This is a genomic window from Ruegeria sp. CE6 (assembly GCF_056537485.1).
Map to the genome: position 1 here is coordinate 57,672 of NZ_JBQFRR010000005.1, position 55,399 is coordinate 113,070.

A 55,399-nucleotide genomic window follows, 5' to 3' on the forward strand; every position below is an offset into this window, starting at 1 on the left:
CCGCCGACGTGTAAACAAAAGCTCTAAACACAAATCCTGGCGATGGTGGAGGACCACGTCGCTTTGTTCTTAAAAAGTCGTTGGTTAGTTCTTTTACGATGAAGTATCGAAGCAGATCCGGAAGCGGGGCGTCATTTAATAGATTGCGAGCGCAGACTTCTTTCATCGCGTCATAGACATCGGCATTTTCCTGAGCTGAAAAATAAAGTGCTCTCGCAGCGTCATCGCTGACCACGTGGTATACTCTATCGGGACGCGGGAAGACCGTTTCAATTTCCTCATAGAAGCTGATAATCGCGTCGATGTAGCTCAGTTCTTTCAATCCAATGATTGTGCAACCGAAAGTTTCCGGGACCGCAGAAAACATTTGATCTACAAGTTCGAAGGCCCTGTCGTATGCGTCATCTAATTGATTCAATCTTTCACTCCTGGGCATTCGACGATCACTTCTGTTCCGTGTTCACTCTCGCAAACCAGATCCGACCATTTTTCCATCAGCACTCGCCGCTGTTCCAAGAAATCAGTCCGTTTGTAGGACCGCTCCACCGCCCCACCGACTGTGTGCCCCAAACAAGTCTCAGCAACCTCAAATGGCACGTTTTGCGTCTCTGCTACCCAATCCCGAAACGACGACCTGAACCCATGCGGACGCTCACTAAGCTTGCGCCGCTTCATGAAAGTTCCCATAGTCATGTCCGATATCACACCACGCCGAACGCCTGGGAACAACAACCCGTCCCGTGCCATTGGTTTGGCCTTTTCGATGACCGCCATGGCTTCGGTTGACAACGGCACGCGGAAATCTTCAGTCGCGTCCCTGCGCCCTTTCATTGCCTCCGCGGGTATTGTCCATATATCGCGGTCAATCTGGTCCAGATGTAGGTTGCGCAGGGGATAGGACCGAACCGCAGTAAGTATTAGCAAGCGCAGCGCAAGTTCGGTCGTCGTACCGCCATCCAAACTTTGATAGAAAGCTGGAACCTCCTTCCAAGCCATCGCAGGGATATTCTGCGGCTTGTGACGCTGCTTGCCCAATAGGGCCTTGGCTTTGTCCGTCGCCTGCAGGTCCACATCCAATCCAAGTGCTGCTGCGTGCCGCATCACAATAGACAACCGGTTCATTGCCTTTCGCGCGGTGTCAGCTTTGTCGTGCCAGATGGGGGCAAGCGTGTCTCGGATATCTTTCTGATCCAATTCGACAACAGGGACTTTGCCAAGCTTCGGCAATACATGCAGTTCCAGCGGCGAATACCAGCGACCCGCTTTACCATCACCCTTCAGCTCTGCCTTACGGCTCTCAAAGGCATCTTCGGCGACGTCTTTCAGTAGGTGGAGTTTGCTGGCTTCTTCGCGCTTGAGACGTTCCCGTTCCTTTATGGGGTCAGTTCCCTTTCGAGCCACAGCCCGCCAGTTCTCGGCTTCCTGGCGAACTTCCTTAAGCGAGACGTCTGGGAAAGAGCCAAGACCCATTTCACGCCTGCGACCATGAACAGTGACACGCAAGAACCATTGAGCCCCGCCATCCTCACGCCGATGGAACCAAAGTCCGCCGCCGTCGGAGTATTTGCCTGGCGGTACAGACTTCAGCGTCGATGCGCTGAGCTTGTTCAAAGGGCGTGACACTCATCCACCTCTCTATCCACCCTCTATATATAGTATACGGTGGGGTATAGTGGAACACAGTGGTACAGTTAAATAACTGAAAAACAATCACTCAGTAAAAATCTGGGGCATGGTGAAACACCCTGAAACAAGGATTAGATGCCCTCTTGAGGCACCATCCTCTTACGACAAGTCTTACCCGCGCTCAGATACTCATCTCGATACGCGCGCCCGGAAAACGCGATATCAGCGCGTTTGCTTTGGCACGTGGGGTCAGGCATAGGGCGGTTGAGAGCCCGTCTGCCAATGCTGCCTGCGAGGCTGAGATTGATACAGCCTGATAGGGCGCACCCAACCCTTTCGGGTTCAGGATATGCCCCTGATCGCCCTGCAGCATGGTGCCTTCGGGGGCCGAGGTTGCGACGGCGCGGTCCTGCAGTGTGATCCGTTTGGCGACAGCACCGTCGGGCTTGGCCAGCCCGACGCGCCACGGCTCGCCTTTGCTCCGCTGGCCAAGGGCGGCGACCTCGCCCATATCCACCAGCACATCGCGCAGATCGAAGGATCGCATCAAAGCGGCAATCCGGTCAGTGATCGCACCTTGAGCAATCCCGTTCAGGGTAATCGCCGAGCGTCCGGGATGCGGCAGGCGGATCTCACCGGCGCTTACGTGAACCTTGTCCCAACCAATCGTCTGGCGTGCACGTTCCACTTGCGACCCCGCCGCGCCACTCGCGAGCGCTAGCCACAGGGGCTGGATCGTCGGATCAAATACCCCGCCCGAAGCGTCGTGAAGCGTGGAACACAGGCTCAGCACCTCCAGCAGCTCAGGCGCCGGGGTGACCAGGTGGCCGATCCGGTTAAGCTGACTGATCTGCGAGTGCGTCCGGTAGAGGCTGAATATATCCTCCAGCCGATTCAGCTCTGCCTCGACCGCAGCAAAGATCGGCGCGGCCTGTGCGTCCGTCGAGCCTTCCAGCCTCAGGCTGGCGGGTGCGCCCAGCGCAATACCGCGCCATTGGGCGACGTTGCCAGCAGCGGCGGGTACGGCGGCGCAGGCGGCTGAGATTGCCAGGAAACGGCGGCGGGTCAGAAGGGTCATGCGGGGGTCTCCAGCGCGAGGTCCAGATCGACGGGGCCCAGCACTTCGGCATCGGGAATATCAGACAGTGGCAGGGCGGCGCCGCCATATTCGGCAATGAACGCCTCTGCCGCGGCGGGGTCGCCAAAGGGCACGACTTCGCGCGCACCCATGCCGCCGGCCACATCGGCGCCAACGACAAAGGTCGCGCCATCGGCTGCGATCCAGTTGGAAATCCCCGGTTGCCGCCAGCTGGGCGCGACGCTCATGTCACTGACATAGGCGGCCGTGATCTTGGCGTCACGTTCGGGGCTTTTCAGATAGGCCAGCATGTCGCGCACCTGCGCAAAGAACAAAGGCGCGGGATAACCTTCCAGATGGATCTGCCCTTTGGGCCCGCCATGTTCCGCGATGTTCATCTGGCAGAAATAACTCAGCGCATCCGGGGTGAGATCAACCGGGTCGGGGGCCTCGGCCACCTCTTCTTTGCAGGCCGTCAACGCGACCAGAGCGATCAGGGCAAGGTATCTCATGGCTCAACTCTCCGAAATGCGAGACGCGCAAGGGCAAAGCCCAGCACCGGCCAGATCAGCAGCGAGGCAGGCGCGGCCCAAACGGGCAGAGCTTGCGCCGCCCCGGTCATGCCGGAGGCCATGGCAACGCCCTCGGTTGCGGCGATGTTCCACAAACGGAATGCGTCGGCCGGGTTGGCCACCATCACCCATGGAAAGACGGATTGGGTGAAGGTGCCGCCCTTGTCCATGACGACGGCCCCCAACAGGCCCAAATCATAGAGGACGACAAAAACCAGCCAGAGCCCGGCCGACAAACCTGCCGCCGCCGTGGCCCCCTTTGCCAGGGCGGACAGCAAGTATCCAAGCGCCAGAAAGACAGCGCCCAGCAGGATAGATGTGAGGATCAGGCGGACCAGAGCCATCAGGCTTTCCGGACCCGCGCCGCCAAAGAAGGCGGCCACTGCGCCTGCGGTGCCGAAACCGATGGTCATGGCGAAGGCCAATGCGGCCAGATGGGCGGTGAACTTGCCCAGCAGGATTTCTCCGCGCCCCGCCGGGTAGGACAGCAGCAGCGACAGGCTGCCGCGATCCACGTCGCCCGCGATGGCGTCAAAGGCGATCATCAGCGCCAGCAGCGGCGCAAGATAGACCGACAGCGTGGTCATCGACGCGACCGAGACGGTCAGCATGTCGACTCCCAACGTGCCGGTTGGTGCGCTGCCCGCAAAGGTCAGCGCCAAAGCGAACAGCACCATGATCAATGTGGCGACCAGCAGCCAGCGATTGCGGCGCAGGATCAGCATTTCGGTGCGGGTGATGGCGAGGAAGCGGGTCATTGCAAATCCTCCTGTGCGTAGTGGCGATAGAGGTCTTCCAGCTTGGGAGGGGTCATTTCCACATCCGCCACCGCATCGCCCAACCCGGCGATCCGGCGCAGCGCCTCCATCTTGTCTTCGGGTGTGCAGAGCAATTCAACGGATGCTCCATTGATCCGGTTGCCGCCAAGTTCAGCGGCCAGCACATCCGGATTGGCGCTGGCGCGTACCTTCAGACGGATGGGCAGACCTGCCAGAGCCGACAGGTTGGTCAGCGTGTCGTCGGCGACCATCCGACCCTTGCGCATGATCGCGATGCGATCAGTACGGGCCTCGACCTCGGTCAGCGCATGGCTGGCAATCAAAACAGCGGTGCCTTGGGCGGCCAGCTCGTCGATAATGGTGTACAGGTCCTGCCGCGAGATTGGGTCCAGTCCGCTTGTCGGCTCATCCAGCAAGGCCACTTTCGGTTGGCCCAACAGCACCTGCGCCAGACCCAAACGTTGCCGCATGCCTTTGGAATAGGTGCCGATCCGACGGTCCAGAGCGTCGCTTAGGCCGACACGCTCCAACAGGCCGGACACATCGGCTTTTGCGCCTGAAAGCTGCGCAAACAGGGTCAACTGCTCACGCCCGGTTAGCGCGGGATGAAACGACACCGCTTCGGGCAGATAAGCCGTCTCGCGCCGTGCCTGAGCACTACCGGGGGTGGCGTCTCCGATCCGAATGGCTCCGCCATGGATCGGTGTTAGGCCGAGGATGGATTTGATTAGGGTCGACTTGCCCGCGCCGTTATGGCCCAGCAGCGCAACGCGCTGGCCGGGGGCAAGAGACAGGGTGATATCGTCAAGAACGCGGGTTTTCCCTCGGTCCTTGAGAACATGGTCAATTGACAGGGCCTTATCCGTCATGAGGCACCTTTTTCATAGCTGGGGGTTCAGGGGCTTGCATCAAGGGGTTGCTGTCCATCACGCCCCCCGGCAACAGCGCCGGGAAGGCCGATTGCGACCAGCGCACCAGTTGCACGGCAGGGGAGCCGAGCAACAATTTGGCTGCGGGTTGGGTCCACAGCACATGGTCCATCGAGTCATTGGGGCGATAGGGGGCATCGGCGATGCCGTTGCCATCCACATCATAAGCGGCAAAATCGGACCAGTAATTGCCGCGCCCGTCCTCGGACCACTCGACCCATTTGGTCGAGACATATTTCACCTGCGTCCGGTTCCCGATGAATGAATTGCCAACGATGCGGTTGCGCTCGCTGCCAGCGGTAAAGTGGATGCCGATGCCGCACCCCTCAAACCAGTTATCAGTGAACTCGTTCTTGTTCGAGTTATAGAGGAAGGTGCATTTCTCTTTCGCACCTTTCACAACGTTTCCGGTGATGGTGCTTTTGTTGGCATAGTTCAGCATGACACCATGTTCGCGGTCGCCGATCGAGACGTTATCGGCCACGGTCACATTGGTCGTGAACATCACCGCGTAGCCCAGATCATTGCCGATCGAGACGTTGTCGCTGACCACCGAATTGTCGGCATACATGTAGTGCACGGCAAAACGCAGATCGCGGAACAGGTTGCCGGTGAAGGTGTTCTTCTTCGACGAGTTCACGAAGATCCCGTCGCGGCCATAGCGGATGTCATTATCCTCAACCACCGCACCCGGCGCGTTCCAGACATAGACGCCATTGCCACGCTCGTTCATGCGCTGGTCTTGCCGCCCTTCAATCCGGTTTCGCCGGACGATACTGTCCTTGGCCCCATGGATGTCGATGCCATAGAGATTGCCCAGCAGCACATTGTCTTCGACCACCGGCGCATGGGCCGTCTTGGTCAACTGGATGCCGCTGTCGATCCCGTCATGGTCCGAGCCCGATCCGATCACCGTCAGCCCGCGCACGGTCACACCCGGCCCGGTCACGGTGATGACGCTGCCTTCGCCTTGTCCGTCGATGGTGGCCTGTCCCAGCCCGTCAATCGTGACGGGCCGGTCCAGAACCAGCGTTTCTGTGTAAACGCCGGGGCTCAGGCGGAGGGTGTCCCCATCCGCCGCCTGCGCCAGTATCTCGTTGATGGCCCCTGCCCGGTTGGGCACATCCCAATCCGCCGCCCAAAGGGGCGAGCCGAGCAGGAGCGGTATGAGCAGGGACCAACGCATGGTTACGCGCTCCGCGGCTCAACGAACATCCGGCCGCGCATCTCCATGTGCAGCGCGTGGCAGAACCACTGGCAATAGAACCAGTGCACGCCCGGACGGTCGGCAATGAAGGTGACCGAGGCGGTGGCCTGCGGCGCAACCTCCATCGCGATGCCGAAGTTCGACAGACACAACCCGTGGGTCACGTCATCCACGTCATCCAGGTTGGTGACATACAACGTTACCTCGTCACCCTGTTTGACGGTGAACTTCTCAAGGCTGAACACCGGCGCGGTCGAGGTCATGTAGACCCGCACCTTGTTGCCATCGCGGATCGGCTCCTCGGCGCCCTCTTCAAGGTCCACACCATCGGCGGCAGCCTGCTGGCGCGCTTCTTCCCACATCGGGTCGTTGCGGTCCCAGACATTGACCGGGTTCACCTTGGACCGGTGCACGAGGATCGAGTCATGCGGTTCCGCGAAGGTCGGGCCGTCATGGACCACCTTCATCTTATCGCCCGAGATATCGATCAACTGCTCGTTTTCCGGCTTCAGTGGTCCGACGTTCAGGAAGCGGTCTTTCGAGAACTTGTTCATCGAAATCAGCCACTTGCCATCAGCCTCAGCCGTTTCGCCCATCGAGGTCGAATTGTGGCCCGGCTGATAATGCACATCCACTTTGTCGAGGATTGGATCAACATCCGCACCACCGTAGGCTTCGATGGCCTTGGCGATGTCCCACTTCACCACCTGGCTGTCCAGGAACAGGGTGGTGTAGGCGTTGCCTTTGCCATCAAACGCGGTGTGAAGCGGGCCAAGACCCAGCTGCGGTTCCGCCACGATGGCCGAGCGTGGATCGGCATTGTCGGCAAACAGCGCATCGACCTTTTCCACATCGATCACGGATACGGTCGGGGACAGCTTGCCGTTGATCATGATGTGTTTCTTGTCGGGTGCTGCGTTCACTCCGTGCGGCGAGTTCGGGATCGGGATGTAACGGGTCAGGTTACCGCCCGCCTCTTTGCGCCCGTCCACGACCTTGACGCCGTTCAGCTCCTGATAGTTGCCAGCAGCAATCGCGTCTTCGATGCCTTTCAGGTTGAACACGACCACGTGGTCCAGCTCATTCTCGGTCATCTCGGCCAGGTTCATACCCATTTCCGAGTTATACGAGGTCGAGAATGCGTATTTGCCCTGATAGTCGCAGTCAGTGTTGTCGAGGTTGCCCGACACCATCACCTGCCATGCGATCTCCATCGTGTCACCGTCGATGGCAGTGAAGATGTTCACATATTGCGACGGATCATCGAGGATCTCGCCATCATTGACCAGCGGTGCCTCGTGTTCGCCATTGGCGAAGATATAGCCGGTACGCGGGTATTTCTGCGGACGCAGACCGTGGATGTCATGCGCGTTCGGGATTTCGATGATCTTGTCGCATTTCATCACGTCGCAGCGGATGCGCGCGACGCGTGTGTTGGCCTTGTCATTCATGAACAAATAGCGGCCATCATAGGTGCCATCGGTGAAGGACATGTGCGGGTGGTGCAGGTCGCCATTGTCGTAGGTGACTTTGCCATTGGCGGCCAGGTACTGCTTGGTCTCTGGCAGCAGCCCTTCGGTCAGGATCTTCAGCGACTCGTTGGTCTGGCCCCAGCCGGTGGCCGAGCAGCGGTTGAATACCGGAATGCGCATCAACTCGCGCATCGACGGCACGCCGAGGATACGCACCTCGCCGGTCTGACCCGAGGACCAGAAGCCGTAATATTCGTCCAACTCGCCGGGCTCCAGCGCGGCATTGGCGGCGGCGCTGGCCTCTTTCGCGGTCATCAGGGTGCTGCCCAGACCGGTTCCGGCCAACACGGCGCCGGTTGCAGATGCACCCAGCAGTCCGCGGCGTGTGACGTTCAGTTTCTTATCGTGTTCCGACATGATCGTTCCTCCTTTTTAGGAAACGGTTTGCGGTTTGGCGTTCGGATGGTTCGCCGGTGGTTGTCCGAGGGGGGTTTTCGGTTGAACCGACCCTGTCTTGGCCCGCCGTTTCAACTGGCGGATAACGACGGGACATTTGTCCTCGGACTGGTAGAGCACCTGACAATGCAGGCAGGTGACGCACTCGTTCGGATTGATCTCACCGGTGGGGTGAATCGCCTGAACGGGGCATTCGTTGGCGCAGGTCTGACAGGGGGTGCCGCAATCCTTGTAGCGGCGCAGCCAGTCGAACATGCGGATACGGGCAGGGATCGCCAGCGCACCACCCAAGGGGCAGAGATAGCGGCAATAGAACCGTTCGATGAACAGCCCGATCCCCAGCAGGGTCAGCGCAAAGACCACGAAGGGCCAGTCGCGCATGAATTTCAGAATGATCGCAGTTTTGAACGGCTCGACCTCGGCATAGGTTTCAGCCAGCGGGATCGAGACAAAACTGATCCCGAACAACACGAGGAAGATCATGTATTTCGCGGGCCAGAGCCGCTCATTCAGGCCCCAGGGCAGTGTCCATTGCGGCACCTTGAAGGCCCGCGCGATCTTGTTGGTCAGTTCCTGCAGCGCGCCAAACGGGCACAGCCAGCCGCAATAAGCACCCCGACCCCAGAACAGCAGCGCGGCAGCGACAGCGAACCATTGGATGAAGACCAACGGGTCCAGCAAGAAGGCATCCCAAGAGAAGCCGGTGCGCAAGCTGCCTGCCAGCGCCATCAGGTTCACCACGCTCAGCTGCGCATTGGCGTACCAGCCGATGAAGAACAGCGTCATGGTCAGGTATCCGATGCGGAACCAGTAAAAGACGCGGGCGTTCATGGTGGCGTGGAACTGGAAGAAGAATGTCGCCGTCAGCACCAAAAGCATAACGCCCAGCACCCCAATCTCAACCGTGCGGTCCTTCCAGATGCGTTTCCAAAGCGCGGCCTTGGCTGCTGCCTCGCCGGTGGCGTCATCGACAACTACTGGCGCCGCAACGGGCAGCAGATACTGCTCGGGCAGTTTGTAGCCCAGATCGAAGGTCAGAAAGGTCTTCTCAACCGCGCCCACAGCCCGCTGCGCCAACAGTTGCATGCGGAAGGGCTCGGCCGGGTCGAACTCGGCCTCGGCGGGGATTTTGAAGATGTCCAACTCGGTAAAGGTGGGCGCATCCGCTGCCGCAACCTTGCCCAACCGGCGCTGTTGCTTGTCAAAGAACCGGACCGAATTGTCGCCCTGGATCAGCTGTATCCGGTCAAAGATACCGCCCCGGACATAGCCCGAGCCCTTGAAGCTGTAGGCCCCACGCCCCACCACCAGAATGGCCTGCTCGCCTTCGTCCAGCCAGTCGACCATGTTTTGATATTCGGCCTCACCCAGCAGCGACTTGCCGATCGACGGCACGGATACCAACGCCATATGCATATCAATATAGGTGTCATCTGGTTCGCCGGGTTCAGGGCGTTTGATGGCGCGCTGATCTCCGGTGGCTTCGAACGCAGCGTTGACCTGCCCGATATCCAGCGTCAGTCGCCGGACCGAGCCGTCGCCGGATAGGGTGGTCCAGTCGTATACCGCATCCTGCGCCAGATCGACTTCGCGTTTCGGCCCATCGGCCTGCAGCGGAGACAAACCGCCCAACCCCAGCGCCCGCGCCACCTTGATGCCGCCGCGCACAAGACTGTCATCAATCACCATGATCGTGACGGTGGCCCCCGAGATGATATCGAGGTCATGCCCCTCACCGCCGGTTTCAGCCTCAACCTTCAAGTCCAGACCGGCATAGCCTTCGGTCAGCTCAACCATGCGCGCGTTGGGGATGCCAATCAGAACGATGGGCTCCGAGTGTTTGACCAGTTGCACACCGGTCAGCACCGCTTGATCATCGATGGCGGCGACCACATGGATCGGTTTGCCGGAATAGCCGGTGGTGCCAACGAAGTCAGAGGTTAGGAAGGCCCAGGCAACGGTCTCGCCGGCCTTCAGAACGGGTGCAACCGGAACGTCATCGCGGACCGGCCCAATGGCATCAGCACCGGGGGCCAGATCGGCGGGTTCAATCTCGGGCAGGAAGCTGGCGAGGCTGTCGGCATGGGCACTGATCGCCATCAGGCAGGACAGGGCAAGGGCCAGCATTATGTGGATTGCGCGACTTACGACCACGGCGCACCTCCGATACTTAGGGTGGACGCCATGGACGCGCGCAGGGCGCGTTCAGCAGTTTCTTGGGTCGGGCGCGGAGGTCCCCGGGTTTCGGGCCACAGCTTATGCGACTTGTACAACATGGAAGATTTGCTGTTCTGAAGCTGTACAACACGGAAGTTTCCGATTTGCGGTATCTGCACCAGCTCGGGTGCGGGCGCTGCACTGGTGACAGCGCACAGCGCGCAATCGGCGCATTTTGTGCAGTACGCGGTCGGGTCTTCGGTGTCCTCCTCAAGATCAACTTCAACCCAGACCGCGCCGCCTTCCGAGCAGATCTCCATCCAGACACTTTCACCGGGACTCGCCAGCACCGGTCCAAAGGCCTGCAACAACAGAAGGAATATGCCTGCCAACCCACATGCCGCGCGAGTTGCGCGTACAGGGAGATTGTGCAGAGGGATCAGGGCAGGCATGGAGTCTCCGACTCGGAAAGCTATGCCTTTGGGGTATTGGATTCTACCGAGTCGCGACTTGACTTAGGTTAGGTGAAGCAAATTTCTGATTTTCTTTTCAAATCAATCGTCTGCCTCATCCATCAGGCCACGCACCCAGCGCCCTGCCAGCCATGAGGCGGGCACGCCCAAGGGGATGGACCATAAGATCGCAGGTACTGGTTCAATCGCACCAAACCCCGCGCTGTGCAGGATCAGCCCAGCCAGAAACAGGTTGATGGCCACGGTCAGAGCCGTGGCCGGATAAAGCAGGATGGCCAGCTTCCAGACCGGCCATTTGCCTTCAGTGGCTGGTGCCTTCCGAGAAGGTGATTTTGTTCCAGACATTGTACTTCCCAGACGGTTTGCGCATCGGCAGGCGGCGGACCTCTTCCAGCGTTTGCGCGTCATAGACGATCACCGCGCCGTCATCTTCCCAGATCGAAACCAGCGCGTGACTGCCATCCTTGGTGAATTCTACATGCGCCACGGTCTTGCCCGGCGCGGGGCGCAAAGTTTTCACGATTTCAAGGCTTTGCTTGTCGATCACGTGCATGGCATCCTTGTTCGGGCCAAAGAACACATCGGCCCAGACGTAAGGCGAGTTCTCATGGCTGCGCATGAAAAATCCTGGCCCTTCGGTTTTGATCCGCTTGACGGTTTCCCATGTTCCCATGTCGATCACCGAGACCGTGCCATCGGTCAGATGCGGCGTCGCCATCACGGTGGTGTCGCCCTGCTGCCAGGTGATCCCCGAACCTAAGTGAGGCATCCCCGGCAGGTCCAGATCTGCGATCTTATGACCGATCACCAGATCAATCACCTGCCCGCCCTTGCCATCACGCGAGGCGCCCATAACGTATTCATAACTTTGATCGAAAAAGAAATCGTCCAGATAATCAGGCGTGGTGATCTTGCGCACGGGGAACGGGTCGGGGTTCTTGAACTGCCCCTCGATGCGGAAATCGTGGCCTATACCGGATTGCGGCGGGTTGGCCCCGTAGAACACCTCCCAAATCTCGGGGACATCCTTCAGCGCCAGAACAAAGCTTTCGCGCGGCGGTGCTTGATAAACGGCGGAAACACGGCTGGGAACGCCCTTTTTGCTTTTGACTTCAATGACTTTCGCGACCGACAAGTCCTCTGTCGACAGCAGGGTCAGTGAGTTCGGTAAATAGTTCGCTACTGCCACCCATTTGCCGTCACCCGACATGGCGATGTTGCGGCTGTTTAACCCCGCGCGCACGCGGCCCACCTGTTTCAGCGCCCAGATATCATATTTCTGCACCCAGCCATCGCGCGACATGATGAAGACATAGCGCCCATCGGGGCTGAACTTCGGCCCACCATGCACGGCGAACGGGGTTTCGAACCGATCCAGAACCTCGAACGTATCGCCGTCCAGCACACTGACATGATGATCGCCTGTTTCCACCACCAGCGTGATGTTCATCGGGTCGCTGTCCCAGACAGGCGCGTCAACCGATACGTACTCATCATCCAGAGTCCGGCTGGCCATGATATCGGCCTCACCCCATTCGGGATCGGTCTCCAGCGGAGATTTCAACCATCCCGCCAGTTCCTCGATCTGCAACGCGTCCAACTCGTGCGAAAACGCAGGCATCTGGGTGGCCGTACGCCCTTCGGCAATCACCGCCGCCACGCGTGGCCCACGCATCCGTTTCAACGTCTCGGGGATCAGCGCCGGACCGACCCCACCCAGACGGTTTTCGCCATGACATGAGGCACAGAATTCAGCATAATCCGAAGGTGCATCAGCCCAAGCTGCGCCGGTCAGCAGCAGCGAGCAGAATGTGCCGATTTTCAAGGTGTCAAAAGAATTGATGCGCCGGATCATGGCTTTTCCCTCGGAACGGCGTGACCTGCAGACGCTCGCCTGCGCCCTGCACGCCGATTTCTTCGTTTGATAGATAGCAGGCCGGGTCCTCGGCCCACGGGTCGCCGGTCAGTTGCAAGGCACGGATGCGGGTGTTGCCACCGCAGACATCCTTTAACTGACAGGCCCCGCAACGCCCCTTCAAAGGACGCGGACGGGTACGCAGCATGGCGAGCATCGGGTCATCGCTGGTCCAGAGTTCCGAAAACGATTTGGTCTTCACATTGCCAACAGTGTAATCGGACCAATAGGTATCGGGATGCACGCGGCCGAGGTTGTCGATATTGGCGACGCCCAAACCGCTAGAGTTGCCACCCCACGCCGCAAGATGTTCCCGCACATTGGCAGCTTTGTCATGGTCGAAATGCGACCGAACCCAGTTCAGGAAATACCCGGCATCGGCATCGTTATTGCCAGTCACGATATCCAGCGGACGACCGCCCGAGACGGCTTCCCACGCGCGTTCCAACAACAAATCCAAACCCTTACGGGTGCGCAAATGCTCGGCATCCTCGCCTCGGTTCTTGTCACCGCGCCCGGCATAGACGAGGTGAGACAGGTAGAACTTGTCGACACCCTCGTCGTCGCACAGTTGCAGCAGGTCAGGCAGGTGGTGCTGTGTGCCCTCGGTCAGGCAGAAACGCAGGCCCACCTTGATACCGCGTTTCTTACATTCGCGTACGCCGCGCAGAGCATCGGCAAAAGCCCCTTCGACGCCCCGGAACCAGTCATTCGTGGCCCCGATCCCGTCTAGCGAAATGCCGACATAGTTGAAGCCCACGTCGGCGATCATGTCGGCGGTTTCGTCGAAAATCCGCGTACCGTTGGTCGACAGTGCCAGCATCGGCACCAGATCGCGGGCGCGTTTGGCGATGTCGAAGAAATCGAACCGGTCCAGCGGTTCCCCACCCGAGAGGATCAGGGCCGGGACGCGGAATTGGCCCAGATCCTCAAGGGTTACCATGGCTTGCTCGTGACTGAGCTCACCGGGGAACGCGACATCTGCTGAAACGGTGTAACAGTGGCGGCATTTCAGATTGCAGCGCCGCGTCAGGTTCCAGATCACTACCGGCTTCACCGGGCCGGGACGGCGTCTGCGCACCGGTGTCGGTTTGACGAGCTGCTGCATGTATTCGGTAAGGCGGAACATGTCTCAGCCTTTCTTTTTCAACCGCAGCCCTGTCTTCTTCAGGATGCGCGTGGAATAGAGGATGTCCTTGGCCCGGCAGGCATCGCCCAGAATTGCGAAGATCTCGGCGCGTTTTTTCTCGACTTCGTCCCGGTCAGAGCCGTGGACCATGGCGAACAGGTTATAGGGCCAATCGGGCAGGGCGCGGGGACGTTCGTAGCAGTGGGTGACAAAGGGCAGCGCCCCGATCCGTGCGCCCAATTCCGCGAGCTGGCTGTCGTCTACATCCCAAACAGTCATTCCGTTTGCCGTCATCCCCAGCTTGTAGTGGTTCGGAGCGGCGGCGATGCGGCGGATAACACCATGGGATTTCAGCTCTGCCAGACGATACAAAAGGGCATCCTCGTCCAACCCAAGCTTTTCGGCAACGGCTGCGTAAGGCGCAGGCACAAGCGGCAGACCGCTTTGCAGCGCTTCGATAATCTCTCTGTCCTGAACGTCGATCATGCTGCCACCCGGAAGCCGATGAAAAATTCCTGTAGTTTGGGGAAACGGAGAACTTCGATCCCCGTTTCCCGTTCGATCGCATCAGCGGCGGCCTCGATCCCCTCAGGCGTTTCGGTGGCCAGCACGAACCACATGTTCAGCCGGTGCGTACGCTCATAATTATGGGCAACCTCGGCGTGCGCATTGACTTTGGTCAGGACGGTTTCGAATTCATCCTCTGGCACGGCCATGGCGCACAGGCAGAACGCTCCACCCATTGCAGCGGCGTCGAAAAACGGGCCGAAACGTGTGATGATCCGCTGCTCTTTCATTCGTGCGAGACGGGTTAGGAGTTCGTCTTCGGGAATCCCAAGTTCCTGGGCTACACTGGCAAAGGGATGCGCGGTCAGCGGCAGGTCATCCTGCATCCGGTTCAGGATTACGCGGTCGGTCGCGTCCATAGTCATGCTGCTGCCTCTTTCGGTTGGATCAACGCGCCGGTCTGTTTGAAACAACGGGTCGAGAACAGGACTTTGCGCTGCGCGCCAAATAGTTCGGGCAGGGCGGCGGCCCCGGCCAAAACCTCCATTGCCTCAGGGCGCGAACGCGCATGGATCATGGAATAGAGACGATAGGGCCAGACATTCTCGACCGGGTTGCGCTCATAGCACAGTGTCACACCTGGATGCGCTGCCAGTGCCGGGCCAGCGCTGCTGACCTGCTCGGCTGGCATATCCCAGACTACCATTGCATTGGCGGACCAGCCCAAAGCGCGGTGGCGTACGATGACCCCCAGGCGAGAGATGATCCCGGCCCGGTGCAAGGCGGCTACGCGATCCATCACGTCGTCTGTGTCGCGGTCCAGGGTTCGGGCCAGCGCCGCATAAGGATCTGAGACCAGCGACAGGCCGGAACTGAGGGCCTGCAACAGGGGGCGGTCGCCTTCTCGCATTGCTGAACGATCCACTTTTTGCGGGCCAGGGGCATTGCGGGTCTCGCCCGACATACGAAAGCCCAGATCAATGTTGAACGGCCGAACCAGCCGCAAATCCAGAACCCGCAGCCCCGAGCGCTGCGAGATCCTTGCGAGGGTGTCGTTCACATGCGCCCGGTCCGGGCCAGTGGCCACAAACCAAAGGTTCCAGTCATCCTCGCGCTGGTAATTGTGGTTCACACCTGGTTCCGCATCGATCAGCGCCGCGACCTCTTCCAGCCGTTCTTCCGGAGCCGCCACAGCCGCCAGCGTACTGGCGGAAACCGCGCCGGGTGCGATAGTCGCACCAACCCGCGTTATGCGCCCGGTTTTGCGCATCCGGGCCAGACGGTCGAGCATCTCTGCCTCTTCCAGCCCAAGGGCGTCGGCCAGAACCTGAAACGGGCGCTCTACGATGGGAAAATCACGCTGGAAATCGTCCAAAAGACGGCGGTCGATCGGGTCGGTGATATGCTGCATGTCAAAGCCCCGTTCTGTGTGCACGTGCGGTGAAGAAAATGCCCGAGGGGCTGTCGGCCTCAATCTCGCGCAGTTTTTCAAACGTTTGCGTGTCGTAGACCATAACCTTGTTGGCGTCGCGCACGCTGATCCAGACCTCATGCCCTCGCGGAGTGAACTCCATATGCAGTACGGCAGGGCCGGGTTTGAATTCGTGAATGATCTCCTTGGTCACAGAATCAATAACCTGAATGGTGTCGTTCAAAGGGTGGGCAAAGTTTACCCAAACCTGCCGCCCGTCAGGACGGGCCATGGCAAAGACCGGCTGACCATGGGTCTGCGTACGTCCGGTCTCGGTCAGAGTGTCGGCGTCGATCCACAGAACCTCGTGATGGCCGACGGCAGGCAGCACAAATTCGCGCCCCGTCAGCGCCCAGCCTTCGAGGTGAGGCATCTTGTAGACCGGCATCTCCTCTTGCCCGCGCCCATAGTTGGGCAGCACGCGGATGGGTTCGGGCGTCTCGGCCCAAAGGTCCAGCGCGGTCAGGCCATCCTCGCCAAACAAGCCGGTGATATAGGTGCGGCCATTTGCGGTGATCAGCGCGTCGTAAGGATTCTTGCCCATGTCGGGGATCTTGGTGATCGCGGGTGCGCCGTTGGAGAAATCAGCAATCCAGGTCTCGCCCGTGTCCCACATGGTAAAAACAAACCGGCGGCCGGGTGCATCGACCAATCCGATGGTTTTGCTGTCGGTAGGAATGTCCGCGACCATCTCTAGCGTGTCCGCATCGAAGACGCGCACACCGCCAGGTTCATAATTCGATACAGCGACCAGCTCGCCGTCATCCGAAATGGCACCGCCAATGGCGTTGCCCGCCTGCACGACCCGGTTCACGATCTGGCGGGTGACGATATCCACCTTAGTCAGGCCGCCGTCTCGTCCAAATACATAGGCAAAGCGTTCATCGGGTGAATAGACCAGCGAGGCATGGGACAGATCGCCCAGACCTTCGATCCGCGCCAGCGCTGCGCGGTCGGATTGGTCCACCAGAAGAACCGAGCCCTTGGCGCGTTCGATCACAAGTCCTAGGTCGCCGGTCGCCGTGGGTTCAGCCTGGGCGGTGGTCATCATAAGGGTGGCGGCGAGGGTAAGGATGAGCTGTTTCATTGTGCCTCCTGTGCCAGCAGGTAACGGGCGATCCATTCGGCCTCTTCTTCGCTGATCAGAGGCCGCCATGGGGGCATCGCGGTGTCGGGGATGCCGTCGAGGATCACGCCGGTCAGAACGTCCGCGTCGTAGTGCTCCAGAGTCTCGGATCTCAGATCAGAGCCGAGACCGCCTTTCAGCGACAGCCCGTGGCAAGAGCCGCAGTCCTGATGGACAAGACGCTTCAGTGCGTTGGGGTCAAGAGTGTCGGCGGCGAAGGCCGTGGTGGCAACAAGCACTGCGGAAGTGAGAACAGCACGTGCCGCCCATCCTTTGCGTCCTCTCACAGCCGGTTGCTGTGCCGGCCTTCTGGAACCGAACTTAGCCATGCGCCTGCTCCAAAAGGTCGGCCACAGGCCGTTCTGCATAAAGTGAAACTACCTTGCCGATGATGAACAGCGTGGGCGCCTTTAGCCCGGCCTTGCGCACATCAGCGGCCAGCCGATCCAGCCGGGATACCATCCGGCGCTCATCAGGTGTGGTCGCTTTGCCAACCGCCAAAACCGGAGTTGAGCCGGGTAGGTTCTCGGTCATCAGTCCCATGGCGATCTGGCCGATATTGGCGACGCCCATATAGACAACCAAGGTCGAGTCCGGGTCGGCCAGACGTTTCCAATCCAGATCCAGCACCTTGTCGGCCTGTCGGTGCCCGGTGACATATTGCACCGATGTCGCCAACCCGCGATGGGTCAGCGGCACACCTGTCGAACAGGATGCCCCCTGCGCTGCGGTAATGCCCGGCGCGTATTCGAGTGGGATGCCGTTTGCCATCAGGTGCGCGGCCTCTTCCGAGCCGCGTCCGAAGATCATCGGGTCACCCCCCTTGAGGCGCGCAACGGTGTGACCGGCGCTGGCTTCTTCGACGAGGATTTCGTTGATGCGATCCTGCGGCACGGTATGACACTTGGGGGCCTTCCCAACCGGGATCAGCCGTGCGCCATCAGCGTGCAGATTGAGGATATCGGCCGAGACCAGACGGTCATAGACCACCACGTCCGCCTCTTGCAGCATCCGCAGCGCGCGCAGGGTCATCAGTTCGGGGTCACCGGGGCCTGCGCCAATCAGAAAAACCTTACCGCTCATGTGCAAACTCGCTTGGTCTGAATGTCTTCGGAGCCCGGAATTCCTGCGCGATCAGGGGACGTTGCTGGGTGAGCCGGGCGTGTCATGCGGCCAGACTGGCGTAATCGGAAAGGAACTTCCTTGACTAAAGTTAAGGAGCGCGGGAATTGCCCCGCGCTCCTTTCGGCTTGCCTGTATGATTGCCTCGGCTCAGGGTTCGACGGTGATCATGCCGATCATGTTCTGTGTCTCCCAATGCGGGCCACACAGATAGTCCTGCGGACCCGGGGAGAGGAAGGTCAGGTCAACCGTCTCCTCAGGAAACAGACGATCGCTTTCGGGCTCGCTGCCGTCTTTCAGCAGGACCGAGTGACTGGTGCGCTTATCGACATTCACCCAGCGCACGGTTGTGCCCGGTTTCACGGTTAGCTCGGCTGGGCAGAACGTGTATTTGTACATCAGCACCACATCGGCATCCTCAACGGCGGAGGAGGGCTGACCGAACAGCTCGACATAGCGCTCTTCGGCTTCGGCACACAGCGCGGCGGTGTCCTCTGCCCATGCGGGCGCGGCCAGAAGCAGCAGCGCAGGGAGAAGGTGTTTGGGTTTCATTGTCCAAGTCTCCTCTTTTAAGCGGAAGGGGCCGGATCGCCCGGCCCCTCTTCCTTATTGTTTGACGACGTTGATGAAGGCGTTGTCGTCGTCCAATGCCAGGCTGGTATCCAGCGTCACGTGGTGGAACCGTGCTGCGGCAAAGTCATCGTGGATGGCAAAGCCCACCGTATAGGTCTGACCGGCCTCCAGCGGCACGTCACCAGCTGCGCCCGAGTTCAATGGGCGGGTGAAGACCACGGTCCACATACCTGCATCAAGGCTGGCAGAGGCGGCGATCTCACCGTCATTGACTACGCGCTGTTCCAGCAGATAGCCGTTGGTGGCGCTGCCGTCTGCGTAGACGCGCATCAGGTCCAGATAGGTGCCATCGGCCAGATACTGCTCGATCTGATCGGCGGCCTGCAGCTTGTCCCAGCCACCCAGCGCCTTACCGCGGCGGCCTTTGATCTCGACCTCGGTGCGGCTTTCGCTGATGTATTTGGTCACAGTGTCCTGCGTGCTCAGCCGACCCGAGACATCGCCATTTGCGGTAATCGCCTCGGCACCCGGGTCAAAGGGCATGTAGCTGTTGTCTGCATGGCACGAGGCCCAGCAGCCGACCTGATCGCCCAGCTCAATCCCAGTGCCGGTGATCATCATGGCCACCTTGATCTGGTTGTCCGGGTCCATCTTGCCGCCATCGACAAAGGGGGCGGGGTTGTGGCCCGCATCCGGCCATTGCAGACGGATATACAGGGTCTCATCATCATGCGCGGCTTGAACGGTGGCGTCTATAACGCCGCGTTTGCCCGGGATCGGGGTTGGTTCCAGATCCCCACCGGCCACGATCTTGTTGCCGATCGCGTCCAGTTCGGCAGCGTGACAGGTGGTGCACTTGTCTCCGCCCTTGGTCAAAGGACGTGCTCCGCCGTGGGATCTGCCGTTCTGAACCCATTCAAACGAGGCCTGACCGGGATAGAACAGTTTCATATCTGCACCGGGGACAGCGGCCCAATCGATATTTGTGCCAACATCGCTGCCGCCACCTGCCGGGGCTGCGGCATCTTCGCCAGAAGCTTTGGCACGCTCTTCCGCGACGGCTGCGTCAACCGCTGCTGCGATCTGGGCCTGAACAGCCTCTTGCTGGGCTACACGCGCGGCTTTCTCAGCCTCGGCATCGGCGGCTTCTTTGGCTTCAATCCGCTCGAGACTGGCCAGATATTCGGCGGGGATTTCGCGAATGAAATCTGGGTTCGGCGCTTCAAGCTTTTCCAGATACTCTTCGTCGGCCCGGTCGCGGGCGTCCGAGTGCGCAATCCCCTTGTGGCAGTCAATACAGGTCTGACCAACGGTCATCGCGTTCAGGTGCTGCTGACGGGCGCGGGGTTTCTGGAACTCGGGCATCATCGACTCGAAGTCATGGCAGTTGCGGCACTCGCGCGAGTCCGTGGATTTCATCCGCTCCCATTCATTCATAGCCAGATGCACGCGCTTGGCTTCGAATTTCTCGCGCGTGTTTATCGTGCCGACCACCTTGCCATACAGTTCTTTGGACGCCTTGATCTTACGGATGATCTTGTGAGTCCAATCCTTGGGCACGTGACAGTCGGAACAGACCGCGCCTACGCCCGAACGGTTCACGTCGTGGATTGTGCCGGTGTATTCTTCGTAAACGAAATCTCGCATCTCGTGGCACGAGACGCAGAATTCCTTGGTGTTGGTAGCTTCCATAGCGGTGTTGAACCCGCCCCAGAAGATGATGCCGGCGGCAAAGGCCGCAGCGATCCCGGCCACGGGCATTCCCCACAGGAAATACCGGCGCCAGATTGGTTTTTTCTTTTCCGGTTCGGAGGTCATATCCGGTCTCCGTTTTGGCTTCTTTTTCTGGCCCTGGATGTCAGGCCTGTGGATTTGGCTGATGAGTCAAACGAGGAAAGGGCGGGCGAGGGGCCCGCCCTTTCCGGTGCTGAGTACAAAACCCGTCAGGTGACGTGGTTCGAACGGTTGTAGACGTTGAACTTGCCGGTGGGTGCAAACAGTCCCTTCACGCGGCCGATCTCTTCCAGCGTCTTGGCGTCGAAGATCACGATCTCGCCATTTGGCTCTTTCGAGGTCGAGCGGTTCCACTTGGACACCCAGACCTCGGATCCGTCTTGGTTGAACTCGAAGTGGACGGCGACGTTGCCTTCCTCTTCTGTGATCTGGATCGTTTTCACGATCTCACCGGTTGCCTTGTCGATGACCTGCACCGATTGCTGGATCTCAGGCTCGGGGTGCTTGGTCTGGTCGGCCCAGATGTAGTCCGAGTTCGGATGGGTCCGGATGAACAGACCGGGTCCGTCGGTTTCCACCTCATAGCAGACCTTCCAGGCATCGTCCGGGCGGCCTTCGGGGTCGTTGCCCCAAACGGTAACCGTGCCTTCGCCCAAGTGGGTCGTACCGGCAACAGGACCGCAATTCGGGTCATCCCAGTTGGCGCCCGGGCCGGGGTGCGGCAGCGGCGCGGTATCGATCATAGCTTCCAGCTTGTGAGTCTCGGTATCGACCACGACCATCTTGTTCGACGCGTTTGCGGCGATCTGGAAATAACGGCCGGTCGGATCAAAGAACCCGTCATGCAGGAACTTTGCGCTGTCGATCTTGTCGATACGCAGGTTGTCCAGATCGGAGTAGTCCACCTGCCACAGCTGACCGAGTTCCTTGACGGCCACGATCCACGTGGGCTCGTTCGGGGTGGTGTAGATGGCGGCCACGCGGGCCTCTTCCACATAATCCCCGTCCACGTTGTAGCCACGGGTCGAGACAACCTTTTTCGGCTCCATGGTTTCGGCGTCGACGATGGCGAAATGAGGGGGCCAATAGGCGCCACCGATGACGTATTTTCCGTCACCCGATACCGCCACGTCGCGAGCGTCATAACCAATGGTAACCTCGGCAACCAGCATGTTCTCGGGGTTCTGCCACAGGTCGATCTTGGTCATCTTCCCGTCGCGGCCCATGGTGTACCAGAAGCGGCCCGGGTTTTCCGGTTCTTCCAATTTGTGGTGTTCCGAGGCTTTCAGAACGTGCACCGCATAACCGGTTGGGATATGCGCCAGCACTTCCTTGGTGTCACCATCAATCACGGCCACCTTGCCCACGTCACGTTCGATGACGACAAAGAAGTTTTCCCAGTTGCGGCCATGCAGAGGTTCGGTCGGGTAGTCTTCGGGTTCGACATAGACCTTGCGGGTCGCCATCATCTGCTCAAGCGACATTTCTGGCGGTTGGGGCGGCTCCATCTGGATGTAGGTCGCCATATCGCGGATTTCTTCTTCGGACATCACGTCCGAGAAGTTGTTCATCCCGCCTTCGGTGCCCCATGCGATGATTTTTTCCAGCCGCTCCTGCCCCAGTTTCAGGGTGCCCGACTCGGTTACGGTACCATCGTCATTCTTCGTTTCAACCAGCGGCTCAAGGCTTTTGCCGGTTGCCCCTTTGCGCAACACACCGTGACAACCGGCGCAGCGTTCAAAGTAAAGTTGTTTTGATGATTCAAAGGCTTCCTTGCTCAGGGTTGGCTCTTCGGCAAAGACTGGCGCAGCGACGCTGCCCAGCAACATTGCCAAACCGACCCCTAAGGCGCGGCCAGTTCTGTTGTAGCTGATTCCAAGTGACATGATCACTCTCCATTTGCTGGTGAGGCAGGTCCTAGGGTGAAACATCACGCGTTTGTCATCCTTGACGAAAGTCAACGGAGCGCGCGCAAATTGGAAATTGACGGGCTATAATGAGCCATAAAACAAAGGGAAAACCTGAGTTTCAGGGACATGTTTTTCGGATGCTTGATTTCGGTTAAGTCCATCACTGGTCGGCCTTGCTAAACCTGTTCCAACAGCCATTGAGGCCGAGGAGAACAGGCATGTCGGCAGTGATCGCGCGCGTATTGGGCGAGGGGTTTCGCATCTTTTTCCTGTCCGCCGGACTTTTTGGTCTGTTCGCGGGAGGCGCGTGGGGTTTTTGGTTGATGACGCAGACCGGGTTGGTCGGATACGAAGACCCAACCTATTCCATGAGTCCCCCAATGTGGCACGCGCATGAGATGATCTTTGGCTATGCCACAGCAGCTCTGGGCGGGTTCTTTCTGACGGCTGTTCCCAACTGGACCGGGACCCCAGAGGCGCGCGCCAGGTTCATCATGCTGGCCGCAGGTCTCTGGTTGGCCGGGCGGGTAGCGATGTGGTTCTCCGGTGCGCTGCCGCCGGTTCTGGTCGCTGTGTTCGATCTGGTCTTTGTTCCAATTCTGGCGGCAAAGATTGCTACTCAGCTGATCCGACGCCCCAAACCGCAGAACATGGTATTCCTTTTGCTGCTCAGTGCGATCTGGATTGCCAACTTGTTAACCCATTTAGAGTGGATCGGTGTGACCAGCGATACGCTGGACATCGGATTGCGGGCGGGGTTGCTGACGCTCTGTAGCCTAATCGCGATACTTGGCGGGCGCATTACGCCAGCTTTCACCCGAAATGCGATGAAACGCGCGGGAGAGCCCGAATCCAACTGGCCTATTTCGGTAGGAACGTTTGATAAAGCCGCTATGGGGCTTGCACTTTCACTGCCGCTGAGCGTGCTCGTCTTTGGAATCGGACCTGTATCAGGCGCTATCGCGCTGATGCTTGGCGTTGCTCAGATCCTGCGCATGGCACGTTGGCGCGCACGCTGGGCACTGCGGCAGCCGATCCTGATCGCGTTGCATCTGGGGCTGGGCATGCTGGCGCTGGGCCTGATCCTGTGGGGGCTGGCAGTGCAGGGGTTCGGCAGCGAGATCGGGGCGCTGCATGTTCTGGGCATTGGCTGCGTCGGCGGCATGACCCTTGCCGTGATGAGTCGGGCCGCCCTCGGCCATAGTGGCCGTGCCCTCGTGGCCTCGCCACCCATGGCGATCGCTTACGGTTTGATGGCGGCAGCCGCAGTTTTGCGCTGGGTCGGGTCGGCGTTTGACCAGGGATATCTGGTTGCGATGCTGGCCTCAGATGGGCTGTGGATCTGCGCCATCGTCTTGTATCTGGTGGCGATGTGGCCCGCGTTGACCGGGCCACGTCTAGCGGCCTGAGCAACGGTTCTTAGATCAAGAAGGTCGGAGCAACGCCCTGTCATTCTTAATATGTCGTTGCAGCAAAGTATGGATTTGTCTTCCGCGTTTTGGAATCTGGCGGGCTGCGATTGGTTGATGGTCTGGCAAAGCTAACTCTGGGAAGAGCGCAACAATTTCGGCCAGCGCCTCGGGCTGTATTCCTTTCAAGGCTTGCTTGCCTGTGAATAGGCTTTCTGACGGCGCGCCTTCCGCCAACACGATCTCATGCCGGTCGAACAGAATATGGAAATACACCACGCCCTGAGCTGTCTCGTCGACGGTTATGCCGGGTATGCCGACCAGCTTATGGGCTGGGACCAGAACCTCTTCGCTGTCGAACATGCGAACGGCGATACTCGAACGGATCAACATGCGATGCTGCGGTGAGACCAACAGATCACGTCGCGGCAGGTTGCTTCCCAGGCTGCCCGCTGTGATTCGGATCGGGCGCAGCTTGGGATTGAGCGCAAATTCAGACCTATCCAGAGCGCGCGCGCCGATCCAGCGAATTGGTTGTGGCCCATGATCCAAGGTGACAACCATGTCACCAGCGGAAAGCGTTTCTATCGCGAAATCACCATCAGGTGTCGCGATAAGCGTTCCGGCTGAGAAACAAGGAACATCAACGATGGAACCGGGGTCAGTCGTGTCCGGTGCGTTGCTCGGTGTAACGTTGACGACGCTCATCGAATACGTCACCCCGGGATCTAGGGGCTCAGAGGTTATGTAGCCAGCGTTGGTTCCTTCAACCTCGACAAGGTACACAGTGATTGTCCCACCGCCGGGATTCGTCAGAATGTAGGATTCTTCCAGATAGATGTCGCCGCTCAGAAACGTTGTCGAACCATCAAGGTTTGTTACCGTTCCGGTCTGTGTATCGTCGTCGCCATTTTCGTTGTTGAATCTGTCGCCGTTGAAAACATCCCCGGTATCGGGAACTGGCGGGCCAAACCCATTTCGAATGAAACCACCGGCCTCGTCCTCAACATTGAATACCCTTCGGTCCGTCGCGGGGTCATAGCTTGCGTCCAGGGTGATCGTATCAGGCCCAATTGTATTCACCGTAATAACGCCGGGTGCGTACCCGATGTATGAGTAGTTCGCCATTCTTTAACCACCACGCTTCAGGTGCCATCTACGCACCTCTATTCACCAATAAATCGAGAACGCTCGCTTCAACTGTTCGAACGTCCGGAAACATGCTGTTCTAAGTACTATTTTTCAAGGCAATCTGAGGGCATTTTAGTGATACTGGCGCAATTATGATCACTGGTGTCCAATTCCGCGCTTACTTTGGCATGCTTGACTTTCGTTAAGGCAGCCCTGCGACCCACCCGCCATTGTCATCAGACTAGCTAATCTGCGCAAAGGAGAGCGCAATGCGAGAAGTCATGACAAAGAGCATGGCTCGCAACATATTCTATGGCGGGTCACTGTTCTTCATCCTCATCTTCCTGGCCCTGTCGGCCCACTCGCACTGGTACATCGTCAACTCCGAGAATTCGGCGAAGCTTGATGACAGTGTGGTTCGGGGCAAACATGTCTGGGAAAAACATGCCTGCATCAACTGTCACACGATCCTGGGCGAGGGCGCCTACTACGCGCCGGAAGTCGGGAATGTGATGACCCGCTGGGGTGTGCTGGACGACCCGGAATCGGCCTTTGAAGCGCTCAAGGGCTGGATGGAGGCGCAGCCGACCGGCATTCCCGGTCGTCGGCAGATGCCCAATTTCAACCTCAGCGACGAAGAGATCCGCGATCTGACCAACTTCTTGATCTGGACGGACAACATCGATGCGCAGGGCTGGCCGCCCAACGAGGCAGGCTGAGAAAGGGAACGGAGCAATGAAATACGAATCCCAAAAAATCGCCTACGCCTACTTCGCAGTAGCGATGGCCCTGTTCGCGGTACAGGTAATCGGCGGCCTGCTAGCCGGTTTCATCTATGTATTCCCGAACTTCCTGAGTGAGCTTCTGCCGTTCAATATCGTACGGATGCTGCACACCAACTCTCTGATCGTCTGGCTACTGCTGGGCTTCTTCGGTGCGGCCTACTTCCTGATCCCCGAAGAGACCGAGCGCGAGATTCATTCGACCAAGCTGGCCTATCTGCAGTTGATCATTCTTGTGGTTGGCACGCTGGGCGTGGTCGTGACCTATGTCTTCAACCTGTTCGAAGGCAACTGGCTGCTGGGCAAAGAGGGGCGCGAGTTCCTTGAACAACCCAAATGGGTCAAGGCGGGCATCGTCGTGGCCGCGCTGATGTTCCTTTACAACGTGTCACTGACCGTTCTGAAGGGCAAGAAGACGGCGATTTCGAGCATCCTTGTTCTGGGCCTCTGGGGTCTGGCGCTGCTGTTCCTGTTTGCTTTCTACAACCCGGGCAACCTGTCCTTGGACAAGCAATACTGGTGGTATGTCGTCCACCTATGGGTCGAAGGCGTATGGGAGCTGATCATGGCCTCGATCCTGGCCTACCTGATGCTGAAGCTTACGGGCGTTGACCGTGAGGTGGTCGAGAAATGGCTCTATGTCATCGTCGCCGCCGCGCTGTTCTCGGGCATCCTTGGGACAGGTCACCACTACTATTGGATCGGTACACCCGGCTATTGGCAGTGGATCGGTTCGATCTTCTCAAGCCTCGAGGTGATCCCGTTCTTCGCGATGATGGCCTTTGCCTTCGTCATGGTCTGGAAGGGCCGTCGTGACCACCCGAACAAGGCTGCTCTGCTGTGGTCACTGGGCTGTGCAACGCTTGCCTTCTTCGGTGCCGGTGTCTGGGGCTTCCTGCACACGCTGCACGGGGTGAACTACTATACCCATGGCACGCAGATCACCGCAGCCCACGGTCACCTGGCTTTCTACGGTGCTTATGTCTGCCTCAACCTGGCGATCTTCAGCTATGCGATGCCGATCCTGAAGAACCGTGATCCCTACAATCAGGTTCTGAACATGGGCTCGTTCTGGCTTATGACCAGCGGCATGGTCTTCATGACCTTCGTCCTGACCTTCGGTGGTACAGTGCAGACTCACATGCAACGTGTGGTCGGTGACTACTTCATGGACGTGCAGGACCAGATCGCGATCTTCTACTGGATGCGTCTTGGCTCTGGTGTGGTCGTGGTCCTTGGTGCGCTGCTGTTCATCTACTCGATCTGGGTGCCCCGGAAAGAGGTGATTGAACCCGGTGCCTCTGAAACCCCTGCGGAGTAATGGATATGGATGGCTCCATGAAACTGAATGAGGGGGCGGCGAACGCCCCCTTCTACCTCGCCCAAAGCGATGAATGCGATGTGTTCACCGCCGCCTACAACAACGACCTGCCGGTCTTGCTGAAAGGCCCAACAGGTTGCGGCAAGACCCGCTTTGTGGCCCATATGGCTGCCAAGCTTGGCCGCCCGCTTTACACCGTGGCCTGCCACGATGACCTCGCCGCCGCCGACCTGATCGGTCGCTACCTGTTGAAGGGCGGCGAAACCGTCTGGGTTGATGGCCCTCTGACTCGTGCGGTGCGCGAAGGCGCGATCTGCTACCTTGATGAGGTGGTCGAAGCCCGCAAGGACGTCACCGTTGTGCTGCACCCGTTGACCGATGACCGGCGCATCCTGCCGATCGACCGCACCGGCGAAGAGCTTGAGGCCGCGCCCGGCTTCATGCTGGTGGCCTCGTACAACCCCGGATACCAGAATATCCTGAAAACCCTGAAACCCTCGACCAGGCAGCGGTTCATCTCGCTGGAATTCGACTTTCCTTCGCCCGAGATGGAGGCCGAAGTCGTCGCGCAAGAAAGCGGTCTGCCGCTTGAACGCTGTAAACCGCTGGTACGCCTTGCAGGAAAGTTGCGCGGGCTTAAGGGTCAGGACCTTGAGGAAGGCGTGTCCACCCGGCTAGTCGTTTATGCCGCGACGCTGATCGCACAGGGCATGTCCACCGACCGCGCCATCCTCGCCGCAATGATCGAACCTCTGACTGATGATGAGGATATCAAACGCGGGCTCCTCGATCTTGTCACGGCTGTCTTTGGGTGAGGCCGGCCGATGGTCAGGATCGATTTTGAGCCATGGGAACCCGAAGAAACGATCGGGAAACTGTGGCACACCCTTGCCAGTCGCCTTGATGCACCTGAAGTGCATGATGGAGCCGCGGTTGACCTCTCAGAGGTCGCAGGGCGGCTGGCAGTCCTCTTTCGAGGACTTGGGGGTAGTCCGGGCGTAGAATTGCGCCCGGTCTCGCCCGAGATTTCGCGCCACCGTCTGGGGTGGCGTCGTCGTCTGGCAACCGAGGCCGAGATGATGCCGCGTGCGTCGTTCGATGGCGAAGTTCTGCGTTTGCCGGATCGGCTGGCGGTGTTTCCCGCGCGTGAAGCCAACGGTGCGCTTTATGTCTGGCTGGCCGCCGCCGCTGCACATGCCGGAACTCGTATCGACGAAGACGACCCGTTGCGCGCCGACCTGCATGCGCTTGTCGCCGCCCGACAGATGGTCGAGGCGGCGTTGCACAACGCCCCCGGCCTGCGCCCGCTTTATACCGAGCTGTGCAAGGGCGTGCTGTATCAACGCGACATTTCCGGGCTGCCACCCGTCGAGGCAGCGGTTGAAGAACTGGTCCGCCACATGCTGGGCGACCCCGCGCCTTTGTCGCCAAAGGCTGAACATCTTCTAGCGTTGGATGACGACCTCACCGCCCCGCGCGGCTATCAGCATTTCCGGCCTGTCCCGCTGTGGCCCGAGTTGCGCCCGGTCGGGTTCTCCGAACATAACGAAGTGGAGAACCCCGAAACCGAAGGACCGCCCGAGGAATCCGGCGAAAAAACCCACCGTGCCCGCCGCCGCAAATCGGATCAGGCCAACCGCAGCGACAGTTTCATCCTGCACAAGTTCGAAGCGATCCTCAGTTGGGCTGAGTTCCTGAACATCAACCGGCGCATCGACGATGACGATCCTGATAACGCCAAGAAAGCCGCCGATGATCAGGAAGAGATTGGCTTGGGTCAGATCTCGAAGGCGCCGCCGACCAAACTGAAACTTCATCTGGACCTCGCTCCGGAGGACGTGAACCGCGAACGCCTGTCGGGACGGGTTTTGTATCCCGAATGGGACGTGCGCATCGGCCAATACTTGCCCGATCATGTCAACGTTCTGACCTCGGATGCCGAGATTCGCGAAGATGCCGCCGAGTTCGGCAAAGACCCCGCCACTGCCCGCCGCATCCGCGCCGTGAAACGCCAGTTCGAGGCGCTGCGCCCGGGCCGCGTGATGACGCGCGGTCATCTGGATGGTGATCAATTGGATATCGAGGCAGCCGTTCGGGCGCAGGTAGACCGTTGCGCCAATGGCGAAGGCACCGAACGTATTTGGATGCAATCGCGCCCCGAGGCGCGCGATTTGGCGGTGTCTATCCTGCTGGATGTCAGCCGCTCGACCGAAAGCGCCGTCACAGGCCGCGCCGTAATCGACATTGAACGCGAGGCTCTTGCGGCACTCGCCTGGGGTCTGAACGCCTGCGGCGACGATTTCGCCATCCACGCCTTCAGCTCGCTGAAACGCCAGCGGGTTTACGTGCAGCGCTGTAAACGCTTCGATGAGCCGATGGGTAGTTTGGTGGAACAGCGCATCGCCTCGCTGCGCCCCGGCCACTATACCCGCCTCGGCGCCGCAATCCGCCATTGTTCCGCCGATCTGGCCAGCCAATCGCGCAAACGCCAGTTGCTGTTGATCATCACTGACGGCAAACCCAACGATCTGGATCATTACGAGGGCCGCCACGGCATCGAAGACACTTGTATGGCCGTGCGCGAGGCGCGTCGGGCAGGGCAATCGGTCTTTGGCGTTACCATCGACAAAACCGGCAAAAGCTGGTTCCCGCGCATGTTCGGTCAAGGCGGCTTCGCCGTCATCCCCGACCCGCACCGGCTGATCATGGCACTGCCTCAGATCTACCGCCAACTGGTTGGAGCATGAGCGACGCCTCTTTGATCGATGAGCTTCCGGGCGAGCTGCTGATGTGGGTTCTGATCATCTCGGAATTGCTGGTTTTCGGCGCGGGCCTGATTGCCTTTATGGGCGTGCGCCTGACCGACCCGACAGGATTTGCCGAGGCTCAATCGCACCTTTACCGGACAGGGGCAGCGCTCAATACGGTGGTGCTGGTCACCTCGGGCTATCTGGCGGCGCAGGCGCTGCAGTGGCGAAAAATCGCGCGCCGGGGCGTGGCTCGAATGGCCTTGATCACTGCCGCCGCGCTGGGTGTCGTGTTCCTGATCATCAAAGGTGCGGAATACGCGGGCAAAGCTGCACAGGGGATCACCTATGAGACCCACCCATTTTTCCTGTTCTATTATCTGCTGACCGGGTTTCACGCCGCACATGTGTTGGCAGGGGTCGGTATCCTGCTGCTGGTCGCCTGGCGTGACGATCCACGCAACATTGAGGCAGGTGCGCAGTTCTGGCACATGGTCGATCTGGTCTGGATCATGCTTTTCCCCGTGATCTACCTGCTGGGATAATTCCGATGCCTGCAGCACCATCTTTTCCCAAATACTGGCGAAGGGCGCTCCATAATTCGCTCACACGTGCATGGCTGACCCTTTTGGTGCTCAGCGTCGCATCAGCACTGCTGACTGTGCTGCCCATCCCGCCATCCGTTCTGGCGGGGTGTATTCTGGTCCTCGCACTGGCGAAATGTCACGTTATCCTGGCTTGTTATCTTGATCTCGTAAACAGCCCGGCCTGGCTGCGAGGTTTCACCATGGTGCTGACGGGCTTTGCCATCATTGTCTTCGCCCTCTACCTGATCTGACTCAAAAAAAACGCCGCCTCCGGGGAGACGGCGAAGTATTACGCTAGGGGGCGCTTCTTGGTTACTGGGCTGCCATCGGCATGCGCGCAATCTGACAGCGTTGCCAGAGGGTGGACAGCGCGCCAACCAGATGCTCGATATCCTCATCCGTATGTACCGGAGACGGCGTGATCCGCAGACGCTCGGTCCCTTTAGGTACGGTGGGATAATTGATCGGCTGAATGTAGATGCCGAACTCTTCCAGCAGCGTGTCCGAGATAAACTTGCACTTCACCGGATCGCCAACCATCACCGGGATGATGTGGCTGGGGTTAGGAATATGAGGAATACCTTCCGCATCCAAACGGGCCCGAACCTGCGCTACACGGGCTTTCTGCAGGTCGCGTTCAGCATTCGATTGTTTCAGATGCCGGATCGAGGCCGCGGCCCCGGCCGCGATCGATGGTGGCAGGGCGGTGGTAAAAATAAACCCGCTGGCGAAGCTGCGCACGAAATCGCACAGCGCAGCCGATGCAGCGATATACCCGCCTACCACACCGAACGCTTTACCAAGCGTCCCTTCGATCACCGTCAGGCGATCCATGAGGCCTTCTCGTTCAGCGATACCACCGCCGCGTGGCCCATAGAGGCCAACGGCATGAACCTCATCCAGATAGGTCATCGCGCCGTATTTGTCGGCGAGATCGCAAATCTCTTTGATGGGGGCGATGTCACCATCCATCGAATAGACCGACTCGAACGCGATCAACTTCGGCGCATCGGGATCAGCTGCGGCCAGTTTCGCTTCAAGGTCATCCAGATCGTTGTGTTTCCAGATCACCTTCTGCGCCCGCGAGTGGCGGATGCCTTCGATCATCGAGGCATGGTTCAGTGCATCAGAGAATACGATCAGGCCGGGGATTTTCGCGGCGAGAGTGCCAAGGGCTGCCCAATTCGAAACATACCCGGAAGTAAACAGAAGCGCGGCTTCCTTTCCATGCAGATCGGCCAGTTCGGCCTCAAGCAGCACGTGGTCGTGAGTGGTGCCTGATATGTTTCGCGTGCCCCCGGCCCCCGCGCCGCAGCGATCCAATGCGTCATGCATTGCATCGATAACAGATGGGTGCTGACCCATGCCGAGATAGTCATTCGAACACCAGATCCGCACATTTCGCTGGATAGATCCATCCGTCTGACGCGCGTTCGGGAAAGAACCACAGCGACGTTGCAAGTCTATGAAAACACGATAGTTCCCTTCATCCCGAAGGTCACTGAGGCTTTGACTGAAATAACGCTCGTAGTCCATGTTACGTGCTCCCCGGAATACTGGCTTTGAGCCGAGAATAGGGCAGCGAACCAAGCCGCAACATGACAATAGTCAAGTTTAGGCAACATAAAACTATGGTGCACAACTGCCGGCTCTGGCATAGCGTGGAACAGGGATGGACCGACCGCGCCCATGCGCCGGCAGGAAATAACAGGGGTATTCTCTTGTCTCACGAAGCACAAAAAGCGATCGCACGTCAGTCGCTGCTGCTGCGCAGTTTACCGGAACAGCATGTGGAAACACTGCTGAGCCACGCGATCTGGCGTCAGTATGACCGTGGTGAGACAATATTCCTGCAGGAGGAAAAAGCGCAGGCTATCCACGTCGTGCTTGAGGGTTGGGTCAAGCTGTTCCGCATGACCCCCACCGGGGCCGAAGCCGTCGTGAGCGTCTTCAAACGTGGTGACAGCTTTGGTGAGGCCGTAGCTCTGCGTAACGTTCCCTATCCTGTATCCGCCGAGGCCGTATCGGCCTGTGATGTCATGCATATCCCCAGTCCGATCCTGATCTCATTGATGAGAGAGGACCCTGAGATCGGTATTTCTATTCTGGCCGCGACCTTTACCCATCTTCACTCGTTGGTGGCGCAGCTAGAGCAACTCAAGGCTCAGACCGGAGCGCAACGCGTGGCCGAGTTTTTGTTGAATCTCTGCGACAGCGACAAAGGCGGATGCGAGGTTTTGCTGCCCTACGACAAGATGCTCATCGCAGGCCGTCTGGGGATGAAGCCGGAAAGCCTGAGCCGGGCGTTTTCGCGGCTCAAGGCGGTGGGTGTGAAGATCAACCGCAACCACGCCGAAATCTCGGATATCGCGCTTTTGCGGGACTATGCGGAAAGCGATCCGGCGGAAAACTGGGGGCGGTGACCCCGGAATTGCCGCCGGGCCCGCCCAACCACTTCAGACGGTTGCGCCCTTGCGGCGAATGGCGGTGCCCAGACTTCCGGCGCAGAGACCAACGATAATTGCGATCAGCAGCGCTATCGTTCCAACGTGGGAAATCTGCCAACCGGCAAAGAGCAGAGGCGCGATTAGGCCAACCAATCCACCCATCAGTGCACCCAACCAGTATTGGCGCGTCATCATTCCCAGTGCCAGACCCAGAATGCCGGGCAGACCCAGTACGTTACCGCCGATGGTTCCAAGTATCTCTAACATCTCAGTCCCCACCTTGTTCCGAGCTTTTGTTCAGGAACGCGCGGATGTCGTCCCCTGATGCTGCAGCGTGTTCCTGCAGAACCTCACCATCTACCTCTTTCGCAATCTTCTCATACGTTTCCAAATAATTGGGTGGGAGACTGTGTGCGATGCCCTGGTGGCAATCGATGCAGGTCATGCCGGTGTCGATTGCGCGCTGGTGTTCGCTGGCTGCGCGGGTTTCCTGAAGGGTGAAGTCCATATAGTCAAAGTTGTGGCAGTTGCGGCATTCCCGGCTGTCGGATTCCTTCATCTTCTTCCATACGGCCGACGCCATGGAAAGACGATGGTCCTCATACTTCTCTTTCGTGCTGATCGTGCCTGCCAATTCGTGGTAGACGTCCTTCACGGCCATGATCTTGGCTTTGATCTTGTGGTTCCACTCGTCCGGGACGTGGCAATCGGAACAGATGGCCCGCACGCCGGAATCGTTATTGTAATGGACCGTTTCCCGATATTCGCCCAGATTGGTTTCCATCGTGTGGCAGGATACGCAGAACTCTTCCGTGTTGGTCAATTCCAGTGCCCAGTGGAACCCACCCCAGAACAGGATGCCTGCCAGAAACCCGGCCAGTAGTGTAAAGCCGACACTGAGGACGGCGATCGGGCTCCAGAACCAGGTCCAGAGGCGCCGGATGAGTCCTTGTTTTTCTTGGGAGTCGGACATGTCGCGCTCTCCTTTTCGACCTGTGTTCAATTTCCGGAGGAAGGTTCAAAAGTGTTATCGACCAGAGGCAGCGCATCGGCCTGTGGTACGTGGCACTGATTGCAGAAATACCGTGTGCCGGCGATCTGATCCAACTCTCGCCCTTCGCGGTCCAGATAGTGCGTCATCGACAGCGTTGGCGCATTGCGTTCACCAGCCTTGGTCCAGTCATGGCAGGAGAGGCACTGATTGGTACGCAGGTCGATCTGGTACTGTTCGATCGAATGTGGGATCAGCGGCGGCTGCTGGCGATAATTGCGCTGCATACGGCCTTCGACTGTCCGATGCACCTGATCCAGGACGGCGGGTTCATCGACTTCGGCACCGCGTAGGCTGTTAACTCCGGCAGACTGCGCGAGGGCCAGGCCACCGAGGAGCAGCGGCGGGATCAGGGCAAGGCCTACTAGGATCGGCTTTTTCATCTTCTCACTCCTTCAAAAAGGTCTTGAGGCGCGCGGCTGGGGCGCGGCGGTTGATTCCGGTGGCGCGACGGTCAGGGCGTCGAACCGATGGGTGAATTTGAAAACGTCTTCAGCGCAGACATCGATGCAGCGACCGCAATTGGTGCAGTCGGGCGACAGGATCAGCGGGTTGTCATTGCCTTTCAGCGCCGGAGAGATCACATGGTTTTCCGGGCAAACCGCGTAGCAGTCCATGCAATCGTCACAGGCGTTGCGATTGGCGGCGCTGACCCGCAGCATCGCCTTGCTGCCCACCAGTCCGTAGAATGCGCCTACGGGGCAGACATGGCCGCACCATCCATGGCGCGAGACAAGCAAGTCAAACAGGAAGATCGCGGCGACCATCGCCCAGACGAAGCCCATGCCAAAGATCAGTCCGCGATGCAGCATGGTGATCGGGTTGACCAGTTCCCATGCAATAACGCCGGTCAGGCCGGACACGACCAGCACAGTGGCCATGATCCACAGCCGCGTTCCGCGTTTGGGCTGCCAGCCTTTTTGCAGGCCCAGCTTGCGGTGTAGCCAGTGCGCGCCGTCGGTTACAGGGTTGATCGGGCAGACCCACGAGCAATAGACGCGGCCTCCGACCAGCGCGTAGGTCACCAGAACGATGACGGCACCAATGGCGGCGGTCAGCTCGGGCCAGTGCCCTGCGATCAGACTTTGCAGAAAGACAAACGGATCGGTAAGGGGCAGTACGCCTAGGGTCAGCGACCCGGCCAGAGTGCCCTGCACGACCCAGATGCCGAACCACGGGCCCAACAGGAACAGTACCAAGAAGAACAACTGGCTGGCGCGGCGCAGCAGCAGGTATTTATGGGCACTCAGCCAACCTTTGGCGGCGATAGCTTCATGCCCCAGCGGCATGTTTGTGCGGACGGTCATTGAGTGACCTCCGGCAATTTGAATCTGGGCTCAAACCCGCCCGGTGCGACAAGGTTATCGGTGCCCGGTCCCGGCAGGCGATCAGGCAAATCGATGATACCTTCGACGACGGGCGCGCCTTTGGCTTCTTTCTCTTCCCAGCCCTTGCGGTAGTGATCGGCGCTGCTGCCCCGAGCCAATCGGGCGGGAAGAACTTTGATCGCCGCTTCGGGCAGAACGCAGCTTTTCTCGCAAACGCCGCAGCCGGTGCAATGATCGGCGTGAACGGTTGGAATGAAGATTGCATGACTGCCCGAGCGGGCGTTGTGTTCGGTCTCCAGCGTAATGGCCTCGTCGATGACGGGGCAGACGCGGTAACAGACATCGCAGCGCAGGCCGAAGAAGTTCAGGCAGTTTTCCTGATCGACCAGAACGGCGACACCCATCTTGGCGTCGTCGATATTGTCCAGTCCGGGGTCCAGCGCCCCGGTCGGGCAGGCAGCGACGCAGGGGATGTCGTCACACATTTCGCAAGGGATATCGCGGGCGGTGAAATACGGCGTGCCGGTGGCCACCGCATCGACACCCAGCTCGGCCAGTTTCAGCGTGTCATAGGGACACTCTCGTACGCACAGACCACAGCGGATGCAGGCTGACAGAAAGTCTTTTTCCGGCAAGGCACCGGGGGGGCGCAACGCCTCGGCCGGCAACGCCCGTGCGTCCCGCGCCAGCCAGGCCAGCAAGGACCCGGCTGCTACGCAGCCACCCGCTGCGCGCGCCGAGTCCTGCAGGAACCGGCGCCGCTGCGGCGAAAGGGGTGTGCCAACACGAGACATGGGGACGACCTTTGCCTTGCCAGCCTTTTACGCGCGCTCGACCTTACAGGCGCATTTCTTGAAGTCGGTCTCTTTCGAGAGCGGGCAGGTCGCGTCCAAAGTCAGCTTGTTTGTCAACTGGCCTTCGTCGAACCATGGCATGAACACCAGGCCACGCGGCACTTTGTTCCGGCCTCGGGTTTCGACCCGGCTGTTAACTTCGCCGCGGCGGGTGGAAAGAACGATCTCCTGCCCGCGGCGCAGACCGCGGTCGCGCGCATCATCCGGGTGCATGTAGACAACGGCGGCGGGATAGGAGCGGTGCAGTTCGGGCACGCGGCGGGTCATCGAACCTGAATGCCAATGTTCCAGCACACGCCCGGTGCAGAGCCACAGGTTGAATTCCTCATCCGGTACCTCGGGGGCGGGTTCGTATGGCGCGAAGATGATCTTGGCCTTGCCGTCCTTATGGCCATAGAATTTCACGTCTTCGCCTTCAGGCACATATGGATCATAGCCTTCTCGGAAGCGGTACAGTGTTTCCTTGCCATCCACGACTGGCCAGCGCAGGCCACGCGCCTGGTGGTAGGTTTCGAATGGGGCCAGATCGTGCGCGTGGCCGCGCCCAAACTCGGCATATTCCTCGAACAGGCCCTTTTGCACGTAGTAGCCAAAGTGCTCGGACTCGTCGTTGTCGAATCCTTCTGCGGTCTCTGACAGCGGGAACTTGTCGATCGTGCCATTGGCGAACAGCACGTCATACATGGTCTTACCACGATGTTCTGGCATGGTTGCCAGCAGTTCCTCGCCCCAAACCTCTTCAACGGTGAAGCGTTTGGAGAATTCCATCAACTGCCACAGATCGGATTTCGCTTCGCCCGGAGCTTTGACCTGTTGCCGCCAGAATTGGGTGCGACGCTCGGCGTTGCCATAGGCGCCTTCCTTCTCGACCCACATGGCGGTAGGCAGGATCAGGTCAGCCGACAGGGCTGTTACAGTAGGATAGGGATCGGAGACGGCAATGAAGTTCTCCGGGTTGCGATAGCCGGGATAGCCTTCTTCGTTGATATTGGGCGCGGCCTGCATGTTGTTGGTGCACTGCACCCAATAGGCATTCAGATCGCCGTCCTTCAGCTTGCGGTGCTGCAAAACGGCGTGGAATCCGGGTTTGGGTGGGATGGTGCCCGCAGGAATTTTCCACGCGGTCTCGCAAATCTCGCGGTGTTTGTCGTTTGCCACAACCATATCAGCCGGCAGACGGTGAGCGAAGGTTCCGACCTCACGTGCCGTACCACAGGCCGAAGGTTGACCGGTCAGCGAGAAGGGCGAGTTTCCGGGTTCGGAAATCTTACCCACCAGCAGGTGCACATTGTACATCAGCGAGTTCACCCACGATCCGCGAGTGTGCTGGTTGAAGCCCATGGTCCACAGACTCATCACTTTGCGGTTGGGGTCGGCATATTGCTGGGCCAGACGCTCAAGCTGAGCGGCAGGAACACCGGAGAGTTCCGATGTGTATTCCAGCGTGTATTCCGATACCGCTTCTGCATATTCTTCGAAGCTGATCGGCTCCATCTTGCCAGAGTTTGGATTCTCTGCCTCTTCCTGCAGCGGGTTGTTATCGCGCAGTCCATAGCCAATATCGGTGGCGGTCTTGGTGATGTTGACGTGTTTGTTGACGAACTCTTCGTTCACCGCGCCGTTCTGGATAATGTAGTTGGCGATATAGTTCAGGATCGCCAGATCGGTCTGCGGCGCAAAGACCATTCCATTGTCTGCCAACTCGAACGAGCGGTGTTCATAGGTCGACAGTACATGCACTTCGGATCCCGGTTTGGTCAGACGTGTGTCGGTCAGGCGTGACCACAGAATCGGGTGCATCTCGGCCATGTTCGAGCCCCAGAGCACGAATGTGTCTGCGTGCTCGAAATCGTCATAGCAGCCCATTGGTTCATCAATGCCGAAGGTGCGCATGAAGCCGACAACCGCCGAGGCCATACAGTGGCGCGCGTTGGGGTCGATGTTGTTGGACCGGAAACCAGCCTTCATCATCTTGGCAGCAGCGTAGCCCTCCCAAACGGTCCACTGGCCCGAACCGAACATGCCAACGCTGGTCGGGCCTTTCTTGGCAAGGGCCTCTTTCCACTTGGCAGCCATGACGTCGAAGGCTTCGTCCCAGCTGACGGGTTCGAATTCACCGTTCTTGTCATATTCGCCGTTGGTTTTGCGCAGCATCGGTGTGGTCAGGCGGTCTTTGCCGTACATGATCTTGGACAGGAAATAGCCCTTGATACAGTTCAGACCGCGGTTCACCGGCGCATCCGGGTCGCCTTGCGTGGCGACCACGCGCCCGTCTTTGGTGCCAACCAGAACCGAGCATCCGGTGCCGCAGAACCGGCAGGCGGCTTTGTCCCAACGGATATCAGGGTTGCCGACCTGAGCGCTGGCTTGTCCGGTCGCAAGGGGAAGTCCTGCGGCTGATGCTGTCGCAGCGGCGGCGGTTGATTTCAAGAAGGTCCGGCGGGATTCAGAGATGGTCATGACATGGGTCTCCGGCTTTAGATCTGGCGAGAAGCGTTAAGGTGCGGACGGGTCTCCGCGAGGTCTTCGAAATGGTGGTAGGTCAGGGTCAGAGAGATCACACCCGGGATCTGGTGCAGATCCATGATCGTCTCGGACGCCATTTTTTCCGGCGTATCCTCGACCACAACAACAATGCGGCCATCCTCGGATGCTGCGTGAACTTCTGCCCCGTTTGTACCTGCAATCGCGGCCTGTGCACTCTGCTTGGTTTCGGGGGTTACATGGACGAGGCATCCACAGATATTCATAAGGCTACCTCCTGAGCGGGCGGGGTGTGGCGTTCAAAGGAGACAGAACCGGCAGGGCAGGCGCTGGCACAAGCGCCACAGCCGGTACAAATATCCGTGTCGAGTTGGGGTTCAGCACGACCACCGGTTTGCAGCCGAAAGCGGATCGCGTTGTGGTCGCAGACATCCTGACAAACCCGACAGCTGACACCATTCATCGACAGGCAAGAGGCCGACACCGCAGCGCGCCAAGGCCAATCAGCCACGTGTTCAGGATTCAGCGCCCCGGTCGGGCAAGCGTTGGCGCAATCGCCGCAAAAAGTGCAGGGGCCTGCATCCAATTGGACAACAGGCCAGCCTTGCGCGTCGAAACGGATGATATCTTCAGGGCAGGCCTCGCGGCATTCGTCGCATTGAGTGCAAAGCTCAAGAAACTCGGTCACCGCACCCGGTGGGTGGATGGCTGATGTATCCTCGCGCAGCACTTTCCCTTTCAGGAATGCGCGTCGGCTGGCTAGCTTGTTCATTCGCTCGCGACCTTTGAGTGATCGACAGGGGTTGGCCTGCCTGACTCGGGTGTTAGCGTAGCACAGCGTGTAAGGAATTGACCTAGATCATTTTTGAACTGCTTATTTTTTCAGCATCCAGGGGCGGCAACACCCGAATATCAGGCGCGTTTCTCACCGATTGTAGCAACGCCAAGAACCGAGAGAACCTTTGCCTCGATCTGTTCTGCGTTCATTCCTGCGACGGCGTACATATCCGCCGGGCTCGCCTGATCGATGAAGATATCCGGCAGCACCATCGAGCGATACTTCAACCCTTCGTCAAACACGCCCTCATCCGCAAGCAATTGTGCAACATGGCTGCCAAAGCCGCCGATGGCCCCTTCCTCGATGGAGATCAGTGCCTCGTGATTGGCAGCCAGATCAAGGATCAGGTCCCGATCCAGCGGTTTGGCAAAGCGTGCATCGGCGATGGTGGGCTTGATCCCGCGCGCCGATAGCGCCTCTGCTGCTTTCTGCACTTCGGCCAGCCGCGTACCGAAAGACAGCAGCGCCACCCGGGCACCTTTCTTGATCAACCGGCCCTTGCCGATCTCCAATACTTCTCCGCGCTCGGGCAGATCAACGCCCGCTCCTTCGCCGCGAGGATACCGGAAAGCGATCGGGCCATCGTCATGTGCCACCGCAGTGGCGACCATGTGCATCAATTCGGCCTCATCTGCAGCCGCCATGACAACCATACCCGGAAGGTTGGCCATGTAAGCAATATCAAACGACCCCGCATGGGTCGCACCGTCTGCCCCAACCAGACCCGCACGGTCGATGGCAAATCGCACCGGCAGGCGTTGGATCGCCACATCATGCACAACCTGATCATAGCCACGCTGCAGGAAGGTCGAATACATCGCACAGAATGGTTTCATGCCCCCGGCGGCCAGCGCAGCCGAGAAGGTCACGCCATGCTGTTCGGCAATCGCAACGTCGAAACAGCGCGACGGATAGCGCTCGGCAAACAGGTTCAGCCCGGTACCGTCCGGCATCGCGGCTGTAACCGCGACGATCTTGTCATCCCGCGCTGCTTCATCGACCAGTGTCTTGCCAAAGACCGAGGTATAGGAAGGCGCGTTCGAAGGCGCCTTTTTCTGCTCGCCCGTCACCACATCGAACTTGGCGGTCGCGTGACCCTTGTCGCGGGCCTGTTCGGCGGGGGCATACCCCTTGCCTTTCTTGGTCAACACATGGATCAGGATCGGTCCGCTTGCCTTCGCCTTGACCGCACGCAGAACCGGCAGCAACTGGTCCAGATCATGCCCGTCGATCGGGCCAAGATAGGAAAAGCCGAGCTCTTCAAATAGCGTCCCGCCCATGGCCATGCCCTTCAGCATATCCTTGGCGCGCTTTGCCCCTTCGCGGAAGGGTTCCGGCAGCAACGACACCGCACCTTTGGCAGCAGCTTTCAGATCGTGAAACGGTTCTTCGGCATAGATGCGCGATAGATAGTTCGATAGGGCACCCACCGGCGGTGCAATGCTCATCTCATTGTCATTGAGAATTACGATCAAGCGTTTCTTCAGGTGGCCTGCGTTGTTCATCGCCTCAAAGGCCATGCCGGCGGACATAGAGCCATCGCCGATCACAGCGATCGCATCGCCCAGCCCTTCAGGCGTAACGCCGCCCAGATCACGCGCGACAGCAAAGCCTAGCGCGGCACTGATCGAGGTACTGGAATGTGCAGCGCCGAATGGATCATAGGCGCTTTCACTGCGCTTGGTGAATCCGCTCAGGCCGTCTTTTGTGCGAAGGGTGCGAATTCGGTCCCGGCGTTCTGTCAGAATCTTGTGCGGATAACACTGGTGACCTACGTCCCAGATGATCTTGTCTCGTGGCGTGTCGAATACCGCGTGCAGCGCCGTGGTCAGCTCGACGACACCCAGACCCGCGCCCAGATGCCCTCCGGTCACCGAAACTGCTGAAATCGTCTCGGCCCGCAACTCATGTGCGACCTGATGCAACTGCGCATCTGAAAACTGCTTCAGATCCGCTGGGCGGCTCACAAGGTCCAACAAGGGCGTATTCGGGCGGTCAGACATTTGGCGTTCCTGGCTTAGCTGTCCCGGGCAATAACGAAGCGGGCAGCCTGCTTCAAGGTTTCTGCAGCGGGGCCATGTTCGTCCAGCGCAGCACAAGCCTGATCCACAAGCTCAATTGCACGGGATCTGGCGGCGTCCAGACCCAGTAGCGAGACAAAGGTCGCTTTGCCCGCCTCGGCGTCTTTCTGCAGCCGCTTTCCGGCCTTTTCGGCATCTCCTTCGACATCCAAAATGTCATCCGCGATCTGAAAGGCAAGCCCAAGCGCCTGGGCATATTGGCGCAAGGGGGTGGGATCGGCCTGCGCCAATCGCGCACCCGCACAGGCGGACCATTCGATCAACGCACCGGTCTTGCCCGCTTGCAGATGTGTAATCTCATCCAGTGTCAGCGGCTCCGCCGCCGTCTCAGCGGCGATATCCAGCGCCTGACCTAGAACCATACCCTGTGCGCCGCTCGCTTTTGCCAGCGTTAGAGCCAGTTCAGCGCGTATTTCAGCGTTTCCAACCTCTGGTCGAGCGCAAAGCTCAAACGCAAGTGTCTGCAGCGCATCCCCGGCCAGAACGGCGGTGCCCTCATCCCATTTCACGTGCACCGTCGGGCGTCCACGCCTCAGGTCGTCATCATCCATGCAAGGCAGGTCGTCATGGACCAGAGAGTATGCATGCAGCGCTTCGATACCTGTCGCTGGCCAGATTGCCCGAGCTGTATCGACGCCAAGCAACCGCGCGCTTTCCAATACCAGAAACCCTCGCAGACGCTTGCCGCCCTCGGTGGCATAGGCCATGGCCCGTGTCACATCCAGATCATCCAGCGCGCTCAGAACCAGATCGAAATGGCTCTGAATCAGCGTGGCATCCTGTGCCAGCTTTTCACGAAACATTTACTGACCTTCGACAGGCGTCGTCCCGGTTGGCTGGCCATCTGCGTCCAGAGTGATCGCGGCCACTTTTTCCTCAGCACGCTTCAGCTCATCTTCGCAGCGCTTCTTCAATGCGGCGCCACGTTCGTACAGCGCAATCGATTGATCCAGCGCCACATCACCACGTTCCAACTGGCCAACCACGGCCTCAAGCTCTTTCATCGCTTGTTCGAACGTCATCTGTTCAACTGGGGTATCGGTCATCGTGCTGCCTTTATCAGTTCTTCCACATGGGCGCGTGTCGCCTCGGCCAATGCGTTCAGATCATAACCGCCTTCCAGAGTCGAGACGATACGGCCATCACACACTTCATCGGCAATCTTGCACAGCTCCGCCGTGATCCAGGCGAAATCGCCAGTGGACCAATTGAGATTGGCCAACGGATCATCCTGATGCGCATCAAACCCAGCGGATATAATGATCAGTTCCGGCCTGAACGCCCGCAGACGCGGAAAGGCTTGCGCCTCATAGGCTGCCCGCATCTCGGCCCCACCCGTGCCCGGAGCCAGTGGTATGTTCAAAACGGTCTCATAAGCACCGGTCTCATCCGGGCGGCCCGAGCCCGGCCATAAGGGCATCTGCTGGCTGGTAATCACCAAAGCGCGTTTCTCATCCCACAGCAGGTCTTGCGTGCCATTGCCATGATGCACGTCGAAATCCACCACTGCCACGCGGTTCAACCCGTGATGATCCAACGCGTGCTTTGCAGCCAGCGCGGCATTCCCAAACAGGCAGAACCCCATGGCCGTCTCGGTCTCGGCATGATGCCCCGGAGGCCGAATAGCGCAAAACGCGTTCGGCGCTTCGCCGCCCAGAACTATATCAACGGCCCGCACGGCGGCACCTGCCGCACGATAGGCTGCATCAACAGATCCCGGAGACATGAACGTATCCCCATCAATCTGCTTGAACCCATCCGGGGGCCTATGGTCGAGAATATCGCTGATATGGTTCTGCGGATGCACCCTTAGCAGATCATCATCCGCCGCCAACGGCGCCGTCACACGCTGAAGATCCAGCCCCTCAAGCGCATGCAGGATATGCTCTAACCGCGCCACCCGTTCCGGATGTCCCTCAGGTGTCACATGGTTCAAACAATCTGCATGGGTCAATAGGGCGGTTTTCATCAGGATCCCATTTTCATCTGGCTAAAAATACCTTCGCCGAAGGCTTAAAATCGCCGCGTAGCGGCAAAATCAATCCGGTGCCAACATATACCCTGCACCCCGTACGGTCTGCAGATACCGGGGTTGCTTCGGATCTTGCTCAAGCTTACGACGCAAGCGGGTGATCTGTACGTCCACAGCGCGCTCCTGTGCCTGACCTTTGTCACGCCCTAGATCTTCGACCAGCTTGGCACGGCTGATCGGTTCGCCGGGTTGAGCCGAGAATATTTTCATCAACTGGCTTTCGGTCGCGGTTAGGCGCACCGGGTCTTCGCCCTGCCACATCTCACCGCGTTCGATATCATAGCGAATGGGCCCAAGATGTAGAATCTTCGCCGCCGTGTCCTGTGCAGGTGTCTCTGGCATCCGACGCAGAATGGCGTTGATCCTCAGCAGCAACTCTTTCGGCTCGAATGGCTTGGCCAGATAGTCATCCGCACCCGCCTCAAGCCCGGCAATCCGATGCTCGGTCTCGCCCTTGGCCGTCAAAAGCAGGATCGGGGTGGAATGGGTGTCGCGCAGGGATCGGGTCAGGCTAACGCCGTCTTCGCCGGGCATCATCACATCCAGTACAATCAAGTCGAAATCGAGCCCCGACAAAACCCGCCGTGCGTGCGCTGCATCCCGCGCCGCGGTTACAAGAAAACCGCTGCGCATCAGGAATTTCTTGAGCAAATCACGAATACGCTCGTCATCGTCGACGATCAGAAGATGGGCGTCCATTTCGCTCATGAAGTCGTATCCCGCAGTTTCGTATATGCACGACGCATATCAGCATCCATCATCGCTTCAAGCACTTTGCGAAACCCGGCCACCGCTTCGGGGCCCGCATCTTTGTAGGCCGCACGCATCCGGGCGCGCTGGGCGTCAGATAGTTTGGCCTCGAGTGCCTTTCCCTTATCCGTCAGAAATAGGTGGCGTTCTCGTTTGTCCACTGTCCCGACCCGGCTTTCGACCAACCCATCTTCAATCAGGCTGCGCAAGACGCGGTTCAGCGATTGCTTCGTGACACCCAATATGGCCAGCAAATTATTGACGGTTGTTCCCGGCGCACGGTTGATGAAGTGGATGGCCCGGTGATGCGCCCGGCCATAGGCCAATTCAGTCAGGATGCGATCAGGATCAGCGGTAAAACCTCGATAGGCAAAAAACATGGCCTCGATGCCCTGCCTCAGTTGTTCATCTGTCAGAAACAACAGGCTTTCTCCGCCAAAGACCGGGGCGGGACGGATGTCGGTCATGTTGGGCCTCATTCGCAATATAATCTGACTTTATGTCAGCCTTATTGACATTCCAAGAGCGCACAGGTATCGAATCGCAGTTTTTGCGCAACATTGTGTCCGATACGGACCTAAACGGCGCAACATTTGGAAATATCGACCGGTTCAGGAGGTTTCGCATGGCTGGATATGACGATCGCGACGGTGTCATCTGGATGGATGGCGAATTGGTGCCCTGGCGTGAGGCCAATGTGCACATCCTGTCCCACGCGATGCATTATGCGTCTTCGGTGTTCGAGGGTGAGCGCGCTTACAACGGCAAGATCTTCAAGAGCCGCGAACATTCCGAACGCCTGATCGCGTCGGCAGAGGCGCTGGATATGCCGATGCCATACTCGGTCGATGAGATCGAGGCCGCCAAGGAAGAAGCGCTCAAAGCCAGTGGTCTTCAAGATGCGTATGTACGTGCGCTGGTCTGGCGCGGTTCGGGCGAGGATATGGGTGTGGCGTCCGCCAAGAACCCGGTTCGGATGGCCATCGCTGTTTGGCCTTGGGGTGCCTATTACGGTGACGCTAAGATGCAAGGCGCCAAGTTGGACATTGCCGAGTGGAAACGACCCAGTCCGGAAACCATTCCAGTCCATGCCAAGGCAGCAGGTCTTTACATGATCTGCACCATTTCCAAACACAAAGCTGAGGCCAAAGGCTGCTCGGACGCTTTGTTCATGGATTATAATGGCAACGTCGCCGAGGCGACGGGGGCAAATGTCTTCTTCGTTAAGGATGGCGAAGTGCACACCCCGCTGGCCGATTGCTTCCTCAACGGCATCACTCGTCAGACGGTGATCCAGATGCTGAAAGACAAGGGCATCACTGTTCATGAACGTCGGATCCGTCCCGAGGAGATGGCCGATTTCGAGCAATGCTGGCTGACTGGCACTGCAGCCGAGGTTACACCTGTCGGGCAGATAGGCGATTATACCTTCGAGGTTGGCGATCTGACCCGCGAAATCGCCGAAGATTACGAGAAATTGGTCCGCGCGTAAGTTAACACCGTATTGAACCCCCGCTCAGGCGGGGGTTTTGATTGCAGATCATGCAAATATGCATGCAGATCGTTCGAAGGTATGGACGCTGCCGGGCCAAGCCGTATCGTTGGCTCATGTTAGATCTTCTCAGCGATATCCTTACACGCCTGTCTCTGCGTGGCACATTTTATTTCCGCACATCCTTTACTCCGCCGTTTGGGATACAGGTGCCGGGCTTCGAGAACGTGGCCCGGTTTCACTTTGTGCAACGCGGTGAATTGAAGGTGCACCTGCCAACAACCGGCGAGACCTTGCGGTTGCGGCAGGGTGATCTGATTCTTATTCCCCACGGTGCGCCGCATGCGCTGCTGTGTAATGAAGTCAAACCCTATGATGCCTTGCCCCTTGAGCGGGTGTTAGAGCTGTCAGGCTACAAAGGCGATGGTGTCCTGGTTTATGGCGGTGAGGAAGACGAGCGCGATACGCAACTGATTTGCGGACATTTCTCATTCACCGGGCCAGCCGGGCGAAACGGAACCGGTCATATGCTGATCGACCGGTTGCCACCTTTTATACTGATCGAGAATTACGGTGAAGAAGCGGGTGCCTGGATCGAGGCGACATTGCGTATGATCGGATCTGAAGTGTCCGGTGCTCGTATCGGCGGTGACCTGATCGCGCTGAAACTGTCCGAAGTGCTGTTTGCGCAAGCGATCCGGGCATACCTTGAACATCAAAGTCCTCATGATGCCGCGCTTGCCGGATTTGCCGATCCGCGCATCTCGCGGGCGCTGACAGCATTTCACCAGTCTCCGGCGCAGGAGTGGAGCGTTGCGATGCTCGCGCGAGAAGCAGCAATGTCACGCACCGCATTTGCGCAGCTTTTCTCACAAAAGATGGGGACTACCCCGATGCAGTACCTGACGGACTGGCGGATGCAGATCGCGTGCCATGGGTTGACCGAAAATCGCTGGAACGTTGCGGATGCCGCAGCAGAAGTGGGTTACGCGTCCGAGGCTGCGTTTTCACGCGTGTTCAAGAAGCAGGTCGGACTGTCGCCCGCCGCGTACCGTGCGATGCACTAATCGTACTGATCAATTGAACGATCTGCAATAAATGCAAAACGAACTGAGATGTTGCGTTCAATCGCGCGCCCCTAATCTTTGATCATCACTGATTGAAGAAAGGAAGTTCACATGTCCCTGCGTTTTGTCACCCGCTCTGTCCATGCCTATCTTGACTACCCGGTTGCGATTGCGCTGATGGTTTTGCCTTTTGTACTGGGGCTGGGCCAGTCCAACCCGCTGGCACTCTGGCTGTCCGTTGTGACCGGCATTGCAGCATTCGTACTGACCGTTCTGACAGACCATCACCTTGGGATTTGGCGGGTTCTGCCATACAAGTTCCACTTGGCTGTTGATCTGCTTGTCGGCGTCACGTTCCTGTTTGCGCCCAGCCTGTTTGGATTTTCTGGGCTTGATGCGTTGTTCTACTGGGTGAACGGGGCCGCAGTCGTTGTGGTTATCTCGCTCAGCGCGCCCGAACAGAGCGCTATTGTTTGAAGTGAGTCAGAACCGTAGCGATCAGCTGGGCCATGCGGGCATCCGGATGGCCTTTTTTTGTTTTAGACACTAATAAGGCCAAATTTGCCCAATGGGTCGCCCCTGTTGCATCAGATTTTCAGGCTTGAATTTTCCGACAAAAACCATCAGATATAGCGCAACGCCAGATGACACCATCAAGCAACTGGTTCCGGGGCGATCTGTGGGCTCAGCAAAAGCAGATGTGAAAGCCCGCCATCGCCCCGGGAACGACCAAAGGAGCCCGCGATTGCGTGATCGATTTGAAGAACTGATGGCCGATCCCTGCTGTGCATCGTGTGATTGCGACGCGCTAACCTCAGAAGTCGCGGCCTATCTCGATCACAAGACCTGCAACGCCGAGCGCTGCCGGGCGCTCGAAGAACGCTCAGCCGCAACGATGTACGCAGTCAGGCGCGATTCGATGCGCGCGCTGAATGAGGGTGGTGCGCGGGCCTAGAAATCCACACCACGTTGGGCTTTGATGCCGGCTTGGAACGGGTGTTTTTCTTCGGTCATCTCGGTTACCAGATCCGCATAGTCCCTGAGGGCTTGCGGGGCATCCCGGCCAGTCAGGAACACACTGGTTTTGTCTGATCGGGTCTGAAGCCCTTCAATAACAGTGTCTACTGAAAGGTATTCGTAGCGCAGGGCGATATTGATCTCGTCGAGGACAACCAGATCGTAGTCGCCGCTTTTCATCAGATCACAGGCCTTGTTGAAGGCCGAAGTCGCTGCCGCGATGTCGCGCTCGCGGTCCTGCGTATCCCAGGTAAACCCTTCGCCCATCGTGTGCCAGGTGACCAGATCGCGTCCCTCAAAGAACCTGCGCTCACCGGTTTTCCACTTGCCCTTGATGAACTGAACCACAGCCACTTTCTGGCCCCAGCCCAATGCCCGGATCACCACGCCAAATGCAGCCGAGGATTTTCCCTTGCCCTTACCTGTATTGATCAGCACCAGTCCCCGGCCGGGATCGACCGCTTCCGAGACTTTCTTGCGGTGCTTGGCTTGCACCTCTTGCATCTTTTCTTTGTGGTTCTGTGCGTCGCTCATCGGTAAACCTCATAGGTATATCGCGACCCAACCTAGGGAAAGATTGCGAAAGGTAAAGTCAGGCTTTGGGATCCGTTGCTGATCGCGCTTTGGTCCGATCAAGGCCAAGTTGTCGTTCACGCAGGATCACCACGACGTTGCCTGCAATCACCAACGCCGCGCCGCCCAGCATCACCAGGGTTGGCAACTCATCGAACCAGAAATAACCAATGACAATGGCGAACAGCATTGTGGTGTAGTCATAAGGTGCCAGCATTGACGCTTGTCCAAACTTGTAGGACGAGGTCACCAGAATCTGCGCCACTCCGCCGATCAGGCCGATTGTCACCAGCAATGCGGCTTGCTCCCATGTCGGGATAACCCAGCCCCAAAACACTGTGAGACCCGAAAGCAAGGTCGCTGTGAGAGAGAAATAGAACACGATTGCGGCGGGATGATCCACCTGTACCAGTTGGCGAATATGTATCTGCACAAAGGCACGGGCAACGGTTGCAGCCAGCACGCAAAGCGCACCTATTGTTGCGGCGGTTTCGGCAGTACCTGAACCCAGCCGGGGCCAGATCATGATCAGAACGCCGACAAGGCCAAGCGCGACGGCCCCGATACGAATCATTCGTATCCGCTCGCCCAACATGATTGCAGCCAGAATCAGCGTGAAGATCGGGGTTGCATATCCGATGGCGGTTACCTCGGGCAGCGGCAACAGGCTAAGACCAGTAAAGGTCAGCCCCATGGCCGAGGTTCCCAGAACCCCGCGCCAGAAATGGCCCATCGGCTTCTTGACGACAAAGCCGTGCACCAGCTCTCCTCGCCAGACAAGCCAGGCGATGATAACCGGAATCGCGAAAAGCGAGCGGAAAAACACCATCTCTCCCGGCGGGAAATCATCTGACAAAGCCTTGACCAATGCAGACATCGTCGTGAACAGCACGAGCGCACTGAGCTTGAGCGCCACGGCCAATGCCGGACGATGTGATGTTAAGGATTTCGCCATGGTCGCGAACCTGCGCCTTTGAGGCGGAAAGATCAACTGGCCAAAGTTGACGTATCAGAGATTGGACCAGTCTAGTGGAAGCTGAGCTCCAATTTCCTCTGACAGGTCCTTTAGAAACCTCATCATCCGCGCGGCTCGGTCCTGCGCGATGGCCCTGCCTTTTTCGGTCAGCATATCATTGGGTAAGCGCAGCAGTTTTATTTGCCAGTGATCGATTGAAAAAATCAGGTCATTCGGCAAACGGTTTTCGGCAAACGGATCTGACGGGTCATAAAGGGTGCGTCCCAGGGCGCCCGATACTGAAAAGTTGCGGGCGATACCGATAGCACCCAACGCATCCAGACGATCGGCATCCCGTAGTATTCGCGCCTCGGGTGTTTCGGGCGGGATGTTGGCCGAAAAGCTATGGGCGGCAATGGCGTGCTGAACAGCTTCCGTTTCGATGGCTGTATAGCCAAGGTCTGCAAGAATAGGCTCTGATTCAGCGGAGGATCGCATCGAGGCCAGATGCCGATCCGGATCATCTTTTGACAGGTTGATCAGATCATGCAGATAACACGCCGCCAGCAAGACACGCGGGTTGGCTTCATCATCCGCAATCGCCTGCGCATTAACCCAAACCCGATCCAGGTGCGCCAGATCATGCGCCGGATCCGTCTGCATCCGTTGCCTGACGACAGCGCGCAGCGAAGCGCGCAGATCAGCCAATCTGTCCACGGTTCTCGCCGATTTGACCACGATGCAGGAGCAGGTGATCGAGGATCACGCAAGCCATCATTGCCTCACCTACCGGAACGGCGCGGATGCCGACGCAGGGGTCGTGACGGCCTTTGGTAATGATCTCGGTCTCTTCGCCGGATTTGGTGATGGTCTTGCGGGTGGTCAGAATGGACGAGGTCGGCTTGACCGCAAAGCGCACCACAACATCCTGGCCGGTCGAAATGCCGCCCAGAATACCGCCTGCGTGGTTCGAGCTGTATTGAGGGCCGTCCTGTCCCATGAATATCTCGTCGGCGTTGGCCTCGCCAGTCAGTTCGGCGGCGTCCATGCCTTCACCGATTTCAACCCCTTTAACGGCGTTTATCGACATCATGGCTGCAGCCAGATCAGTGTCTAACTTGGCATAAACCGGCGCGCCGAGCCCCGCCGGAACGCCGCGCGCGACCACTTCGACCACTGCGCCGACCGAGTTGCCGGATTTGCGCAGGTCGTCCAGATAAGCGGCCCAATCTTCGGCTGCTTTGGCGTCGGGCGTCCAGAATGGATTCTGTTCGATCTGCGACCAGTCGAAATTGGCACGGTCGATCTTGCGCGGACCGATCTGGGTCATATAACCGGTGATTTGAACATTCGGAGCGATCTGTCTGATAGCCTCACGCGCGAGTCCTCCGGCCGCCACACGTGATGCCGTTTCCCTCGCCGAACTGCGCCCGCCGCCGCGATAGTCACGGATCCCGTACTTCTGCCAGTATGTGATGTCGGCGTGTCCCGGACGAAACTTGTCCATGATGTCGCCGTAGTCTTTCGAGCGCTGATCGGTGTTCTCGATCATCAACTGCACCGGTGTGCCTGTGGTTTGGCCTTCGAAAACACCAGACAGGATCTTCACCTGATCGGGTTCGCGCCGCTGTGTGGTGAATTTGTTCTGACCTGGTTTGCGCTTGTCCAGCCAATGCTGGATCATGCCTTCATCGATCGTGACGCCCGGAGGGCAGCCATCTATGGTCGCACCCAAAGCGGGTCCGTGGCTTTCACCCCAGGTGGTAACGCGGAAGAGGTGGCCAAAACTGTTCATCGACATGGGGCATGCTCCTTTGAGCGACGTGATTAGCGGGGAGTGCCTTGGTCCTCAAGCGGATTTGCATTTGCAGAGAAGCAAGCGCCGCCCTGTGGGCGGTGCGATTGGAATAAATCAGGCGGCTTGAGCCACCGCGGCGCGGGTTGCGTTGATCTTGAGCGCTGCATGAGCTGCCTCGCGCCCTTTTTCGATGAAATGCGCGCGATAGATGGCGTTGTGGTGATCCGTTTCCTGATACTGATGCGGTGTCAGCGAGACCGACAGGACCGGAACGCCTGAATCGAGCCCGGCCCGCATCAAGCCATCGACAACCGCTTGTGCGACGAAGTCATGCCGGTAGATGCCGCCATCCACTACAAAGGCAGCGCAGGCTACGGCGGCGTAGCGCCCCGTTTGCGCCAGGTCACGGGCCAGCAGGGGCATCTCGAAAGCGCCCGGAACGTCGAAGACATCAACCTGATCAGCTGGAATTAGTTCGAGAAACCCATCCAGCGCGCGATCCACGATATCTGAATGCCAGTTGGCTTTGACAAAAGCATAGCGGGTGTGTGTCATCATGATCTCCTTTCGTAACAGACACGTCACCCAAGGCGATCACGAGCAGGCACACCGCATTACCGGCGTGCTGCACGTTCTCTTTCATCCGGACTGTAACCGTCGGCTCTGGCTTCTCACCAGATCTGCTGACACCCCGGAGACCGGGGCCGCTCGCGGGCTTACGGGTCATGCCCGCATACCGCCGGTGGGGAATTTCGCCCCGCCCTGAGAACGAGTGGGACCTTGCCAAGGAGATATCGCTTCTGCAAGAGAAATTGGCAGGAGGACGAATATGCATCCCAATCCCACCTTTCGCGCCGAAACGCGCGAGCGTCACATCGAGTTTGCGCGTGACCGCGCCTTTGGTGTTCTGGCGGTGTCGACATCGGATGCACCGTTGTTAAGCCACGTTCCCTTTCTTCTGAACGAGGATGCTTCATCGGCTGACCTGCATCTGGTCCGGTCAAATCCGATTGTTAGGGCGCTGAAACAGCCGCAACCTGCGAAGATCGCTGTGTTGGGGCCGGATGGGTATATCTCGCCTGACTGGTACGAAGTCGATGATCAGGTGCCGACCTGGAACTATGTAGCGGTGCATCTGACTGGAGTGCTTGAGATGCGGCCAACGGACGACCTTCGAAATCTGCTCGACCGGCAGGCGGCAGACTTTGAAAATCGCCTGCTGCCAAAGCCGCCATGGTTGGCGTCCAAGATGACACCAGACGCGCTGGATAGAATGATGCGCATGATCGTTCCCTGCCGACTCATGATCTCGGATATCGACGGCACTTGGAAGCTGAATCAGAATAAGCCCGATGAGGCGCGACATCGCGCGGCTGATCACGTGCACTCAGCAGGACTTGGCAGCGAGGTGGCGCGCTTGGCCTCGTTGATGCGCAAGGCCTGAGGCACGCGTTCTCGCCTTCCATTCATTGAGCGCTGAATGTGGCGAGATAAGCAGCGATGTCATCTGCGCCTTTTTTCAGCTTGACGCTCATGTTCGGGCGGGCGGTGTCATCATCCAGATATTCCTTGATGAACCCGATCGGATCCCGAGAATAGGCGGCGATGTTTTCTTCAGTCCACACAAGCCCTTCTTGCCCGGCGCGGATCATGTCGTCGGTGAACATCCCGATGGGCAAACGTTCACTTCCATAAAGATAATCGTTCTCAGTTCCGGCGGTGCGGCCAACTACGCCAAAGAGATTCGGCCCGGTGATGCCGCCTTTGACCAGAACCTCGCCATTTTTGATGATCGCATGGCACGAAGAGCATCTGTTATAGAGCTGTTCGCCTTTCGCCGGATCGCCGGCTGCGATCGCCTGTACTGAAGTCAGAAACGAAACAAAAACTACGGTTGCTGCTATCTTGAGCATTGAACATCTCCGGCTGGGAATATTGCGCCTGTGGCCTTTCACGCATTCCCGTTTAGAGTGCAATCGAATTCTGGTAGATAATCACGTGTTTGAAATATCTATTTTATAGTAATAATTTAAGAGGAATCGTATCGCGCTAAAATAGAAGTAATACAGTGTTCCTAAGGTAGAGCTGCACGTGAAATCGGCGGCGTTCGCATAGGGTGAGGAGATTTCAATTTGGGGATCTACCAGCGCGGGTCGATGTCGAATCACGTCCCGCCTGCCTGGCGCCAATTCGCCGCTCTGAGGGTTAAAATCTGCATTTGAGATTGAAATTTTGCCCTTTCACCGTGACATGAATGCTTAGATGCGGCGTATTGCGCGTTTAAGAGCGCTGGACGAACTCTATTCTCCCCGATAGATACCCCGTTTAAGACGCCGCACTTGTGCGGTGCGCGAGCTTTATGCCCGTTCGCGGGCGCCAGATAATCGGAGATAACCTCGTGTCCCAAGCTGAAGACCACGAAGGCACCCGCAGAGATTTCCTCTACTACGTCGCTGGCGGCGCAGGTGTCGTTGCCACCGGGGCTGCCGTTTGGCCCCTGGTAAATCAAATGAACCCATCGGCAGACGTCCAGGCGCTGTCCTCGATCCGTGTGGATGTAAGCGGGGTAGAGCCGGGTACGCAGCTGACTGCAAAGTGGTTGGGTAAGCCTGTTTTCATCCGTCACCGCACAGGTGCCGAGATTCAGGAAGCTCAGGAGCAGGACGCTGAAGGTGTCGACGCGCTGCCTGACCCGCTGGCTCGCAACTTCAATTTGAACGCCGACGCACCAGCGACCGATGCCAATCGCGTCATGCCTTCGCCCGAAGGCGAAGGAGAAGGGGCGTGGATCGTTCAGATGGGTGTTTGTACACACCTGGGTTGTGTGCCGCTTGGCGATGCTGGCGATTTTGGCGGTTGGTTCTGCCCCTGCCACGGCTCGCACTACGATCTTGCCGGTCGTATCCGCAAAGGCCCCGCGCCTGAAAACCTGCCCATTCCGCCCGTTGAATGGGTAGACGCCACCACCATCAAGCTCGGCTAAGGGAGACCTAACTTATGTCCGGAATTCCCCACGATCATTACGAGCCGAAGACAAATGGCGAGAAGTGGCTGAACAGCCGTCTGCCCATCGTCGGCCTGCTTTATGACACCCTGATGATCCCAACCCCCAAGAACCTGAACTGGTGGTGGATCTGGGGCATCGTCCTGGCGTTCTGCCTGGCGTTGCAGATCGTCACCGGTATCGTTCTGGTGATGCACTACACCCCGCATGTTGATCTGGCCTTTGCCAGCATCGAACACATCATGCGCAACGTGAACGGCGGCTATATGCTGCGCTATCTGCACATGAACGGCGCATCGCTGTTCTTTGTAGCAGTCTACATCCACATCTTCCGCGGCCTGTTCTACGGCTCGTACAAAGCCCCGCGTGAGATTACGTGGATCATCGGGATGCTCATTTACCTGATGATGATGGGCACTGCGTTCATGGGCTACGTTCTGCCCTGGGGTCAGATGTCCTTCTGGGGTGCGACCGTGATCACCGGCCTGTTTGGTGCGATCCCGTTTGTTGGTGATGCGATCCAGACCTGGTTGCTGGGCGGACCTGCGGTGGACAACGCCACTCTGAACCGCTTTTTCTCGCTGCACTACCTTCTGCCGTTTGTTATCGCGGCGCTTGTGATCGTGCATATCTGGGCCTTCCACACCACAGGCAACAACAACCCGACAGGTGTTGAGGTTCGCCGTGGCTCGAAAGCCGAGGCAGAGAAAGACACGCTGCCGTTCTGGCCCTATTTCGTGATCAAGGACCTGTTCGCGCTGGCGGTCATTCTGGTCGTGTTCTGGGCCATCGTGGGCTACATGCCGAACTACTTGGGTCACCCGGATAACTACATCGAAGCCAACCCGCTGGTTACACCTGCGCACATCGTCCCTGAATGGTACTTCCTGCCATTCTACGCGATCCTGCGTGCGTTCACTGGCGAAGTCTGGGTCGTTCAGTTCGCCAGCTTCATCACCGGCGGCATCATCGACGCCAAGTTCTTTGGTGTGATTGCGATGTTTGGTGCGATCCTGGCCATGGCCCTAGCCCCTTGGCTGGACACCTCGACCGTGCGTTCGGGCAAGTATCGTCCGATGTTCAAATGGTGGTTCTACCTTTTGATCATCGACTTCTTTGCTTTGATGTGGCTGGGTGCGATGCCCGCGGAAGAGCCCTATGCGACCTTCTCGCTGATCGCTTCGGCTTACTGGTTCGCCTATTTCTTCGTGATCCTGCCGATCCTGGGTGTCATCGAAAAACCCGAGGCGCAGCCGGAAACCATCGAAGAAGACTTCAACGCGCATTATGGCAAGGCAAACGCCGACGCCACGCCGGCCGAGTAAGAAGAGGGACCGGAAACATGTTCAAGAAACTTGCAATCGGTGCCGCGTTCGCTTTGGCCCTTGCGCCCGCCTCGACTTTTGCGGCAGGTG

The 55,399-nt window shown here is 58.6% G+C and carries 60 protein-coding genes and 1 riboswitch (2 of these 61 only partly in view); of the genes, 16 read left to right on the forward strand and 44 right to left on the reverse strand.

Going from position 1 to position 55,399, the window contains the following annotated elements; translation table 11 throughout:
• The 22 genes from ACR0DK_RS18445 to ACR0DK_RS18550 all read right to left on the reverse strand — a co-directional run.
• Positions 1-418, reverse strand: partial view of a hypothetical protein gene (locus tag ACR0DK_RS18445; RefSeq protein WP_480737519.1) — the 5' portion only. Its footprint begins 248 nt before the window's first position; only the first 418 of its 666 coding nucleotides appear in the window; the start codon lies at positions 416-418; its stop codon lies beyond the left edge, outside the window.
• Complete coding sequence (locus ACR0DK_RS18450) at positions 415-1,623, reverse strand: tyrosine-type recombinase/integrase (protein ID WP_480737521.1); 1,209 nt, start codon at positions 1,621-1,623, stop codon at positions 415-417. The genes ACR0DK_RS18445 and ACR0DK_RS18450 overlap by 4 nt, the downstream gene beginning before the upstream one ends.
• Positions 1,624-1,807: 184 nt before the next feature.
• Positions 1,808-2,704 carry an FAD:protein FMN transferase gene (locus ACR0DK_RS18455; RefSeq protein ID WP_480737524.1) on the reverse strand — a complete coding sequence of 299 codons (897 nt, stop codon included), beginning with the start codon at positions 2,702-2,704 and terminating at the stop codon, positions 1,808-1,810.
• Positions 2,701-3,216: a nitrous oxide reductase accessory protein NosL gene (locus ACR0DK_RS18460; protein WP_170595018.1), complete on the reverse strand. Its 516-nt coding sequence runs from the start codon at positions 3,214-3,216 to the stop codon at positions 2,701-2,703. Before ACR0DK_RS18460 ends, ACR0DK_RS18455 begins: the two co-directional genes overlap by 4 nt.
• A complete protein-coding gene (locus ACR0DK_RS18465; protein ID WP_170513553.1) occupies positions 3,213-4,034 on the reverse strand; it encodes an ABC transporter permease in 822 nt (273 codons plus the stop codon). Before ACR0DK_RS18465 ends, ACR0DK_RS18460 begins: the two co-directional genes overlap by 4 nt.
• Positions 4,031-4,924 carry an ABC transporter ATP-binding protein gene (locus ACR0DK_RS18470; RefSeq protein ID WP_480737526.1) on the reverse strand — a complete coding sequence of 298 codons (894 nt, stop codon included), beginning with the start codon at positions 4,922-4,924 and terminating at the stop codon, positions 4,031-4,033. The genes ACR0DK_RS18465 and ACR0DK_RS18470 overlap by 4 nt, the downstream gene beginning before the upstream one ends.
• Positions 4,914-6,170 carry a nitrous oxide reductase family maturation protein NosD gene (locus tag ACR0DK_RS18475; protein WP_480737528.1) on the reverse strand — a complete coding sequence of 419 codons (1,257 nt, stop codon included), beginning with the start codon at positions 6,168-6,170 and terminating at the stop codon, positions 4,914-4,916. The genes ACR0DK_RS18470 and ACR0DK_RS18475 overlap by 11 nt, the downstream gene beginning before the upstream one ends.
• Before the next feature lie 2 nt (positions 6,171-6,172).
• Positions 6,173-8,080, reverse strand: coding sequence for a TAT-dependent nitrous-oxide reductase (nosZ, locus tag ACR0DK_RS18480; RefSeq protein ID WP_170466506.1), 1,908 nt, complete (start codon positions 8,078-8,080; stop codon positions 6,173-6,175).
• 15 nt (positions 8,081-8,095) lie between these two features.
• Positions 8,096-10,246: a 4Fe-4S binding protein gene (locus ACR0DK_RS18485; RefSeq protein ID WP_480737656.1), complete on the reverse strand. Its 2,151-nt coding sequence runs from the start codon at positions 10,244-10,246 to the stop codon at positions 8,096-8,098.
• Positions 10,247-10,263: 17 nt separating this feature from the next.
• Positions 10,264-10,728 (reverse strand): DUF2946 family protein, encoded by a 465-nt coding sequence (locus tag ACR0DK_RS18490; protein ID WP_170819086.1) that lies wholly within the window; start codon positions 10,726-10,728, stop codon positions 10,264-10,266.
• A gap of 102 nt (positions 10,729-10,830) precedes the next feature.
• Positions 10,831-11,094, reverse strand: a complete 264-nt coding sequence (locus tag ACR0DK_RS18495; protein WP_170398115.1) for a hypothetical protein — start codon at positions 11,092-11,094, stop codon at positions 10,831-10,833.
• On the reverse strand, positions 11,051-12,604 hold the full coding sequence (locus tag ACR0DK_RS18500) for a nitrite reductase (RefSeq protein WP_170408077.1): 1,554 nt from the start codon (positions 12,602-12,604) through the stop codon (positions 11,051-11,053). Before ACR0DK_RS18500 ends, ACR0DK_RS18495 begins: the two co-directional genes overlap by 44 nt.
• A complete protein-coding gene (nirJ, locus tag ACR0DK_RS18505; RefSeq protein WP_480737531.1) occupies positions 12,579-13,793 on the reverse strand; it encodes a heme d1 biosynthesis radical SAM protein NirJ in 1,215 nt (404 codons plus the stop codon). Before nirJ ends, ACR0DK_RS18500 begins: the two co-directional genes overlap by 26 nt.
• A gap of 3 nt (positions 13,794-13,796) precedes the next feature.
• On the reverse strand, positions 13,797-14,279 hold the full coding sequence (gene ahbB, locus ACR0DK_RS18510) for a siroheme decarboxylase subunit beta (RefSeq protein ID WP_480737533.1): 483 nt from the start codon (positions 14,277-14,279) through the stop codon (positions 13,797-13,799).
• The gene (locus ACR0DK_RS18515) at positions 14,276-14,725 is read right to left on the reverse strand and encodes an Lrp/AsnC family transcriptional regulator (RefSeq protein ID WP_170513576.1); all 450 of its coding nucleotides are present in this window, start codon (positions 14,723-14,725) and stop codon (positions 14,276-14,278) included. The genes ahbB (ACR0DK_RS18510) and ACR0DK_RS18515 overlap by 4 nt, the downstream gene beginning before the upstream one ends.
• Positions 14,722-15,711 (reverse strand): siroheme decarboxylase subunit beta, encoded by a 990-nt coding sequence (gene ahbB, locus ACR0DK_RS18520; RefSeq protein WP_480737536.1) that lies wholly within the window; start codon positions 15,709-15,711, stop codon positions 14,722-14,724. Before ahbB (ACR0DK_RS18520) ends, ACR0DK_RS18515 begins: the two co-directional genes overlap by 4 nt.
• A gap of 1 nt (position 15,712) precedes the next feature.
• Positions 15,713-16,858, reverse strand: a complete 1,146-nt coding sequence (locus ACR0DK_RS18525; protein ID WP_480737538.1) for a cytochrome D1 domain-containing protein — start codon at positions 16,856-16,858, stop codon at positions 15,713-15,715.
• Positions 16,855-17,136, reverse strand: a complete 282-nt coding sequence (locus tag ACR0DK_RS18530; protein ID WP_480737540.1) for a c-type cytochrome — start codon at positions 17,134-17,136, stop codon at positions 16,855-16,857. The genes ACR0DK_RS18525 and ACR0DK_RS18530 overlap by 4 nt, the downstream gene beginning before the upstream one ends.
• 82 nt (positions 17,137-17,218) lie before the next feature.
• Entirely contained in the window at positions 17,219-17,980 is a 762-nt protein-coding gene (gene cobA / locus ACR0DK_RS18535; RefSeq protein ID WP_480737541.1) for a uroporphyrinogen-III C-methyltransferase, read from the reverse strand.
• Between the two features lie 189 nt (positions 17,981-18,169).
• Positions 18,170-18,571, reverse strand: a complete 402-nt coding sequence (locus ACR0DK_RS18540) for a cupredoxin domain-containing protein (protein WP_480737543.1) — start codon at positions 18,569-18,571, stop codon at positions 18,170-18,172.
• Between the two features lie 54 nt (positions 18,572-18,625).
• Positions 18,626-20,410: a NapC/NirT family cytochrome c gene (locus tag ACR0DK_RS18545; RefSeq protein WP_480737545.1), complete on the reverse strand. Its 1,785-nt coding sequence runs from the start codon at positions 20,408-20,410 to the stop codon at positions 18,626-18,628.
• Between the two features lie 125 nt (positions 20,411-20,535).
• Complete coding sequence (locus ACR0DK_RS18550; protein WP_170398146.1) at positions 20,536-22,212, reverse strand: cytochrome D1 domain-containing protein; 1,677 nt, start codon at positions 22,210-22,212, stop codon at positions 20,536-20,538.
• Between the two features lie 242 nt (positions 22,213-22,454).
• On the opposite strand from ACR0DK_RS18550, the gene ACR0DK_RS18555 reads away from it, so the two are divergent.
• On the forward strand, positions 22,455-23,645 hold the full coding sequence (locus ACR0DK_RS18555; RefSeq protein WP_480737548.1) for an NnrS family protein: 1,191 nt from the start codon (positions 22,455-22,457) through the stop codon (positions 23,643-23,645).
• A gap of 15 nt (positions 23,646-23,660) precedes the next feature.
• On the opposite strand, the gene ACR0DK_RS18560 is transcribed toward ACR0DK_RS18555, so the two are convergent.
• A complete protein-coding gene (locus ACR0DK_RS18560; protein ID WP_480737550.1) occupies positions 23,661-24,773 on the reverse strand; it encodes a Hint domain-containing protein in 1,113 nt (370 codons plus the stop codon).
• Positions 24,774-25,045: 272 nt separating this feature from the next.
• On the opposite strand from ACR0DK_RS18560, the gene ACR0DK_RS18565 reads away from it, so the two are divergent.
• Genes ACR0DK_RS18565 through ACR0DK_RS18590 form a run of 6 tightly spaced genes read left to right on the forward strand, consistent with a single transcriptional unit; the run spans position 25,046 to position 30,464 of the window.
• Positions 25,046-25,495 carry a c-type cytochrome gene (locus ACR0DK_RS18565; RefSeq protein ID WP_170398152.1) on the forward strand — a complete coding sequence of 150 codons (450 nt, stop codon included), beginning with the start codon at positions 25,046-25,048 and terminating at the stop codon, positions 25,493-25,495.
• A gap of 16 nt (positions 25,496-25,511) precedes the next feature.
• Entirely contained in the window at positions 25,512-26,879 is a 1,368-nt protein-coding gene (locus tag ACR0DK_RS18570) for a cbb3-type cytochrome c oxidase subunit I (protein WP_170398155.1), read from the forward strand.
• A gap of 5 nt (positions 26,880-26,884) precedes the next feature.
• Positions 26,885-27,694: a CbbQ/NirQ/NorQ/GpvN family protein gene (locus ACR0DK_RS18575; RefSeq protein ID WP_170398158.1), complete on the forward strand. Its 810-nt coding sequence runs from the start codon at positions 26,885-26,887 to the stop codon at positions 27,692-27,694.
• 9 nt (positions 27,695-27,703) lie between these two features.
• Positions 27,704-29,626 (forward strand): nitric oxide reductase activation protein NorD, encoded by a 1,923-nt coding sequence (locus tag ACR0DK_RS18580; RefSeq protein ID WP_480737556.1) that lies wholly within the window; start codon positions 27,704-27,706, stop codon positions 29,624-29,626.
• Entirely contained in the window at positions 29,623-30,171 is a 549-nt protein-coding gene (locus tag ACR0DK_RS18585; protein WP_170802503.1) for a cytochrome c oxidase subunit 3, read from the forward strand. The genes ACR0DK_RS18580 and ACR0DK_RS18585 overlap by 4 nt, the downstream gene beginning before the upstream one ends.
• 5 nt (positions 30,172-30,176) lie before the next feature.
• The gene (locus tag ACR0DK_RS18590) at positions 30,177-30,464 is read left to right on the forward strand and encodes a cytochrome C oxidase subunit IV family protein (RefSeq protein ID WP_480737558.1); all 288 of its coding nucleotides are present in this window, start codon (positions 30,177-30,179) and stop codon (positions 30,462-30,464) included.
• A 61-nt stretch (positions 30,465-30,525) separates the two neighbouring features.
• Here the strand turns inward: ACR0DK_RS18590 and hemA are convergent, their stop codons facing one another.
• A complete protein-coding gene (gene hemA / locus ACR0DK_RS18595; protein ID WP_480737560.1) occupies positions 30,526-31,749 on the reverse strand; it encodes a 5-aminolevulinate synthase in 1,224 nt (407 codons plus the stop codon).
• Between the two features lie 185 nt (positions 31,750-31,934).
• Between hemA and ACR0DK_RS18600 the strand changes: the two genes are divergently transcribed.
• On the forward strand, positions 31,935-32,636 hold the full coding sequence (locus ACR0DK_RS18600; protein ID WP_170398170.1) for a Crp/Fnr family transcriptional regulator: 702 nt from the start codon (positions 31,935-31,937) through the stop codon (positions 32,634-32,636).
• Positions 32,637-32,669: 33 nt separating this feature from the next.
• Here ACR0DK_RS18600 and ACR0DK_RS18605 read toward each other — a convergent pair whose 3' ends face one another.
• From ACR0DK_RS18605 to ACR0DK_RS18670, 14 genes are all read right to left on the reverse strand, one after another.
• The gene (locus tag ACR0DK_RS18605) at positions 32,670-32,927 is read right to left on the reverse strand and encodes a hypothetical protein (RefSeq protein ID WP_170408114.1); all 258 of its coding nucleotides are present in this window, start codon (positions 32,925-32,927) and stop codon (positions 32,670-32,672) included.
• Between the two features lies 1 nt (position 32,928).
• Complete coding sequence (locus ACR0DK_RS18610) at positions 32,929-33,633, reverse strand: NapC/NirT family cytochrome c (protein ID WP_170398176.1); 705 nt, start codon at positions 33,631-33,633, stop codon at positions 32,929-32,931.
• A gap of 26 nt (positions 33,634-33,659) precedes the next feature.
• The gene (locus ACR0DK_RS18615) at positions 33,660-34,094 is read right to left on the reverse strand and encodes a nitrate reductase cytochrome c-type subunit (RefSeq protein WP_170398181.1); all 435 of its coding nucleotides are present in this window, start codon (positions 34,092-34,094) and stop codon (positions 33,660-33,662) included.
• 12 nt (positions 34,095-34,106) lie between these two features.
• The gene (gene napH / locus ACR0DK_RS18620; RefSeq protein ID WP_480737563.1) at positions 34,107-35,018 is read right to left on the reverse strand and encodes a quinol dehydrogenase ferredoxin subunit NapH; all 912 of its coding nucleotides are present in this window, start codon (positions 35,016-35,018) and stop codon (positions 34,107-34,109) included.
• Entirely contained in the window at positions 35,015-35,833 is an 819-nt protein-coding gene (gene napG, locus ACR0DK_RS18625) for a ferredoxin-type protein NapG (RefSeq protein ID WP_170737076.1), read from the reverse strand. The genes napH and napG overlap by 4 nt, the downstream gene beginning before the upstream one ends.
• A gap of 27 nt (positions 35,834-35,860) precedes the next feature.
• Positions 35,861-38,353: a nitrate reductase catalytic subunit NapA gene (gene napA, locus ACR0DK_RS18630; RefSeq protein ID WP_170398190.1), complete on the reverse strand. Its 2,493-nt coding sequence runs from the start codon at positions 38,351-38,353 to the stop codon at positions 35,861-35,863.
• A 17-nt stretch (positions 38,354-38,370) separates the two neighbouring features.
• Complete coding sequence (locus tag ACR0DK_RS18635) at positions 38,371-38,643, reverse strand: chaperone NapD (protein WP_170398193.1); 273 nt, start codon at positions 38,641-38,643, stop codon at positions 38,371-38,373.
• Positions 38,640-39,149 (reverse strand): ferredoxin-type protein NapF, encoded by a 510-nt coding sequence (gene napF / locus ACR0DK_RS18640; protein ID WP_480737566.1) that lies wholly within the window; start codon positions 39,147-39,149, stop codon positions 38,640-38,642. Before napF ends, ACR0DK_RS18635 begins: the two co-directional genes overlap by 4 nt.
• A gap of 140 nt (positions 39,150-39,289) precedes the next feature.
• Complete coding sequence (gene dxs, locus ACR0DK_RS18645) at positions 39,290-41,218, reverse strand: 1-deoxy-D-xylulose-5-phosphate synthase (protein ID WP_170398198.1); 1,929 nt, start codon at positions 41,216-41,218, stop codon at positions 39,290-39,292.
• Between the two features lie 14 nt (positions 41,219-41,232).
• The gene (locus tag ACR0DK_RS18650; RefSeq protein WP_170398201.1) at positions 41,233-42,099 is read right to left on the reverse strand and encodes a polyprenyl synthetase family protein; all 867 of its coding nucleotides are present in this window, start codon (positions 42,097-42,099) and stop codon (positions 41,233-41,235) included.
• A complete protein-coding gene (locus tag ACR0DK_RS18655; RefSeq protein WP_010443127.1) occupies positions 42,100-42,342 on the reverse strand; it encodes an exodeoxyribonuclease VII small subunit in 243 nt (80 codons plus the stop codon).
• A complete protein-coding gene (locus tag ACR0DK_RS18660) occupies positions 42,339-43,265 on the reverse strand; it encodes a histone deacetylase family protein (protein ID WP_223117371.1) in 927 nt (308 codons plus the stop codon). Before ACR0DK_RS18660 ends, ACR0DK_RS18655 begins: the two co-directional genes overlap by 4 nt.
• Positions 43,266-43,334: 69 nt before the next feature.
• Entirely contained in the window at positions 43,335-44,036 is a 702-nt protein-coding gene (locus tag ACR0DK_RS18665) for a response regulator (protein ID WP_170513633.1), read from the reverse strand.
• On the reverse strand, positions 44,033-44,545 hold the full coding sequence (locus tag ACR0DK_RS18670; RefSeq protein ID WP_170398209.1) for a MarR family winged helix-turn-helix transcriptional regulator: 513 nt from the start codon (positions 44,543-44,545) through the stop codon (positions 44,033-44,035). The genes ACR0DK_RS18665 and ACR0DK_RS18670 overlap by 4 nt, the downstream gene beginning before the upstream one ends.
• Before the next feature lie 158 nt (positions 44,546-44,703).
• Here ACR0DK_RS18670 and ACR0DK_RS18675 point away from each other — a divergent pair, with 158 nt between their 5' ends.
• The 4 genes from ACR0DK_RS18675 to ACR0DK_RS18690 all read left to right on the forward strand — a co-directional run bounded on the left by ACR0DK_RS18675 (position 44,704) and on the right by ACR0DK_RS18690 (position 47,592).
• Entirely contained in the window at positions 44,704-45,570 is an 867-nt protein-coding gene (locus ACR0DK_RS18675; RefSeq protein WP_170398212.1) for a branched-chain amino acid aminotransferase, read from the forward strand.
• Between the two features lie 116 nt (positions 45,571-45,686).
• Entirely contained in the window at positions 45,687-46,637 is a 951-nt protein-coding gene (locus ACR0DK_RS18680; RefSeq protein WP_170408132.1) for an AraC family transcriptional regulator, read from the forward strand.
• Between the two features lie 111 nt (positions 46,638-46,748).
• On the forward strand, positions 46,749-47,114 hold the full coding sequence (locus ACR0DK_RS18685; protein WP_170398218.1) for an SPW repeat domain-containing protein: 366 nt from the start codon (positions 46,749-46,751) through the stop codon (positions 47,112-47,114).
• Positions 47,115-47,382: 268 nt separating this feature from the next.
• Positions 47,383-47,592: a hypothetical protein gene (locus ACR0DK_RS18690; RefSeq protein WP_170398221.1), complete on the forward strand. Its 210-nt coding sequence runs from the start codon at positions 47,383-47,385 to the stop codon at positions 47,590-47,592.
• On the opposite strand, the gene cobO is transcribed toward ACR0DK_RS18690, so the two are convergent.
• The 5 genes from cobO to ACR0DK_RS18715 all read right to left on the reverse strand — a co-directional run bounded on the left by cobO (position 47,589) and on the right by ACR0DK_RS18715 (position 51,535).
• Positions 47,589-48,188, reverse strand: a complete 600-nt coding sequence (gene cobO / locus ACR0DK_RS18695; RefSeq protein WP_170625409.1) for a cob(I)yrinic acid a,c-diamide adenosyltransferase — start codon at positions 48,186-48,188, stop codon at positions 47,589-47,591. The genes ACR0DK_RS18690 and cobO overlap by 4 nt on opposite strands.
• 58 nt (positions 48,189-48,246) lie before the next feature.
• Positions 48,247-49,182, reverse strand: a complete 936-nt coding sequence (locus tag ACR0DK_RS18700) for a DMT family transporter (RefSeq protein ID WP_170398226.1) — start codon at positions 49,180-49,182, stop codon at positions 48,247-48,249.
• 54 nt (positions 49,183-49,236) lie between these two features.
• Positions 49,237-49,899, reverse strand: a complete 663-nt coding sequence (locus ACR0DK_RS18705) for an HD domain-containing protein (RefSeq protein WP_480737572.1) — start codon at positions 49,897-49,899, stop codon at positions 49,237-49,239.
• Positions 49,883-50,983 carry a chorismate synthase gene (gene aroC, locus ACR0DK_RS18710; protein ID WP_480737573.1) on the reverse strand — a complete coding sequence of 367 codons (1,101 nt, stop codon included), beginning with the start codon at positions 50,981-50,983 and terminating at the stop codon, positions 49,883-49,885. The genes ACR0DK_RS18705 and aroC overlap by 17 nt, the downstream gene beginning before the upstream one ends.
• A gap of 111 nt (positions 50,984-51,094) precedes the next feature.
• The gene (locus ACR0DK_RS18715) at positions 51,095-51,535 is read right to left on the reverse strand and encodes a 6,7-dimethyl-8-ribityllumazine synthase (protein WP_480707435.1); all 441 of its coding nucleotides are present in this window, start codon (positions 51,533-51,535) and stop codon (positions 51,095-51,097) included.
• A 72-nt stretch (positions 51,536-51,607) separates the two neighbouring features.
• Positions 51,608-51,754: riboswitch (FMN riboswitch) on the reverse strand.
• Positions 51,755-51,809: 55 nt separating this feature from the next.
• Here ACR0DK_RS18715 and ACR0DK_RS18720 point away from each other — a divergent pair.
• Positions 51,810-52,424, forward strand: coding sequence for an FMN-binding negative transcriptional regulator (locus ACR0DK_RS18720; protein WP_170425582.1), 615 nt, complete (start codon positions 51,810-51,812; stop codon positions 52,422-52,424).
• Positions 52,425-52,446: 22 nt separating this feature from the next.
• On the opposite strand, the gene ACR0DK_RS18725 is transcribed toward ACR0DK_RS18720, so the two are convergent.
• A complete protein-coding gene (locus ACR0DK_RS18725; RefSeq protein WP_170425585.1) occupies positions 52,447-52,893 on the reverse strand; it encodes a c-type cytochrome in 447 nt (148 codons plus the stop codon).
• A gap of 485 nt (positions 52,894-53,378) precedes the next feature.
• Here ACR0DK_RS18725 and petA point away from each other — a divergent pair, with 485 nt between their 5' ends.
• The 3 genes in view from petA to ACR0DK_RS18740 are tightly spaced (at most 17 nt apart) and all read left to right on the forward strand, a layout consistent with a single transcriptional unit that may run on beyond the window.
• Complete coding sequence (petA, locus tag ACR0DK_RS18730) at positions 53,379-53,963, forward strand: ubiquinol-cytochrome c reductase iron-sulfur subunit (RefSeq protein ID WP_170398293.1); 585 nt, start codon at positions 53,379-53,381, stop codon at positions 53,961-53,963.
• A 14-nt stretch (positions 53,964-53,977) separates the two neighbouring features.
• Positions 53,978-55,309, forward strand: coding sequence for a cytochrome b (gene petB, locus ACR0DK_RS18735; RefSeq protein WP_170398296.1), 1,332 nt, complete (start codon positions 53,978-53,980; stop codon positions 55,307-55,309).
• Positions 55,310-55,326: 17 nt separating this feature from the next.
• Positions 55,327-55,399 carry the 5' portion of a cytochrome c1 gene (locus tag ACR0DK_RS18740; protein WP_170398299.1) on the forward strand. 713 nt of this gene lie beyond the right edge of the window, so only the first 73 of its 786 coding nucleotides appear in the window; it begins with the start codon at positions 55,327-55,329; its stop codon lies off the right edge, out of view.

Excerpts from the sequence above, each read along its gene's own strand:
- napA (WP_170398190.1), bottom strand. The coding sequence starts at position 38,353 with ATGACCATCTCTGAATCCCGCCGGACCTTCTTGAAATCAACCGCCGCC.
- aroC (WP_480737573.1), bottom strand. The coding sequence starts at position 50,983 with ATGTCGATGAACAGTTTTGGCCACCTCTTCCGCGTTACCACCTGGGGT.
- ACR0DK_RS18670 (WP_170398209.1), bottom strand. The coding sequence starts at position 44,545 with ATGACCGACATCCGTCCCGCCCCGGTCTTTGGCGGAGAAAGCCTGTTG.
- ACR0DK_RS18605 (WP_170408114.1), bottom strand. The coding sequence starts at position 32,927 with ATGTTAGAGATACTTGGAACCATCGGCGGTAACGTACTGGGTCTGCCC.
- ACR0DK_RS18635 (WP_170398193.1), bottom strand. The coding sequence starts at position 38,643 with ATGAATATCTGTGGATGCCTCGTCCATGTAACCCCCGAAACCAAGCAG.
- ACR0DK_RS18470 (WP_480737526.1), bottom strand. The coding sequence starts at position 4,924 with ATGACGGATAAGGCCCTGTCAATTGACCATGTTCTCAAGGACCGAGGG.
- ACR0DK_RS18700 (WP_170398226.1), bottom strand. The coding sequence starts at position 49,182 with ATGGCGAAATCCTTAACATCACATCGTCCGGCATTGGCCGTGGCGCTC.
- ACR0DK_RS18575 (WP_170398158.1), top strand. The coding sequence starts at position 26,885 with ATGGATGGCTCCATGAAACTGAATGAGGGGGCGGCGAACGCCCCCTTC.
- ACR0DK_RS18675 (WP_170398212.1), top strand. The coding sequence starts at position 44,704 with ATGGCTGGATATGACGATCGCGACGGTGTCATCTGGATGGATGGCGAA.
- ahbB (WP_480737536.1), bottom strand. The coding sequence starts at position 15,711 with ATGCAGCATATCACCGACCCGATCGACCGCCGTCTTTTGGACGATTTC.
- ACR0DK_RS18495 (WP_170398115.1), bottom strand. The coding sequence starts at position 11,094 with ATGTCTGGAACAAAATCACCTTCTCGGAAGGCACCAGCCACTGAAGGC.
- ACR0DK_RS18610 (WP_170398176.1), bottom strand. The coding sequence starts at position 33,633 with ATGTCCGACTCCCAAGAAAAACAAGGACTCATCCGGCGCCTCTGGACC.
- ACR0DK_RS18550 (WP_170398146.1), bottom strand. The coding sequence starts at position 22,212 with ATGTCACTTGGAATCAGCTACAACAGAACTGGCCGCGCCTTAGGGGTC.
- ACR0DK_RS18720 (WP_170425582.1), top strand. The coding sequence starts at position 51,810 with ATGCATCCCAATCCCACCTTTCGCGCCGAAACGCGCGAGCGTCACATC.
- ACR0DK_RS18665 (WP_170513633.1), bottom strand. The coding sequence starts at position 44,036 with ATGAGCGAAATGGACGCCCATCTTCTGATCGTCGACGATGACGAGCGT.
- ACR0DK_RS18545 (WP_480737545.1), bottom strand. The coding sequence starts at position 20,410 with ATGACCTCCGAACCGGAAAAGAAAAAACCAATCTGGCGCCGGTATTTC.
- ACR0DK_RS18540 (WP_480737543.1), bottom strand. The coding sequence starts at position 18,571 with ATGAAACCCAAACACCTTCTCCCTGCGCTGCTGCTTCTGGCCGCGCCC.
- hemA (WP_480737560.1), bottom strand. The coding sequence starts at position 31,749 with ATGGACTACGAGCGTTATTTCAGTCAAAGCCTCAGTGACCTTCGGGAT.
- ACR0DK_RS18465 (WP_170513553.1), bottom strand. The coding sequence starts at position 4,034 with ATGACCCGCTTCCTCGCCATCACCCGCACCGAAATGCTGATCCTGCGC.
- ACR0DK_RS18515 (WP_170513576.1), bottom strand. The coding sequence starts at position 14,725 with ATGACTATGGACGCGACCGACCGCGTAATCCTGAACCGGATGCAGGAT.
- napF (WP_480737566.1), bottom strand. The coding sequence starts at position 39,149 with ATGAACAAGCTAGCCAGCCGACGCGCATTCCTGAAAGGGAAAGTGCTG.
- ACR0DK_RS18685 (WP_170398218.1), top strand. The coding sequence starts at position 46,749 with ATGTCCCTGCGTTTTGTCACCCGCTCTGTCCATGCCTATCTTGACTAC.
- ACR0DK_RS18455 (WP_480737524.1), bottom strand. The coding sequence starts at position 2,704 with ATGACCCTTCTGACCCGCCGCCGTTTCCTGGCAATCTCAGCCGCCTGC.
- dxs (WP_170398198.1), bottom strand. The coding sequence starts at position 41,218 with ATGTCTGACCGCCCGAATACGCCCTTGTTGGACCTTGTGAGCCGCCCA.
- ACR0DK_RS18660 (WP_223117371.1), bottom strand. The coding sequence starts at position 43,265 with ATGAAAACCGCCCTATTGACCCATGCAGATTGTTTGAACCATGTGACA.
- ACR0DK_RS18615 (WP_170398181.1), bottom strand. The coding sequence starts at position 34,094 with ATGAAAAAGCCGATCCTAGTAGGCCTTGCCCTGATCCCGCCGCTGCTC.
- ACR0DK_RS18475 (WP_480737528.1), bottom strand. The coding sequence starts at position 6,170 with ATGCGTTGGTCCCTGCTCATACCGCTCCTGCTCGGCTCGCCCCTTTGG.
- ACR0DK_RS18650 (WP_170398201.1), bottom strand. The coding sequence starts at position 42,099 with ATGTTTCGTGAAAAGCTGGCACAGGATGCCACGCTGATTCAGAGCCAT.
- petB (WP_170398296.1), top strand. The coding sequence starts at position 53,978 with ATGTCCGGAATTCCCCACGATCATTACGAGCCGAAGACAAATGGCGAG.
- ACR0DK_RS18525 (WP_480737538.1), bottom strand. The coding sequence starts at position 16,858 with ATGAAACAGCTCATCCTTACCCTCGCCGCCACCCTTATGATGACCACC.
- cobA (WP_480737541.1), bottom strand. The coding sequence starts at position 17,980 with ATGAGCGGTAAGGTTTTTCTGATTGGCGCAGGCCCCGGTGACCCCGAA.
- ACR0DK_RS18485 (WP_480737656.1), bottom strand. The coding sequence starts at position 10,246 with ATGCTGGCCCTTGCCCTGTCCTGCCTGATGGCGATCAGTGCCCATGCC.
- ACR0DK_RS18655 (WP_010443127.1), bottom strand. The coding sequence starts at position 42,342 with ATGACCGATACCCCAGTTGAACAGATGACGTTCGAACAAGCGATGAAA.
- nosZ (WP_170466506.1), bottom strand. The coding sequence starts at position 8,080 with ATGTCGGAACACGATAAGAAACTGAACGTCACACGCCGCGGACTGCTG.
- ACR0DK_RS18725 (WP_170425585.1), bottom strand. The coding sequence starts at position 52,893 with ATGCTCAAGATAGCAGCAACCGTAGTTTTTGTTTCGTTTCTGACTTCA.
- ACR0DK_RS18460 (WP_170595018.1), bottom strand. The coding sequence starts at position 3,216 with ATGAGATACCTTGCCCTGATCGCTCTGGTCGCGTTGACGGCCTGCAAA.
- ACR0DK_RS18500 (WP_170408077.1), bottom strand. The coding sequence starts at position 12,604 with ATGATCCGGCGCATCAATTCTTTTGACACCTTGAAAATCGGCACATTC.
- napG (WP_170737076.1), bottom strand. The coding sequence starts at position 35,833 with ATGTCTCGTGTTGGCACACCCCTTTCGCCGCAGCGGCGCCGGTTCCTG.
- ACR0DK_RS18490 (WP_170819086.1), bottom strand. The coding sequence starts at position 10,728 with ATGCCTGCCCTGATCCCTCTGCACAATCTCCCTGTACGCGCAACTCGC.
- napH (WP_480737563.1), bottom strand. The coding sequence starts at position 35,018 with ATGACCGTCCGCACAAACATGCCGCTGGGGCATGAAGCTATCGCCGCC.
- ACR0DK_RS18580 (WP_480737556.1), top strand. The coding sequence starts at position 27,704 with ATGGTCAGGATCGATTTTGAGCCATGGGAACCCGAAGAAACGATCGGG.
- ACR0DK_RS18585 (WP_170802503.1), top strand. The coding sequence starts at position 29,623 with ATGAGCGACGCCTCTTTGATCGATGAGCTTCCGGGCGAGCTGCTGATG.
- ACR0DK_RS18590 (WP_480737558.1), top strand. The coding sequence starts at position 30,177 with ATGCCTGCAGCACCATCTTTTCCCAAATACTGGCGAAGGGCGCTCCAT.
- ACR0DK_RS18555 (WP_480737548.1), top strand. The coding sequence starts at position 22,455 with ATGTCGGCAGTGATCGCGCGCGTATTGGGCGAGGGGTTTCGCATCTTT.
- nirJ (WP_480737531.1), bottom strand. The coding sequence starts at position 13,793 with ATGTTCCGCCTTACCGAATACATGCAGCAGCTCGTCAAACCGACACCG.
- ACR0DK_RS18560 (WP_480737550.1), bottom strand. The coding sequence starts at position 24,773 with ATGGCGAACTACTCATACATCGGGTACGCACCCGGCGTTATTACGGTG.
- ACR0DK_RS18565 (WP_170398152.1), top strand. The coding sequence starts at position 25,046 with ATGCGAGAAGTCATGACAAAGAGCATGGCTCGCAACATATTCTATGGC.
- ACR0DK_RS18570 (WP_170398155.1), top strand. The coding sequence starts at position 25,512 with ATGAAATACGAATCCCAAAAAATCGCCTACGCCTACTTCGCAGTAGCG.
- cobO (WP_170625409.1), bottom strand. The coding sequence starts at position 48,188 with ATGAGCGACGCACAGAACCACAAAGAAAAGATGCAAGAGGTGCAAGCC.
- ACR0DK_RS18680 (WP_170408132.1), top strand. The coding sequence starts at position 45,687 with ATGTTAGATCTTCTCAGCGATATCCTTACACGCCTGTCTCTGCGTGGC.
- ACR0DK_RS18715 (WP_480707435.1), bottom strand. The coding sequence starts at position 51,535 with ATGACACACACCCGCTATGCTTTTGTCAAAGCCAACTGGCATTCAGAT.
- ahbB (WP_480737533.1), bottom strand. The coding sequence starts at position 14,279 with ATGATCGACGTTCAGGACAGAGAGATTATCGAAGCGCTGCAAAGCGGT.